This is a genomic window from Bacillus sp. IBL03825 (assembly GCF_024712505.1).
GTDB classification, from domain to species: domain Bacteria; phylum Bacillota; class Bacilli; order Bacillales; family Bacillaceae_G; genus Bacillus_A; species Bacillus_A wiedmannii.
Genome location: NZ_JAMXKE010000001.1, coordinates 152,501 through 210,171, shown reverse-complemented (window position 1 = coordinate 210,171; position 57,671 = coordinate 152,501). Strand labels below are relative to the sequence as shown.

Genomic DNA, 57,671 nt, shown 5'->3' with positions numbered 1-57,671 from the left:
AAGATACATTTCAAACGGTGCTAATCGAAACAGATAATTGTGAAGAACATATTGCGACATATACAGAAGAACATATGAAATCGCTAATTCGTTTTTCCATTAAACATTGGTTAGATTTGCAGAAGAATGAAGAATTCACATCTGTGATTTTATATAAAAATCATGGTCCATTCTCCGGCGGAAGTTTGCATCATGCACACATGCAGATTATCGGAATGAAATATGTAGACTATCTCGGTAACGTAGAACAGGAAAACTTCCGAGGAGTCATTGTACAAAAAAACGAACGCATTGAACTCAATATTTCAGATCGCCCTATTATCGGTTTTACTGAATTTAATATCATCATTGAAGATGTTGAATGCATAGATGAACTGGCAAATTATATTCAGCAAACTGTACGTTACATACTGACAGATTTCCATAAAGGATGTAGTAGTTATAACTTATTCTTCTATCACACAAACGGAAAAATCATTTGTAAAGTTGTTCCTAGATTTGTCGTTTCACCGTTATATGTAGGATATAAAATACCACAAGTTTCCACAAAACTAGAAGAAGTGAAAATACAACTAGCGGAGTATTTCACAAAACAAAACGACGCGATTATCCACAAAAAAATAGAGTAGGTCTCAAAAACCTACTCTTTAATTACACCTTTATTTCGATAGTACACATCTTCTAACCCGACGTTATACTTCATATTATTATCCGTCCACTCCGGCCCTAAATTCCCTGGCCATCCAGATGTATTTGCTACATATTTTAGTAATGCAAAATCAGTCAAACCTTTTTGCACCCCACGCTTATATCCTTTCATTAAATGCGGCATTGCAATTTGCGCATTTATGCGCGGATCTTTCAACTCTTCATCAGTTAAATGATCTGGTGCAAGGCCACCGCCACGGTGCAATTGAAACAATCCGAATGAAGTTCCGTTATCTCCAACACTTCTTGGATTTAACCGGCTTTCATGTTCGGCAATTGTAAGAGGTATCCATTCTGGAAGATTGACTTTCTTTGCTTCCTCTATAATAATTTGTTTCATCTGTTTTGCTTCTTCTGAGTCAACATAGCTTGTCTCATTCACTAACTTGCCCATTCCTTCAGACTTTCCTTGGAAATATAAATACACCCCAAGAACAACTAAAAATCCTACAAAGAATTTCTTCACTACCACTACCTCTTTCTCCGCTGAAATTTGTCCCCTTTCAGCCTTCTTCCCTTTACAATTACCCACATTCTATCATTCTCTTACTCTTTTATCATAGCAAATAACTATATATATTATCATCATGCTTTAGACCGATTTTGTGAAAAAACAGCTGGTAAATACGTACAAAAATGTAACTTTCATAGACTACAACGTATTTTTTGTATATAATTGTAAATTGAACTCTACATATAGAATAGGAGCAGACCAAATGAAAAAGTGCATAATACTCTTGTTCAGCGTTTTACTACTTATCCCTATCCACACCTCTGCACAAACACCGTCAAAACCAAAAGTACTTGTTTTATACAGTACACAAGACGATAAAATTACAAATAATATTCAAATCCTTAATACCCAATTAGGACATTTTACAAACGATATAACTACGAAAAGTTTAAAAAGGGTTAATGAAATTACTAATTCATCTTCTTATACACATATTGTTTATATCGGTGAACAAAAAGAGGAGTTTCCTATTGAAACAAAGCAACTTCTAGAAAATTTCTCAGGTCCAGTATTAGTTTTAGGACAAAATGTTGAACAATTATCTAATCGCTTTTCTTTCATTACCCTAAAGGCTGATGATATACGAGTTAATAAAATCGAATATCCAAGTAATAAACTAAAAAACACTTTAGAAGAGGAACGATTGGTTCAATCTTTTGATACAAACGGAACTGTTCTTGCTAACGCTTTAAGCTCAAATAGCAAAAGCCCACTAATCGTTCGGCACGAAACATCTTATTACGTTGCAACGTCAAATCTCTTTAACTGGATGTCTCATTATGTCGGCGAAATGTTATTTTCTTACTTTGGTCAAAAGCCAACGACAAATAAAGTAGAGACTTATTTACGCCTTGAGGATGTTCATCCAGCCGCAGATACAAATCAATTAAAAGAAATTGCTGAATTACTAAAAGAGAAAAAGATTCCCTACATAATTACTGTTATTCCTGTATATACAGATCCAGATACAGGTAAAACACTGCATTTAAAAGATAAACCCGAACTAGTCGATCTTTTACGCTCTATGCAAGATGATGGTGCAGCAATTATTATGCATGGTTATACGCACCAATTTTATGACAGTGAAACTGGGGAAGGTTTTGAATTTTGGGACGTAAAAACAGATCAACCAATTCGTCAACCGAAGCATGAAAAACCAAAAACAAAAGATGACTTTCCTAATATCGAAGCATATAATGCATATGTAAAAAAAGGGGAAGAGTTTGAAGAAAAATATACGACTGAGCATATTGAAAAAGGCATTCAAGAACTTGTAGATGCCAAACTGTATCCTGTCGCTTTTGAAGCACCCCATTACACGATGTCTCAAAAAGGATATGAAATATTATCAAAGTACTTTTCAACTTATGTAGGACAACTACAGTTAAGTGATACAACTTGGAAATCCATGCACTCTCCAGCATACAGAAGCACACCATCCTTCTTACATGGAATGAAATTAATGCCTGAAACAGTTGGCTTTATTGAAGAAGATAAGCCACAAGCTATTGCAAAGATGAAAGCTAATGCTGTATCTGTTGCTAAATTATCCGATGGAGTTATTGGTGCATTCTATCATCCTTACTTAGGTGTGAAACCATTAAAAGAAGTATTAAAGGATCTAGAAAGCATTCCAAATATAGAATGGATTGATTTACAAAAAGAAGCAAATGAAGTGAAAATGCAAGATATTCATATTACTACTAATAAAGACGGCATTCACGTTGAAAAACCAACAAGCGTAAGTGACGTAATGGATTATGTAAAACAATATGGGTTCTTCCTTATACTTGGTTTCTTCATCATTGTCTTTCTTTTATTATTAAGACGTGCAAAAAAATTAGAATCCTAATATAAAACCAAAACGTGGCATGTTATTAATAACCCATTGATTATTTTCATAAATTATAGAAAATATTAGAAAAATTATTCATAATAAAAAGGACAAGAGTAACGCTCCTATCCTTTCAAATAAAGTGAAACTTTAATCAGTGGTGGTTTTGTCCATCCCCCACTGATTATCAGCCCTCACCAATCGGGTTTTTACGGGCAGTTGATTTCCCACCTAACGCCTCCGCATTCGTCGAATTTTGAGGTGGGAGTCTTACTGCCCGTTAATGCGGGGTAAAATTGAATCGTATTTTCATATATCGTTTTCGCAACCTTATCAACAGATATGTTTTTTATAACACTAATTTCCTTTAATACCTCTCGAATCATTATCGGATGCGTCATAACATCCTCTTGAAATTTCCACGGTCCATCTGTTTCTACCATCATATATTCAAGTGGATAATACGAAACAATTTTTCTAATTTTCTCCTTATGTAAAACATCTGGCGTAATAGAAATATAATAACCGTTCCTCATCATCCGTTTCATTGTTGTTTCACTTCCTTTAAACCAATGAAAGTGTGCACGTGAAACTTTATATTTCTCCAGTAAATCACATACAATATCAGCATCTTCATACACTGCATGCAATATAATGGGTAAATCATATTTACTAGCTAGTTCAACAAATCGTTGTAACACTGGTATATATGAATCGATAGTAATGCGCTCATCTTCTTTTCTTAAATAATACGGTAAGCCTACTTCACCAATCGCAACTATGTCTTCTACATGCTCTTCAATTAATTTATAAATTTGCTCACATTCTTCTTTATGAATCGGTTGCTCCGGATGAAAACCTATTGCTGGATGTACAAAAGGATATCGCTTTGCTAAAGATAAAGTTTCTTTACATGATTGATAATTCATAGATACCGCAATAAGCCCCTTTATCTCTTCACTATTTTCCACATCTTTAAGTAACCTGCTTTTTTCTTCATCCTTATATTGATCAACATGTATATGACTATCAATCCATTTCATCTTTATTCCCCCATAAAAAAAAACAAGAAAGGATCCCCCTTCTTGTTTTATCATCTATATTATTTAACAATTAAGTTTGTTATGATATCAAATAATCCAATACATACTACGGCAACAGTAAAGTAGCTACTGAAATCTTTAATTGGAAACTTCACTACTTCTTCTTTACGCATCCCAATTTTCTCCCTTCTTACTATATCCCTAATTATTTTATCTATTTGTATCTATTATGCAAAAAATATGACAAATTTACTATCGAATTAACTTACGTAAACCTTACAATGTTGTAAGGTTTATAAAAAGAGCCTCATCCAAATAAAGATGAGGGCTATTAAAAAGTAGTTGGTTTTTCATTCTTCATTAATATTACAAACAGAAAGTAATACAGTGAGACTTTCTAATTACACTATATGAAATTCACTATCTTTTAACCATCGAATTACATTACAGAAGACTTACATGTTTGTAAGCTATGTGTAATGTAATTCGATAGTTTCTCTTACCTATATCTCGTACAATAAAGTTAGAAAGCAAGCCAAATAAGAAGAACACTCACATAACCAAATTACATTGCTAGTAGCTACTCTTCTTATACCTTTCACTCATGCTACTACAATGTACCCCCTTCCCCTTTATATAATAAAAAGAGCCTTAGTCCATACGGACTAAGGCTTTTTCATGAACTCTAGAATACCCCTACCTAGTATTTTTATTTTCGACAAAAAATAGGCGGGGGTATAACCCGCTATCTCATCGTTAAAAGTTTACTCTTCGCATTAATAGGAATATTTACAGCTTCAATTTCTTCAATCGCCTCTCCGTAGCGTCCTTTTGCATACACCTTTAACGCTTCATCTCTCTTTAACATATGCTTAACAGTCTTCTTTATTTTTTGTTCTCTTCCACGTTCGTCAAATGCAATAAATTCATATTCATACCACTCATCACCAATATGCTGACCAATTGTATTCACGACCGTATAGTATTCTTTCGTCTTATAAAGTGGATTATATTTATCGATAACTGGTCCAAGTTTCGTAGGCAGTAACATTACTACTATCACTATCATCGCTATTATAGTAGTGATCATTTTTTTCTTCATAATCAATCTTCCTCCTCTGCAGGATATATATACATCCATTTTAAAAAGAAGGAATAAAATCTACTATTGAATCTCATTACATTACACTTACATTTTTGTAAGAATTAAAAAAGGTGAACGAATTTACTCGTTCACCTTTTAGCTCGCTTTAAAGCCACCGCCAAGTACATCACGTACATCATGAATAACAACGAAAGCATCTTCATCTACTCGACTAATAACTTGCTTTAACTTAACAAGCTCTTGTTTATTTATAACAACATATAACACTTCTTTATTTTTACCAGTATATCCGCCGCGTCCTTCTAATACAGTGACACCGCGTGTCATGTTTTTCGTAATAGTTTCACGTATTAAATCTGGTTGATTTGAGATGATTGTAACAGCTGTTTTTGTATCCATTCCTTCTACAATGAAATCAATCACTTTCGCTCCGATAAATACTGCAACAAGTGTGTACATTGCTTTTTCTTGTCCTATGATAAATACTGAACCAGCAATTACAACAATATCAATAATAAGTACGCCTTTACCAACGCTCCACCCTAAATATTGATTTGCTAACTGAGCTAAAATTGCTGATCCTCCTGATGTACCTCCAGCTTTGAACATACAGCCTAATCCGACACCGACAAATAAGCCAGCGAATAGAGCCGCTAATAACGTATCACTATTTACATGATACTCAATATGTTCCGTAACATATAAAAACAAGGATGTTTCTACAATCCCTAAAATTGTATAAACCATCGTTTTTTTATCAAAAAATTTATAACCAATAACTAGTAAAATTGCATTTATAGCAAAGTTCACAATCCCCGGCGACCAATCAAATAAATAGTACGTAACAACCGTTACACCAATAATTCCACCCTCTGATAAACGGTTTGGAATTGCAAAGTAATTAATACCAATTGCGAATAATAATGAACCAATTGTAATTAGTGTTATTTCCTTTATACGTTGATTAACCATAGTTCATACCTCCCCCCATTTGACATTGTATCACTATCTCCTAGAGGTTTAGAAGTTGTTTTTATTGCGCATTTTTACTCTTAAAGATCGGGATATTATGTTTAAACAAAGGGGTGATTAATTATTCATATTCGCTCTAACTGTACGGACAAATCGCTCCACATTCCCCTTCTGAATATACTTAGCTCGAATGGTTTCATGACTACAAGTACATTCGAAATGCGGACGAAAATCTATGCTATCTATATGCAAATATGAATAATCTTTAAATGTTGCAGGATAGTATGGAAATTTCCCATAAAAGAGAAGACGTCTAGTAGTAGCAGCAAAAATCCCATGTTGATACGATAGCGTAAAATTATCCTTCTCAAATATCCCTACGACAAAAGCCAAAACCTTTTCATCATCTTCTATATACTTTTTCATACTCAATAAAAGTTCATTCATGCATATCCCTCCAAATACTATTTTGAAAAGAATCCATGGATTATTACAGACCGGTGTAACTCCTTTATAAAGTATGAAACGCGTTTCCTGTCAAAGATATTTCAAAAAAAACAATCCGTTATGTGATTTACACATAACGGATTGAAGCTAAACGGTAGAGCGTTCCACAAGTTCATATGGAATTTCCACCTTTTCTTGTTTAGAACTTTCATCACGTATTTGCCTGTAAAACATTTCAAAGGCCTTTTTACCTATTTCCTTTAAATTTTGATCAATGGTTGTAAGTTGTAACACTTGCGAAATAGGTTGATTATCAAAGCCAATAATCGCTAAATCCTCAGGAACTTGAATACCTAATTTTTCAGCTTCTGTCATAACCCCAATCGCTACTTCATCTCCTGCTACTATTAATGCTTCAGGAAGATGCTGCATCCCCTTTAATTTATGAGCCACTTTCACACCATCTTCTAATGTAAAACATTCTGTGAAAATCCATTCTTCCTTCACTTCTTCATCTATAGATTGCAATTGCTGTTTATAAACATCAAAACGTTTTTGACTACTCGGACCTAATTTCCTTCCCGTACAATAACCAATTTTTTTATAACTTTTCTCAATCAAATAATCCATTCCTAATTGAAAAGCTGCCGAATGATTCGTATATACACTTGAGATATTTGAAATATCATTATCTTCACAAGCAACGATTGTCCCATAGGAAGCATACGGCTCTATCGTTTCCCAATCATTCGCACGAGAACAAATAATAAGGCCATCCAATTGTTTTGTTTTTAACATATGTAAACTTTTCATTTCTTCTTTTTTATTATAATTCGTTTGGCAAAGTAGCACTCTGTAATTATGGGCTAACGCCACCTCCATCATCCCGCCCACCATCGCATCAAAACATGGATGATTAATATACGGTAAAATTACACCAACAATATTCGTTTTCCCTTTTGATAAATGAACGGCATTTGCGTTTTGTGAGTAATTCAACTTCTCAACTATCTCCATAACCACTTTCCTTTTTTCTTCACTTACATACGGATGATCATTCAATACTCTCGAAACAGTCGTAACTGAAACTCCCGCCATTTTTGCAATATCTTTAATATTAGCCATACACTCACCTCTACTTTTAACTTAATGAATTCCATGAACATATGTCAAACCTTCTCATTATTACATCTCCATTCGTTTTTCTTACAAAAGTGTAATTTTCCTGTAAGCTAATTCGATAGTTACTCTCCGCTTTTTTTCATACAATTAAGTCAGAAACAGGGCAACAATTATTCGAAAAGGAGCGGATTCATATGATGAACAAAATAAAATCAAACAATTTTTCAAATACAATGGGCATGGTATTTTCCGTTCTAATCGATGCTAAAGCTGTTGCTTCCACATTAAACAAGTAAGGAGAATTCATTATGAACAATATCACTTTTAACAAATTAGATTTTTTAGGACTAGCTAGCGGATCAGTTCTTCTTACTGCTTTTATTTACGCCGCTACGCTTGTATAACTTTTGTGTCCCCTTTCCCCTTTATTATAAATAGTAATAGAAAAGACGACCGTCTATGCCCGGTCGTCTTTTCTTATTTTTGATTTGATTGCAAAGTTTCCTTTAGCTCCTCAAACTTCTCATTTAATTGATCTGTCATCATTTTCATAGCTGTTTTTCGATCGATTTGTTCTTCAGCATCAATTTGAATTGGGTCGCCAAAAATTAATTGTGCCTTTTTCCCTTTTATTAATTCTTTTACACTTGATGGACCAACATAAGCTGCCGGTACTAACGGGACATTAGAACGCAGTGCAATCGTAACAGCCCCAGCTTTTAATGACACGTCTTCTGTTGATCTCGTACCACTCGGGAAGATCCCTACTACTTTCCCTTCTTTTAATAGGCGTGACGGAATTTTAAGTGTACTCGGTCCTGGATTCGCACGATCTACAGGGAATGCATTTACATTTTTAAAGAACCAATTTTTGAATTTCCCTTCAAATAATTCTTTTTTGGCCATGTAATGAATTTGGGTCGGATACATCCCTGTAGCTAACATTAATACATCCATAAAACTTGTATGTGTACACGCAACAACATACGGGCCGCCTTCTGGTAACTTTTCTCTTCCTTGCACTTCTACTTTCCCAGCTGTTTTAAATATATATTTCAACAAAAATGTAATTGGTTTATACATTTGTTTCGTTCCTTTCTGAACATCCGAATTATAATCATTCTCTTACAACGATTATAACACTAAGTTTTAGGAGTTGGTAATAAATTTAAGTATTAATTGTTACATTTCAATTCTTACAAAAGTGTAATTTTCTTGTAAGCTAATTCGATAGTTACTTCTCAAAATATTTCATACAATTAAGTCAGAAAGAAACAACAACTATTCGAAAAGGAGCGGATCAATATGATGAACAAAATGAAAACGAACAATTTCTTAAATACAATGGGCATGGTATTTTCCGCTCTAATCGACGCAAAAGCTGTTGCTTCTACATTAAACAAGTAAGGAGAATGCATCATGAATAACATCACTTTTAACAAATTAGATTTTTTAGGATTAGCTAGCGGCTCTCTTCTTCTTACTGCTTTTATTTACGCTGCTACGCTTGTATAACTTTGTGTCCCCTTTATATAGAAAAAGACGACCGTCTATGCCCGGTCGTCTTTTTACATTTTTCTTTCTTTTAATTCTTTTAAAAGCTGTATCAGCTCAGCTTGTTGTTTTATCTTTTTACGACCATTTCGGTTAATTGCTGCAAGCTCGCAGGCAACTCCGACGGCGAAGAAAAACAATAAACTTTCTAACATGTGAAATCCTCCAATTGCCTATTAAACAGCTTGACGTAATTGCTCTTCTTGTAAAATTCGCTTGTTTATATTTTCTTCTTTTCTCTGACAAACGTTATTGCGAATAAGTGATGCAATAACAAGTAAAGTCCCTATAATATCAAACATTGTTATTCGATATCCTTGCATCATCATAATAACTAAAGTCGTGATTGGTACAAAATTAATAAATAAAATCCCATTAATGGACGATAAAATTTTCACACCATAGTTCCAAGCAAGTAACGCTACGATACCTGGTAATGTCATCATAAACAATAAATCATATTTCACGATAGAAATCGTTCCCATACTCGGAACCGATACGTATCCAAACGATGTAATGATGACAGTTATAATCGCTGTGACAGTCGTACCAAATACACACGTCAACGTAGAATAACGTAATGTTGACCAATCGCTACATGTTTGACCACCCATCGTATAAATAACCCAACCTACAACACCAACAAATATAAAGGCCAGCGAAAACATGTTATCTTTCAATGTTAAAAAGAAACTCATATCACCTTTCGTAATAACGAATACAGCTCCTACAAAAGCAATCATCATGCTCGTTATCATATACTTTTTCGGTTTTACATGCTTATATCCCCATAGAATACAAATAGAAATCATCGGCATCAGTGCTTCCATAATAGAAGCAACCATCACGCCTGATTTCCCCATTAACATTTGACCTAAAAATATAAGTACATTATATACAGTAAACGCCATCGTTCCGAAAAAGACGAGTAACTTTCCTCTTCCCTCTAAACGAAATGCCTGCTTTCCTTCTTTCATTAACAACAATACAATCAGTACGATCGCCACCGCTCCATAGCGAATAAGCGAAAAATAAAATGGATCTATGTATTCTAGCGCATGATCAGCAACCGGAAACATCGCCCCCCATGACATACTTGCAATTAAACATGCTAAAGCCCCTACTATCATTTGACCTTTTCTCAACACAATTCCCCCACTTCTTTCTATTTGCACAAAGAGAATTGTAAAAGAAAAAATATATCACGTAAAATGATTCAAAATGATGTTAACTATCATTTATAATGATAGTTAACATCAAGGAGGATCATACTATGGAATTAAGAGACTTACAAATCTTCCAAAGCGTTGCCGACCGCGGTAGTGTAAGCGGTGCAGCAAAGGAATTAAACTACGTACAATCAAATGTAACTGCTCGTATTAAACAACTGGAAAACGAGCTAAAAACACCGCTCTTTTATCGTCATAAACGAGGCATGACTTTAACAGCTGAAGGAAGAAAAATGCTCGTTTATGTTAATAAAATTTTGCAAGATGTTGACGAGCTAAAACAAGTATTTTTAGATAGTGAAACTCCCTCTGGCATATTAAAAATCGGTACAGTCGAAACAGTAAGTACATTACCTACCATTTTATCTTCTTACTATAAACGCTATCCGAATGTCGATTTATCATTACAAGCGGGTCTAACAGAAGCATTGATTAGAGAAGTACTTGATCATCAATTAGATGGCGCCTTTATATCAGGGCCTATTAAACATCCACTAATTGAACAATACGATGTTAGTACAGAAAAATTAATGCTTGTAACACAAAATAAAGCTTTTCATATAGAAGAATTTACAACAACGCCCCTACTCGTTTTTAACCACGGATGTGGATACCGTTCCAAACTAGAACGATGGCTTAAAGATGAAGGTTTGCTCCCAAAAAGAATTATGGAATTTAATATATTAGAGACAATATTAAACAGTGTTGCACTCGGCCTTGGAATTACACTCGTACCACAGTCTGCTGTCCATCATCTTTCTAAAGCAGGTAAGGTACATTGTCATGCAATTCCTGAAAAATACGGTAGTATTTCAACGGTTTTCATACGCCGTAAAGATAGCTACATGACAAATTCAATGCGCAGCTTTTTAAAAACAATTGAAGAGCATCATCATATCAATATGCTTTAACGGACATTCTTACATGAATGTCTTTTTTTCTTACAAAAATGTAAGTCTCCCGTAAGCTAATTCGATAGTTGCAGGCAATCATATTTCCTATAATTAAGACATAAAGCAGGGCAACAACAATTCGAAAAGGAGCGGATACGCATGATGAACAAAATGAAATTAAACAAATTTTTAAATACAATGGGCATGGTGCTATCCGCACTTGTCGATGCAAAAGCCGTTGCAACTACATTAAACAAATAAGGAGAGATTATAATGAACAACATTACTTTCAACAAATCAGACTTTATCGGACTTGCAAGTGGAGCTACTCTTCTTACGGCCTTCATTTATACACTTGCTCAAAGTCTTGTTTAATACTTTGTTTCCCCAAACCCCTTTATATATAGAAAAAGCTGCTTGTCTTATAGACAAGCAGCTTTTTAGTTTATTTCATATATAATTTGACCTGTTTTCGTCATATCGTATCCGCCAATCGCTTTTAATTCATTATGAAATTCTTCCGATTGCAGAATATCTTTCACAACTTCGATCAGCTCTTCATTTTCTTTATTCTTCAAAATCACTAAATCATACTGTTCTTTCATGAGTGGAATAAAGTCTACGTTTACAATCTGTGAAAACTTTTCTGACCCTACTCCTACGTCAACTTTTCCATTTGCGACTTGCGTGGCAACACCAAGATGATTCGACTCTTCCCATTCATATCCACTAATACGCTCTTTATTTAATTTTTGAATGTGCAATTGTTCATCCACTAACACCCTAATGCCAGAACCTTTTTCTCGATTTACAAATCGTATAGATGATTGAGATAAATCAGCCCATGTTTTTATATTTTTTGGATTTCCCTTTTGCACATAAAACCCAACGTTCCTTGCTAATAAATTAATCATCGTACATGGTTGTCCAACTAAAATACGTTTTACATACGGAACATTATATGTACCCGTTTCGCCATCAAACAAATGCAGACTAACGATACTTCCTTCTCCTTGATACATCTTTACTAAACTCGTTAAACTACCTTGATATGCCCTTAATACATTTGAACTTGGCAAGCGATTTTCTATACGTTTTGCCAACATATCTAACGTTAGTTCTTGTCCGCTAATAATAAATGTATCCAAGCCCCTACTATCTTCACTCTTTACAGGAGTTCCCTTTATTTTCCCTGTTTTCATTTGCTTTATATATTGTTCTAAATCCGTTGCATCAATGCGCATCTGTCTACCGATTCTATAAGAAGGCAGTTCCCCTTTTTTAATTAGATCGTATACAGTTAATTTTGATACTTTTAATCGCTTCGCTACTTCTTCCGTTGTGTAGGAATGATGATCCATAGACGATTCCTCACTTTCTTTCTTCATTGTAACAAAGAAAAGAATATTTCTCCTATATTAAAAAACAACTATATCGTTCAAATTATATTCAATTATAACTAGTTATATCTAGTTATAATTAGTTATAATTAAATGTGTCAAAACGAAAGGGGATTTTTTTATGAACAAGTTTACATTACGATCCATCGGAGCACTTATACTTTCTTTTCTTCTTATATTTAGTGCTGCATGTACAAGCGGCGAAAAGAAAGAAAAATCAACTGCTAAAGAAGAAAAAGCAGTAGAACTTACTATATCAGCTGCTGCAAGCTTACAAGATGCACTAAAAGAAATTGAAACAAAATATAAAGAAAAAGAACCTAATATTAAACTTTCTTTTAACTTCGGTGCTTCTGGTGCACTTCAACAACAAATTGAACAAGGCGCGCCTGCTGATTTATTCTTCTCAGCAGCCGAAGATAAATTCCAAACCCTTGTTAAAAAAGGATTTATTAATGAAAAAGAAGGGAAAAATCTTCTTGGAAATGAACTCGTTCTAGTTGTCCCAAAAGATAGTTCTCTTGCAAAAATTCAAGATTTAAAAGATGAAAAAATTAAGAAAATCGCACTTGGTACACCTGAATCAGTACCTGCGGGAAAATACGCAAAGGCTTCTCTCACACATGAAAATCTATGGAATGACATTCAAAATAAAATCGTATTTACAAAAGATGTTCGCCAAGTGTTAACATATGTAGAAACAGGTAATGTCGATGCTGGTATTGTATACAAAACCGATGCTCTTATTTCAAACAAAGTAAAGATTGGCGAGACAGCAGCAGCGACTTCGCATGAGCCAATCCACTATCCTTTAGGTGTTATAAAGGAATCTAAGCATAAGAAAGAGGCGACTTCATTTTATGAGTATTTGCAGTCAAAAGATGCACAATCTATCTTTAAGAAATATGGATTTACAGTCCTATCATAATTGCCATGAGCTTTGATGCCATTTTGTCACCGATCTTTCTATCTTTACGAGTAGCTGCATGCGCCACCATTATCGTTACAATTTTAGGAACGATAATCGGACGAGCGCTAGCACGCTCCTCATGGAGATATAAAGTAATATTAGAAACTATTTTCTTATTACCAATGGTACTTCCGCCAACCGTAATCGGCTTTTTTCTCATTATCATTTTTGGAAATAATAGTCCCATTGGAACGTGGGTAGAATCAATATTTCAGCAGTCTATTATGTTCACATCTACTGCTGCGATCATTGCTTCTACAGTTGTTGCATTTCCGCTTATGTACCAATCAGCAAAAACAGGATTTTCTATCGCGAATGTACAAATTGAAGAAAGTGCTCGTGACCTTGGTGCAAGTGAATATCAAGTTTTTCTACACGTCACACTTCCGCTTGCATTTCCGGCCTTACTAAGCGGAATGATTTTAAGCTTTGTTCGTGCACTAGGGGAATTTGGTGCTACGCTCATGTTTGCTGGAAATATCCCTGGTAAAACACAGACAATCCCAACTGCAATTTATATGGCGATTGATGCAAGTAATATGCAACTCGCTTGGACACTAGTAGTTATCACTATTAGTATGTCACTCCTATTTCTGCTATGTATTCAGCTTATTAATAAAAGAATTACTAACCCTTAAAGCAGCTTTTGTCGAAGCTGCTTCATTATTTCTTAGGAAATAAAATATACCAATGGGAAATAACTGAATTTTATATTTTATTAAAATATACATTTTATTTGAATTCACTTTCTAAAATAGGCAATTTCCTGTTATTATATGGAGGTGTTTCAAAAAATGAAGAAATGAAAACGCATTTATATCGTGAATTCTTCATCCTGTTTTAGCGATCGGTAATCTTCTACTCTATTAGTGGGGCATTACCGATCGTTAGAACGATATGTAATTATATTGGTATAGGAAATCGAAGGGAGTCTTGTAATGGACATTTTATTAGCGCTTCTTCCTGCAATTGCATGGGGAAACATCTTATTAGTAAGCGTAAAAATGGGTGGTGGTGCATATAGCCAAACGGTAGGTATGACAATCGGTGCTCTATTCTTCGCAACAATTATGTATGTATTTACTCAACCAGCTTTAACAATGACAGTCTTGATTGTTGGTTTTATTTCAGGTTTATTCTGGGCTTTAGGACAAGTAAACCAATTAAAAACAGTTGAAAAACTAGGTGTTTCAACTACCGTAACAATTTCTACTGGTATGCAACTTGTTGCAACTTCTATCTTTGGAGTTATCGCTTTCCGTGAGTGGACTACTACAACAACGATTGTTCTGGGAACGATTGCAATCCTATTAATCGTAGTTGGTGTTGTATTCACATCACTAGATGACAAAGAAAATGCACAGCCACCAGGACAATTGAAAAAAGGACTTCTTACTTTAATTGTTTCTACTTTCGGTTACCTTGTATATGTAATTATTATTCGTTGGTATAATATCGATGGTTGGTCTGCTATTTTACCACAAGCAGTTGGTATGTTTGTCGGTGCGGTTGTATTGACATCTAAACATAAACCATTTAACAAATATGCAATCCGTAATGCTTTATCTGGTTTACTATGGGGAACTGGAAACTTATTCTTACTTCTTTCATTACCACGTGTCGGAGTAGCAACAAGCTTCCCATTATCTCAAACTGGAATCGTTATCTCAACATTCGGTGCGATTGTCTTCTTAGGTGAAAAGAAAACAAAACGTCAATTGATCTTTATTGCACTAGGTAGTGTTTTAATTATCGGCGGCGCTGTATTGTTAGGTATGACAAAAGCATAAACTTATAATCTATTAATCCCTGAAGCAATTATGCTTCAGGGATTTTTTATTACAACTATTTTTTAAGTATAATAATTTTTATAACCTTATTTGTATTAACCCTCCTCCCTCCATTTTCATCCTTTTCACGATAATTCTTTTCTTTTTACAAAATCCTCTTAAAAATGGTATCGTTTTTTATAACATATCTTCACTAGAAAGGAATAAAGGATATGCTAACTAAACATCGAATTCTATTTATTGGTGCTGGTCGTATGGCAGAAGCTATATTTTCCGGATTACTTAAAACAAGCAAAGAATACATCGAAGAAATTATCGTTTCTAACCGCAGCAACGTAGAAAAGCTAGAACAATTACGAGCGCGATATAATGTGTCTATCACAACAGATTGGAAGCAGCATGTTACATCTGTTGATACGATTGTTTTAGCAATGCCACCTTCTGCACATGAAGAATTATTAGCAGAATTATCTCCGTTACTATCGAATCAACTTGTCGTAACGGTAGCTGCTGGCATTGGCCCATCTTATTTAGAAGAAAAACTTCCCGGGGGAACACCTGTCGCTTGGATTATGCCAAATACAGCTGCTGAAATTGGAAAGTCTATCTCCTTATATACAATGGGACGATCAGTAAACGAGATGCATCAAGAAACCCTGCAACTGCTTTTAAGAGGCATTGGCACTTCGCAACTTTGCACTGAAGAAGAAGTTCATCAGCTTACTGCAGTTACTGGAAGTGCACCAGCTTTCCTTTATTACTTTGCTGAAAGCTTAATTGAAGCAACAAAAAGTTATGGAGTCGATGAAGCAACCGCAAAACACCTTGTCATTCAAATGATTTCCGGCTCTGCTTCTATGCTTGAACAAACGCAAGATCCAGCTAACCTCCGCGAACAAGTGACAACACCAGGTGGTTCCACAGCTGAGGGTCTCAAAGCTTTATATGAATATAATTTTTCAGAGGCAATTCAAAAAGCAGTAGAAGCAACAAACAAAAAAGCTAGGGGGAAATAATATGAATTTAACAAGTTTAAAGGACTATACAACATTACATAACGGTGTAAAAATGCCTTGGTTCGGTTTAGGTGTTTTTAAAGTAGAAGATGGTTCAGAAGTAATTGAATCTGTAAAAGCAGCAATTAAAAATGGCTATCGCAGCATTGATACTGCAGCAATTTATCAAAACGAAGAAGGCGTTGGACAAGCGATTCGTGAATCAGGTGTTTCACGTGAAGAATTATTTGTTACATCAAAAGTATGGAATAGCGATCAAGGATATGAAACAACACTTCAAGCATTTGAAACTACATTAGAGAAATTAGGTCTAGAATATTTAGATTTATATTTAGTACATTGGCCTGTAAAAGGGAAATATACTGAATCATGGAAAGCGTTAGAAAAACTTTATAAAGATGGCCGTGTTCGTGCTATCGGTGTGAGTAATTTCCACATTCACCACTTACAAGACGTATTTGAAATCGCTGAGATTAAGCCAATGGTCAACCAAGTGGAATACCACCCACGTTTAGCACAAGAAGAGCTACACGCTTTCTGTAAAGAACATAACATCCAGCTTGAAGCTTGGTCACCATTAATGCAGGGACAACTACTGGATAACTCAACATTAAAAGACATTGCGACAAAATATAATAAATCAACTGCACAAATTATTTTACGCTGGGATTTACAAAATGAAGTTGTAACAATCCCTAAATCTATTAAAGAACATCGCATTATTGAAAATGCAAATATATTCGATTTTGAATTAAGTGCTGATGACATGAAAGCAATTCAAGCTCTAAATGAAGAGCGTCGCGTTGGTCCAGATCCAGATAACTTTAACTTCTAGTAGAAAAACCACTGCCATATGCAGTGGTTTTTCCTACTTAAGAAAACTGAAAATTTAAACTATATTTCAATTGGTTGACACTTCATTATCCAAGGTGTAAGATTTTGAATTATCAAAGAAACACAAAAATTAATAAAATTTATTCGTTTACTCATTGTATCAAGAGAGGTGGAGGGACTGGCCCTTTGAAACCTCGGCAACAGGTTCATTTTGAACACTGTGCCACTTCCTGCAAGCTTTGTGCTTGAAAGATAGAATGAGGGACTTCGTTTATATACGGGTGCATAACTTGTACGTAAAAATCCCTCTTTCTCAATATGAAAAGAGGGATTTTTTATTTTTCATTTCCCTCATCATCATCCAAACTTAATTATTTAGGAGGAAAATCAAATGAAAAAGAAGTTTGTACCCGGTATTGCATCAGTTGTAGGAGTAAGTATTTTATTAACTGGTTGCGGTAGTTATAAAAACGAAGCAAGCGAAGCAAATGCAAAAGACGAGGCACCTAGTAAACAGGTTTTAAACTTATCTTCACCTACTGAAATACGAACAATGGATACAGCCCGTGCTACAGATACTGATTCTGGTCAAGTAATGAGAAACGTATTTGAAGGTTTGTATAATCTTGGTGAAGGCAACAAACCTGTCCCTGGCGTTGCAAAATCTCATGAAGTAAGTGGCGATAAAACGAAATACACATTCCATTTACGAGATTCAAAATGGTCAAACGGCACTCCTGTCACAGCGAAAGATTTTGTCTTTGCTTGGCAAAGAGCTGTCGATCCAGCAACAGCCTCTGAATATGCATTTCTATTCTTTGATATTAAAAACGCAACAAAAATTAACAACAAAGAACTTCCAGCCGATCAACTTGGTGTAAAAGCAATTGATGACCATACGTTTGAGGTAGAATTAGAACGTCCTGTTCCGTACTTTATTAGCTTAACAGCGTTCCCAACATTTCTACCAATTAACGAGGAATTCTTTAAATCACAAGGTGATAAGTACGCTTTAGAAGACAATACAATCTTGTACAACGGAGCTTTTACACTAAGCGATTGGAAGCATGAGCAAAGCTTTAAATTTAAGAAAAACCCTACCTATTGGGATAAAGATACTGTCAAACTGGAAGAAATCAATTTTAACGTCGTAAAAGAAAAATCTACAGAAGTAAATTTATTCGAGTCAAAACAATTAGATCGTATCAAACTAACATCTGACTTCGTTGATAAATATAAAAAGGATGCTAACTTTAAAGAACGGCCAAACGTAGGGGTACAGTTTCTACGTATGAATCAACAAAACAAAGTACTTCAAAACGTTTCTGCACGCCAAGCAATCGATCAAACAATTGATCGAAAATCCTTTGTAAATACGTTATTAAATGACGGCTCTACCCCAACCTCTAGTCTCGTGCCGAAAAACTTTGCAAAAGGACCTGACGGAACAGACTTCCGTGCTGCAAACGGCGATTTAACAAAGGTTGATACAAAATCTGCTCAAGAATTATGGAAAAAAGCAAAACAAGAACTTGGGTCTGAAAAAATAACGTTAGAACTATTAACAAGTGACGGTGACCTTGAAAAGAAAACTGGTGAATTCTTAAAAGGACAACTAGAAAAGAATTTAGATGGATTAACAGTAAATATAAAGCCGCAACCACGTAAACAACAAGTTTCACTTTTATTAAAAGGTGACTACGAAATTGGAATTGACGGCTGGAGCCCTGACTTTGCGGATCCAATTACATTCCTTGAGCTATTTACAACGAATAACCCTTACAACTTAGATCATTACTCTAATAAGGAGTTTGATGAAACAATAGCAAAAGTGAAAACGACTTTAGCCGGTGATGAAAAAGCTCGCTGGGAAGCATTACTAGCATCCGAGAAAATATTATTTAAAGACTCTGTTATCGCTCCTCTTTACCAAAAAGGCGAATCTTATTTAGAACGTTCTTATGTGAAAGGAATTGTGCAAGTAGACTTTGCAGGTCAATTAAACTTCAAATGGGCAAAAATTGAAAAATAAAGCGCAACTTTAATCAGTGGGTTTTTCTTCATCCTCCACTGATTATTAGTCCACACCAATTATTTTTTTAGCAAAACATATGAAAAGCAGATTCCCTAATACGAGGAAATCTGCTTTTTTAATATATTATTCTAAGAAATTAACAATCTATTTTTATTATTGACATATAGTTATTTTCAGTGTTAATATTCTAAATAATCAAATAAACGAAATATTTCACCATCAAAATATAACGTCTACTACGTTGAAACATATAACGATAGATTATAGTTCAACATGTATATACATATAGAACACCTGATTACCTACATACACATATCTATAATAGGTTTTCTCTTCTTCTATAGCTACACTTCAAAACTTGGAAATTACGACGTTACGAACAACACTTTTAGGGAGGAACGAACAATGAAGAAAAAAGTTGTACCTGTTGTTGCATCTGTTTTAGGGGCAAGTCTATTACTAACTGCTTGCGGGGGAAATAAAGATCATGCAAGCGGAGCGAAAGCAAATGATAAAGCACCTGATAAGCAGGCAATTAACTTATCATTCGCTTCAGAAATTCCAACAATGGATGTTGCAAAAGCAACGGATGGGGAATCCATGAGCGTAATGCGCAATGTTTTTGAAGGTTTATATGCAATGGGAGAAGATAACAAACCAATTCCTGGTGTTGCTGAGTCGGTTGACCTTAGTCCTGATAAAACAAAATATACATTCCACCTGCGTGATTCAAAATGGTCAAACGGTACTCCAGTTACAGCAAAGGACTTTGTCTTCGCTTGGCAACGTGCCGTAAATCCTGATACAGCAGCTGAATATGCATTCTTATTCTTCGATATACAGAATGCGAAACAAATAAGCCAGAAACAATTACCAATTGATCAACTAGGGGTCAAAGCTCTTGATGATAAAACGTTAGAAGTACAACTAGACCGTCCTGTTCCCTACTTCTTAAGCTTAACGACATTCTCAACATTCTTACCAATTAATGAAGATTACTTAAAATCTCAGGGCGATAAATATGGTTTAGAAACAAATCATTTAATTTACAACGGTGCTTTCACATTAGATAACTGGAAACACGAGCAAAGCTTCCAATTGAAGAAGAACCCTAACTATTGGGATGCCAAAACTGTAAAATTAGAAGAAATCAACTTCAATGTCGTTAAAGATAAGTCTACAGAAGTTAACTTATACGATTCAGGACAAATCGATCGTGTTGCTTTAACTGCAGAGTTTGTTGATAAATATAAGGGCGATCCAAACTTCAAGGACCGCGCTGAAGTTGGTATTCAATTCTTACGACTCAATCAAAAAAATGAAACATTAAAAAATCAACATGCACGGCTTGCTATTAACGGAGCAATGAATAAAAAAGCATACGTAGAAACAATTTTAAATAATGGTGCTGTTCCAGCTGAAGGAATGGTTCCTGCGAAATTCGCGAAAAGTCCAGAAGGCACTGACTTCCGTAAAGAAAATGGAAACCTAGTCAAAGATGATGTGAAAACAGCAAAAGAAAACTGGAAAAAAGCGAAACAAGAACTTGGTACTGACAAAGTAACAATCGAACTATTAACAAGTGATAATGCTTTAGCTAAAAAGACTGGTGAATATTTAAAAGGTGAACTAGAAAAGAATCTAGATGGATTAACAGTGACGTTAAAACCACAACCACGTAAACAACAGCTGAAACTACTATTAAGTGGTGACTATGAAATCGGTATTGATGGCTGGGGCCCTGACTTCGCTGATCCAATTACATTCTTAGATTTATTTACAACAGATAGCGCTTATAACTTCGATAAATACTCTAACAAAGAGTACGATGCGCTCATTCATAAAGTGAAAACAGATTTAGCTGGCGATGAAAAGGCTCGCTTTGAAGCAATGAAGCAAGCTGAAAAAATCCTATTACAAGACGGTGCTGTCGCTCCTTTATACCAACAAGGTCGTTCTTACCTACAACGCGGATTTATTAAAGGGCTTGTAACAACTGACTTCGGCGGTGAATTTAACTACAAGTGGACAGAAGTTGCAAAATATTAAAATAAAAAAGGTATCCAATCGCAGGATACCTTTTTTATTTTATACTTCTTTAACTACATGACTTCTTCTCTTTACTATTCCTTTTATAGATACAGTAATTACTGCTACCAATTGTGTAACTAATATAATGACTAATAATGAAATAATATTTTTTTCTAAACTAACTCCCCCAAATATTATTGTATAATAGCCATTCGCTGCATATGTTGCGGGAAATAATTCGCCGATTGTTTCATATGTTTTAGAAAGCATCTCGTGTGGTACAATTACACCCGAACTTACAAGTTGTAACGATAGTGAAATTATATTAAAGATCATACCTGCATTTCCGAAAACAATTATGAACATTTGTGTTAATGAAAGAAAGGCGAAGAAGACTATTTTTAATAATCCTCTTCCCCTTCTTTTTGCATTGAACCAAAACTCATCATAAATATAAACACAAACATCAAATATGTTCTCCACGTCAAAGAGGGTATATGCCCTGACCAAAGATAGCTAATGAAATAGTTAATTCCCATAATACAAGACGATACTACTAAACTAATACTTATTAGTTTTACATATTTGAGCATATCTTTTCTCCTTACTTTTCTATCTCTTCAAATTGCAGATTTACCGGCTCTTCTAGGAGTGTTTCATAAAAGTTTTCAGCCAAATCTGTTGAAGGAATTTTTTCATCCACTTCATCAAATCGAATACTATCTAGCCACACACAACCTTCTCCTGCTAATAAGACACCAAATGCAATACCAAGCGCTCCTTCTTTTATATCTAATACAACCGAATACGATTGCCAGTTATTCGTATTTTTAATTGGGCGATTTTGCATGTTATCCATAGCGAGTGGTTCTGTATCTTTTCCGTCTACTCGCATCCACAATCCTGCCCAATCTCTTACGTTCTCACTCTTAACAAATGCTGTTAAACGTAATCTTTTACCTACATATCTATCGGCTCGGAACATTTGCATTAATGTTGAAAATCCTCCGTGCGTAACATTCTCTTTTGCTTTTATGTATGCAGATACTTTTCCTTGATGGGCAACTTCATAATCTAAACCCATCTCATATTCAGCAGGATGACTTCCACTTAAGATCCATCCTTTCGGTATACCTTTTTGCATTGAAACACCCTCTCTTTCTATATAAAATGACTGAAAGTACTTTCGATATTTCTTTGGTGGCAATTGAAACATTCTTTTAAAAGCTCTTGTAAATGCCTCTTGTGAGGAAAAACCGTATTGCACTGCAATATCAATAACAGCTCTCTCCGTTGACACTAAAACTTGCGCAGCATGAGTTAACCTTCTCTTTCGAATATAATCCGTTACACTCATCCCAACATATCTTTGAAAGATGCGATGAAAATGGTACATCGATACTGCACTGTGAGACGCCACTCTTTCTGTTGTAAGCTCCTCATGTAAGTGATCCTCTATATATTCAATTGCTTGTTTTATCATCTCTTTATATTCTCCATGCATTTTAGTACCCCCTCACAACCTTAATTTACCATATACATACAAATCATTTTTGATTTAAATTGCGAATTAAACTTTGTGGCTACAAGTTAATAATTTATTTTCAACACATACATAATTACATGATTTTGGGAAAAACTTGTATAGAACGAATTTACATAAGGAGGAAATTATAATGAGAATTTTACTATCAGTTTTATTAGCGCTTATGCTAGTACCTGTATTAACAGGATGTAAAGCTCCTGCGAAAGAAGATACAACTTCTAATAAGAAAACTACTGAAGAAGCAAAAAATGAAGCTCCTGCTGATTTAAAACTTAACTTCAATGAATTTAGTTTAGATGCAGACTATCAAGATACGAAGAAAGACTACGAGGCTGATTATAAAAATGCAGCAGCAGATAAAAAAATGGAAGCAAAACTTGAAGACCACAAATCAAATGCAAAGTTTACAGGTGACGAGGCTATTACAAAATTAAGCCCACTTCTACAAGAATTAAAATTTGATAAAGATACTCCTGACCAAGAAGTAATCGATCAAGTAGTAAATGTGTTCAAACTTGATAAAGACTATCAAAAGTTTGATTTAGAAGTTGTCTTCTCTGATGGAACGAAAAAAGAATATAAAAGAGAAATAAAATAAAGAAGTAGGCGGTTGCCTACTTCTTTATTTTATTTTTTAGCATATCGTAAGCTCGGTTGAGATCCTACATAGTATTCTAATCCAGATACAGATGATTTTTGTAAATAAGAATCTGTTGGGAATACAAGTGGGATTAAAGGATATTCTGTAAACATAATATCCTCTGCTTGATGTAATAAGTCAAAGCGTTTATTTTCATCTTGTTCTAATTTTGCTTGATTAATTAAATTATCGAAGTCTTTATTAAACCATTTTGCATAGTTATTTGGACCATCACCTGCATAAATTTCTAATTGTGCAGCTGGATCTAATGTAGATCCTCCCCATCCCATATATGCAATTTGGAAGTCACTTTGTTTGTACATATCAATATAACTTTTCCACTCTTTACCTTCTATTTTTACATCTACACCAAGATTTTTCTTAAACATTTCTTGAAGTGTTTCAGCTATTTTCTTCTTATCTGAATATTTCACTGTTACTTCTGGAAGTGTAGTCCATCCTTCTTCCTTCATTCCTTCTTCTAATAGAGTCTTAGCTACTGCAGGATCATATTTAAAATAGTCACCTTTCTCTTTACGGAAGTCGCGATCACTTTCTGTTTTTGCTCCCTCTGGCACAAAGCCATATGCTTCTTTTGCATTATTCTTTAATATTTTCTCTACGATAAACTTGCGATCTACAGCTATTGCAAAAGCTTTACGAATTTTCGCATTTGTAAATGGCGGCTTTTCTGAATTAAATGAGTAAATATGAGTTGAGTAGTCTTGCATTTTTTTAAACTCTTTATTATTCTGTTCCTTTTCAACTAAATCTGTTGGTATGTGAGATAGTAAATCTAATTCTCCAGATTTATATAATTGATACGCTGTTTTACCTTCAGGGATAATACGGAATTCAATCTCTTTTGATGCTACTTTTTTATCATGAAACTCTTTATTTTTTTCTAAAATAATCGTTTGATTATGCTTCCATTCTTTCAATGTGAAAGGACCATTTGTAATTAATTCTTTTGGATCTACTTTTAGTTTACCTTTTTCATCAATAGATTTTTTATTAAGTGGAATATATAACGACTGGGATAATGTCCGTTTAATAGATGTCACTGGATGTTCAAATTGTAGCTTTAGAGTTACATCATCTACAGCTTGAATTCCTACTGCATCTTCTGCACCTTTCCCTGTATTAAATGCTTCTCCACCCTTAATGAAATATAGTTCTGTTGCATTCATAGAACCCGTTTTAGGATTTAATATTCTCTTCCAAGCAAATTCAAAATCTTTTGCTGTTAACGGGGAGCCATCAGACCATTTTAATCCTTTTTTCAAATAGAATGTATACTCTTTTCCATCCGCTCCAGCTTCCTCTTTCTCTACTAAATCCTTTTCAAACTTCCCGTCAGTTGTCTGTCTATACAAAGTTGCAAATAAGTGCTCAATTACATAATTAGAGTTATTATCTGTTGAAATCGCTGAATCTAGCGTGTAAGGGTCACTACCAAGATTCGTTACAAAACGGTCTCCTTTACTAGCACTTGCTTTTGAAGTATCTTTCTTGCCACAAGCGACAGAAGTAATTGCTAATACGGTCATAATGACAAATAATAAAAACTTCTTCATCTTACATTCTCCTTTAACCTGAAATTTTTGGTGTTGATGCTAATAATGTTTTTGTATAAGAATGTTGTGGATTACGGAACACTTCATCCGTATTTCCAAATTCAACAAGTTCTCCTTTATATAAGACAGCCACTTTTTCACATAAGTAGTGAACCATCGGTAAATCATGTGCGATAAATAAATATGTATAGCCTTGTTCCTTTTGAATCTTTTGCAACAAGTGCACAATTTGGATTTGAAGTGAAACATCTAATGCTGAAATTGGTTCATCCAGGATTAATACTTCTGGATCACATAATAACGCCCTTGCAATAGCGATCCGTTGACGTTGTCCCCCGCTAAATTCGTGTGGGTATCGATCAATATATCGTCTATCTAATCCAACACGTTCTAGCGCATCACCTGCTACCTCATCTTTCAATCCTTTATCACCTAAACCGAATGAAATATATCCTTCTGTTACGCTATCGCGTACTTTCCAGCGCGGATTTAATGCAGCTGTTGAATCTTGAAAAATGAATTGTACTTTCTGCAAGAAATCTCGCTTATGAGCTGACTTCAACTTGTGAACAACTTGATCGTTATAATCAATTTCACCAGACGTTGGGCTCTCGATCCCAGCTATGAGCTTACCAAGTGTTGTTTTCCCTGAACCACTTTCTCCAATAATGCCAAGCGTTGTTCCTTTCGGGATAGAAAGTGATATATCTTTTAACGCCGCTATTTCTTTCTTCTTACTTCCATACGTTTTCGTTACTTGCTTTACAGTAATTAAATCTGTCGTCATGAGGCATTCACCTTCTCTTTTGATTTCGCTTGGCCATGCTCTAAAACATGTTGCCAACAATGTGAACTGTGTTCCTCAGAATATGATGTTCTATCAGGGAAACGATGAATGCATTCTTGTATTGCTACTGGGCATCTATTTACAAATGGGCACCCAAAGCTATTTAGCGTTTCAATTGATGGTGTTGTTCCCTCAATGGACCTAAGTACCTTTTCGGAATCATCCATATTTGGAATAGCTTGCAATAAACTTTTCGTATATGGGTGCTTAGGTGAACCTATCACTTCTTGTATCGTCCCTTTTTCAACAACACGTCCCCCGTACATCACAACTACTCGATCTGCTACTTCACGTACAAGTGCCAAATCGTGGGTAATTAATAAAATACTCGTATTTTGTTTTTCTTTTCGCTCTTTTAATAACCCCATAATTTGCTTTTGAATCGTTACATCTAATGCAGTTGTAGGCTCATCTGCAATAACGAGCTTTGGGTGACACGCAAACGCAATTGCTAAACAAATACGTTGCCTCATACCTCCGCTTAATTGATGTGGGTACTGTTCAAAACGTTTCTCTGCTTCATGTATCCCTAAATCATTTAATAAGTTAATCGCAATTTCTTTTGCTTCTCTTTTCGATTTTTTCTCATGTTGCAAGATCACCTCTGTAATTTGCCTTCCTACTTTCATCGTCGGATTTAAAGAGGACAGAGGGTCTTGAAAGATAAACGAAATATCTTTCCCTCGAATTTGATTCCATTCTGATTGTTGTAAATTCGTTAATCCTTGAGATTGGAAAGAAATGCTTCCATCATCGATGTGAATAGATTCTTGATTTAGTCCGACAATGGATTGTGCTGTAACACTTTTTCCTGAACCACTTTCTCCTACAAGTGCAACGATTTCACCTTCGTTAATAGAAAAGGAAACATGCTTCACAATTGCTTGCTTACTATTCTCTTTTTCAACGGCCAATGTTACGTTTTCTAAAGATAAGAGCTGTCCCATGTTTTTTCTCCTTTCGATTCCTTTTTACGATTTTTGGATCAATTGCATCTTGCAAACCATCACCAATTGCATTAAATGCGAACATGATGAGCGCAATCATCAGCGATGGGAAGAAAAGTTGCCACCATTCCCCACTTAATAGTGTCCCGAGCGCATCGTTCGTCATCGTCCCCCAGCTTGCTGCTGGTGATTGTACCCCGAGTCCGATAAAACTTAAAAATGATTCTGAGAAAATAGCTGCGGGAATTGTAAATGATAAATTTACGATAATAATGCCTGTTAAGTTCGGAATGATATGTCCGTATATAATCTTCATATGCGATGTACCTAATCGCTCTGCTGCAATAACAAATTCTCTTTGCTTTAAAGATAAGACTTGTGCCCTAACGAGACGTGCCATACCAATCCACCCTGTTAATGCAAGAGCAATGATAATTGTAAAAAGTCCTGGTTTCATAATGATTAATAGTAAAATAACAATTAATAAATATGGAATACCGTATAATACTTCAATCCCTCGTACAATCCACTCATCAATTAACGTTCCAAGGCGATTACGCCCTCTCACATATCCACTAAATCCCCCAATCAGTACACCAAGTCCTATATCAAGAACGGCTGCTATTAATCCAACTACTAATGAAATTTTCCCACCAGCCCAAGTACGTGCCCAAATATCCCGACCTAAATCATCTGTTCCGAACCAATGCTCACTACTAGGAGGTAAATTTGTCGCCTCTTTTACTTGTTCACTCGCGGTAAAAGGGGTTAAACTTTCACCGATAAGAGAGAAAATAATAATGAGTAATAATGTCACCGCTCCTAGAACTGCGATCGGATTTGATACAAACTTACGAAACACTTCTTTTTTTCGACTAATCGTTTGCTGCTCTTTATTTATCGTTAATTCTTTTTTCTCTTCATTCGTTAATAACTGTTTATTGATTTCATAAGCTCCCATTTAAATGCCCCCCTCCTTACGTAATAGAACGAATACGCGGATCAACAATACGGTGAATAATATCTGTAATGAAAATACAAGAAATTAATAATGCACTATAGAAAATTGTTGTTCCCATAATTACTGGATAATCTCGGTTAAAAATACTATCTACAAAATATTTTCCGAGACCGGGAATCGCAAAGATCTTTTCAATAATGAAAGTTCCCGTTAAAAGCCCAGCCATTAACGGTCCAACAAACGTTAATACTGGAACAATCGCATTTCGAAGGGCATGCCTAATAATAATCTTCTTAATTGGTATACCTTTCGCTCTCGCTAGCTTAATATAATCACTCTGCAAAACTTCAATCATATTAGAGCGAATAAATCTTGTAATAACCGCGATTGGCCCTAATGCTAATGCGAATGACGGTAATACCGTATGTTCAAATGTGCCCCAAGACGCTACTGGTAAAAGTTCAAATTGTATAGCAAATACTTGTATAAATAATGGTGCTAAAATAAAACTTGGAATAGATATGCCGAGAATCGCAAGTAAACTCACACCATAATCAATTACTCTCCCGTGATAGAGAGCGGCAAATGTACCTGCTGCAATTCCGACTAATAGTGAAATAACAAGTGCTTGTAAACCAATAATCGCCGATGGACCAAATCCTGTTGTAATAATTTCTGATACGCCTTGCCCCGTCGATTGAACAGATTCACCAAAATCAAAATGAACTACACCGTCTAAATAAGCAACATATTGATTCCATAGCGGTTCATCAAGGTGATACTTTGCTCTCATGTTCTGCACAACTTCCGCCGGAAAGATCTTTGCATCCGATGAAAATGGATCCCCCGGAATAATGTGCATAATCAAAAATGTTACGGTTGTAATAATCCATAGTGTAAACACCATAACTGATAGTTTTTTAAAAACATACACTCCAATAACCCCCTAAACTCATAAATTTACTTTGTTTTATTAACGTATCTTTCCCATTACTTCTTCTTAAAACACAAAAAGCCTTGATCTTAAAAAATAAGATCAAGGCTTAATAAACGAAGGCCCATCACTTATCTTTCAAGACTTGCTTGCTGGAATTAGCACGGTGTTCCTGTTACAGAACCCGCTGCTGAGGTGTCATAGGGCCAGTCCCTCTACCTCTCTGGATAAGTAAATTGCTATATTATTATTTGGTTCAAATTGTATATTTTGAATTATAATTCTGAAAAAATGAAAAGTCAATCAAATTGGATATATTTAGAAAAATAAGTTTTCTACGATATTAGTTATTGAAATTACAATCTTTCGCTTATAATAAAAAAAGTGTATTAAAGGAGTTATAAAATGGATCCCTTACTTCTTGCTACTATAGGATTACCATTAAAAATCGTAATACTTGTCATCATCGGCTTCTATAATCTCTTTATTAAAAAGAAACGTATCACTTCTTTTTATACTCCATTCGATAATATTACCGGACAAACAATCTCTGAATTTCACGAAGAACAGAAGGTATTAGTATCCGAGGATGAAGACGGAGATGGTAAGAAAAAAATAACCTTGCGCGTACGCAAGGTTATTTTTTCGTTTCTGCTTGAAAACGTTTATAGTATGTTGATGCTGTTGCAAAGTTAATTTCTATATCACGAATCAATGATGAGTCTTCTTCTTTAGCTAACTTCTGTAATTTTTTCATTGCTTGTTCCGATTCATTCAAGAAACCAACATATACCTCATGCTCTTGCTCTTTCGACTTCGGTACACGAATTTCTTTACGCATATGATCAATATCTTCTAACATGCCTGTTGTTACCGTTTGTACGTCTTCCTTATATTTAGCATTCGTTATTTCCTTACCGCCCTTTTCTTTTGCCACTTCAAACAACTGTAACGCTTTATTAATTTCTTTGTTCATCTTCACATCGTACTTTTCATGTACTTCGCGATATGTTTTCATCTCTTCTGTTTGCTCAGTAGATTGCTCTACCTTTTCTTTCGGTTCTTTCGCTTCTTTATTCCCATTACATCCTGCTAGAAGGAGCATACTTCCCATTACAGCAATACCCAAAACCTTCTTCATCTCTTCTTCTCCTTTTATCTACAGCTACTACTCATTATAGTTTCTTTTATCTCCACTTGTTATTATACCGAGAACATCCTACTTTTTACACTTAAGACGCTACCTTAATATACATGCCTACATTTTTGTCACAGTATCGTCACTTTATGCAAATAACTTTTGCATCACCTTACAAAGCTGTATGAGTTATTTCAAAGAAATGAAAAAAGAGCTGATTCAAATATTTTTGAATCAGCTCTTTTTTATAATTTAAGCTTCTAAATTTTGTCTTTGTTGCAATTCAAACTGCTTTTCACTTCTTCTGGCCATAAATAGATAACATAATACAGCACCAATTTCACAAAGAGCTATCACAACCCCCATCGGTAATGCGGTATTGCTTCCGCCAATACCTACTAATGGTGCAACAAGTGCTCCTGAAATGAACTGTAATAAACCTAATAAAGCCGATGCCGTTCCTGCAGCTTGTTTCTGATTTCTCATCGCTAACGAGAACCCAGTTGTTGAGACAACCCCAACACTTGATACAACAAGGAATAATGAACATAAAACACCAATTAAACCTATTCCTAGTACGATTGTCAGTAATAAAGATAGGCCACCAACAGCTGCGATAATAATACCAGCAACAAATAGTGTCTTCTCATTCACTTTCCCTGCTAAACGACCCGTTACCTGACTAGCAATAATAATACCGATACCGTTAATCGCAAAGAATAAACTAAATTGCTGTGGTGATGCTCCGTATATGTTCTGCAACACAAATGGTGAGCCCGAAATGTAAGCAAACATTGCCGCCGTTACTAGCCCTTGTGACAATGCATATCCCATAAACAGACGATCCTTTAACAGTTTTCCGTACGTCGCCAACGTCCCTGACAATCCACCTGTTTCTCTCTCTTCAGGAGGTAATGTTTCACGTAATACGAAAGTAGCTGATATTAACATGAATACACTAATTGCTCCAAGAACGATGAAGACACCGCGCCATGTTGTGAACTGTAGTAATTGTCCCCCAATAATCGGTGCCAAAATAGGCGCTGCTCCGTTTACTAACATGAGCAATGAGAAAAACTTTGTCATTTCAGAACCTGAATACATGTCACGTACCATTGCACGTGATATAACAATCCCGGCCGATCCTGAAGCCCCTTGTAAGAAGCGCAATAACACTAAACTCCAAATAGATGGTGCAATAGCACAAAGTAAAGAAGAAGCAACATAAATAAAAAGAGCGATAATAAGAGGTTTGCGCCTTCCGTAAATGTCACTAATCGAACCAACAAATAATTGTCCTACTGAAAGCCCAAGCAAACAAGCTGTCAATGTAAGCTGTGCAAGAGATGCGCCTGTTTGTAAATCATCCGTTAATTTTGGTAAAGAAGGCAAATACATATCAATAGATAATGGCCCAATCGCCGTAAGTGTCCCTAATACAAGAATCATCCATAACCTATTTGTCTTTACAGGTTTATATATTTCGTGATTAACTCCATTCACTTCTTCCGTTCACCCTTTCCGGTAAATACTAAATCGTAACAATTATAGTTACAACATAAACATACGTCAAGTATAGTGCATTTTCCTGTTTCATACCGTAAAAAAAAGCGATAGAATTTCTATCGCTTTACTTTTTTAAATTGCTATTTGTAAATTTAGATACGGAAGACATTGCCTCTCCTGTATCTAAATATGTGATTTGAATTGGATCTCCCACTTCTGTAAACATAGCATATGGGAATTTCTTCACCGGTATCATAAATACTTTTTGTTCATTCTCTAACAGTACATACACAATTGTATTTTCACCTGATTTTTCTTTATATACACGTTGTACAACGCCTTCTTTTTGTGCTTCTTTACCATTTGAAGTCGGTCTAAATGAATCTCCACTTCCACTCAGTGCATTTTTATAATTCTCAAGCGCTTCTTTTTGCGTCGAACCTGTTGCAAATATTTTCGCATTAGAAGCATAGATAACTGTATGAGCACGTACCAATCCCCCGTCATCAATAACAGGTACAATCCAAGAAGGTTTACCGTATACGTTATAAATAACCGGCATCGTTCCATGCCATTTCTCTCTCTTAAAGGAATTATCCACTACTTCCGAAGCAGCTGAACCATCCATAATCCCCTTCACTTCTTTTCCGTTATAGTAATACAACTTACCTGTACGCGCATCGATAAGCGAGTAACCTAACGCAGAATCTACTCCCTCTTTCGGAGAGGTGAAATCAGTAAAGTAATATAACGTTCCATCCTTACCGAAGATTGGTGTAACTCCTTCTTTCGTTCCCCACTCAGTCGGAATCTTCATATCCGTTTGCGAGAATTTCGTATTCCAAAATCCGTGAATATATTTACCGAAGTACGTATTTAATGTAGATGCGGTCTCGTGATTTAATACACCATCAACAAATTTAGGCGCTTTACCTTTATCATATCTTTTCACTTCACCTGTTTGTGCATCTACTACTACAACGCCCTCTACCTCAAATCCAGATCTTCCTGAAATAAATTCACCATATGTCATTGTATAATACGGTTTCCCTTTATCATCAACTTCGAATTTAGGTTTCCCTTTAAAAATCAAATCCGGTTCTGCTTTTCGAACGACACGTTCTAATTTATTACCAAAAAACATGCTCGGCACATATTTCATTTTATAACCAAGATGCAGTTTCGCTTCCGCATCAGGATTCGTACCTGACATCGTTACGTACCCTGGAATTGTCTCAGCTTTACGTGCTTTAAAAAAGCCTGAAACTTCAATCGGTGCTACATATAAAGCCTCACCATTTACCATTTGTGGCGTTAATTCCCCTAGCTCAAAATAAGCTACTTTCGGAATATCCCCAAATACTTTTTTCATTTTATTCTCCGCTGTCTTTGGCGGCACTGTAAATGGTTGATCATTTTCAGTAAACGGCTCTGAAATATCTTTCTCGATCTTCACAACAGAATCATATTTTTTTTGCGTGATTACTAGATCGTGCAAATAACCAAAATAGCCGTAACTTGCGAGTAAAACAAACATTAGAAGTCCCTTTAACGTACCTTCTAATTTCCCTATTTGATTTTGTGAAAATAAAACAAGCCCAATTAAAACTGCTACCGCAACGGCATAATGAGTAAGAATCGAATCTGCTCGATCATCGATTAGCCAAAGATATTCGTAGATTGCAATACCTATCCAAAATAATACAGGAATAACTAAAATGGATGATTTCTTACCCTTTACAACCTTCTCATCCCCCTTCTTATCCACTGCTCGAAGTTTACTACCGCTTCTTGTCCATGGAATCAAAAACAAAGTGAGAATAGCTAAAATTAAAAATTTCATCAAAGGCAATGTCCCCTTTTCTTTTATTTTCCCTTTTAGTATAACAAATAAAGGGTATTCAGGTAAAAATGGGGATGATTATATTTTTTTACTACTTAATACAATCCCACTCACTACATATAAGATAGATGCAATATAAAAAATGGTACCAATCGTAAAGAAATCTACTAAATATCCCGTTGCAATAATTGCTACTGCTCCTCCAATCGATGTCCACACATGATATTTTCCAATCTCATAACCAGCATTTTCTTGCACAACCTTTCGTGCTAACGACGTCTTCTCAGTATTACGCTGCACAGCACCTAAAACTCCCATTACAATTTGAAGAATATAAACATGCCAGACTTCCGTGGCAATCGGGAAACAAAGCATTAATATTGCCATGGACCAAGCATATATAATTAATAATTTTTGATCGCCTACTCGATCAGACATCTTTCCTACTAATGGATATACAAGTGCTGAAGTTAAAGCAAATAAGCCATACGCCCAGCCAAACTGCGAGAAGCTATTCCCAACATTCCGAAGCAATAGAATGTAAAAGGGAAATACCATACTTCCCGCCATCATAATTATGCTTTGTGACGCTACAAATCTTCTATATGTCATTTCGTATACTCCCTATAAAATAAATTCACAAATCTCTCTTTTGGATCCGCTTCTTTTTTCTTCTGAAGAAATTCTTCGATACGAGGATATGCCCTCTTTAACTGCGCCTTCGTTGGATACGAATAGTAAGGTAAATAATAACTACCATTATGTTTTAAAGTAACATCAATCATTTTCTGAATGACATCTTCTGTTTTCTTTATTTCACCCTCTGAGCGTCCCTGGTTAATTAAAAGAACCAGCGCAAACATATCATCTTTCGCATAGGATAAAACTGCATTTTCATTCTTTTCCACATAACGAATCGTAATATTGAGCAAATTAAACTCTTCTTCATTTAATACGTTACGTAAATCATCTATGTATTCCGTGAAGAAATCTATAGGCACAAAGTATTCTTGTAACACTTCTGTTCGATTCGGATTTTCATATTCCATAAAGGCACTATCTGACCTCATAACATTATTTCGCGTCTCATACGTTCCATCTGTACGTTCAAAATAACTTCTTTGTATATCCCAAAATGTATTCTTTCCCCAATCGCTATAACGAGATAATCCGAGTAAAAATTTCGGTGCAGCTATAATAGTTTCCTCTTTTAATTCACTGTACTCTTCCCTCATATTTTGATTTTTCGCCAATGTATAATCTGTCACATACATTTCTTTTAAAAATGAATTGGGGGCAACAGAAATACGGGCTAAGTGCATACGAACATTTTCATCTCTTTTCACTTTATCTTTGAAATAAGATGTGTATTCTTTATAATCTATCATTCTCGTATGCATTTCATATAATTCATCATCAGTTAACTTTAATGTCACATCTAAAATGACACCGAATAACCCGTAACCACCTATGACATATGGAAATAACTCTGCATTTTCTTCTCTACTTACATTACGCACCGTACCATCTACCATTAACAATCTAAACGACTCTACTGTATCAATCAATGCTTCATGACGAATATCACGCCCATGTACATTTACACTTAATGAACCACCAACAGTAAAAATGTTTTGAGATTGCATTACTTGAACCGCAAGGCCATATGGATTGATTTTCTTTTGAATGTCATTCCATGTGACGCCACTTTGCACCCTAATCCTCTTCTTCTCCGGATCAAATTCTAATATTTTATTATACCCCTTCATATCAAGCATCGTGCCGTTCGGATAATACGTCTGTCCTCCTTGGCTATGTTGCATACCTGCAATGGAAATTTTCTCTCCAGAAGTATTTGCATCTTTCACTACCTGTTTTAATGAACGTTCATCCTCAGCATTTTCAACACGTTTAATTTTCGTTGGAAGCAACTTTCCTACATCGCTCATAATGGGGTGATTTAGTTGCTCCTTGTATGTATATATAGAAGTCGCAAGTAATACCGTATATGCTACAACGACAACTACTATCTTTCTTTTTTTCAAATGGCACTCTCCTCTTCTATAATTCTTCCTCTTCATATTGTACCTATTTTCCTAAGAAGAAAGTATAAAAAAGAGAGGGCACCTTATTTTAGGTCCCCCCTCATCAAAACTGTTACTTTGCTGCCGGCAATTGTATTGGGTCAAACTTTTCGTACGACGTATATTTTGCGTTCGTAATAATGTGTGCTTTATCCTTGCCGTTACTACTCATAATCATGTCTATCTTTGCTGATTCATATTTAAAATCTTTTGTAATGATATATTCTGCATCCACTTCTTCTATCTTCGCATTTTGTGCTTGTAACATTTTCTTCTGCGTTTCATCCATGCTAGTTAACATACTTTCTGTTTCTTGCCCTTTTAATGTAAATTTCAGTTTATATTTATCTCCGCTTTTCTCCATCTTCATTTTATCTAAAACTACTGCTGGTACTTCTAAATTATCTATAATATCTTGAGTCGCCTTCATTCCACCAGCGTTTAACTGCTCCTCTGGTACGGTTATAACTTCTCCTGTATTAGGGTTTTTCACCTCACCAGCAACTTTGCCGTCCACAGTATACACTACAACATCTGTACCAGAAATATTCATTTCAGAACGAGAATTCTTTGTCTTTGGCTCTAATTGCATCTTAGCCTTTAATATATCCATCTCTGTTCCTTCAGCCTTTATCGCTACATCATATGTCATCGTTACATGTTCTTCATTTTTAAAAGCGTCATTTGTTTTCTTGAAAACATCCTTCGCTGCTAATTCTTTTTCTTTTTGCATGGCTTCTTTTTTCGGTTCATCAGTCTTTGTTGTTTTCTCATTACTACACCCTACCCCTAGACTGATTGCAAGCACTAAACTTGAAATAAAAATAGTTTTTTTCATAATGTCGCCCCCTTTCCAAAAATGATATCACCTCTTTTCCTATGAAATCTATATAATTTTTAATCTTTATTCGCTATATAGCGACATGTTTAATGAAGATTTTAAATATGATGTAAATAACAACAACTCATTTCAGGAGGTTATTATGAAGGCAATCATTTGCACACAGTATGGACCACCTAACGTTCTTCAGCTTCAAAATATAGAGAAACCTACACCTAAAAAGAACGAAGTATTAATTAAAATTCACGCAACAAGTGTAACGACTGGAGATTGTAGAATACGTGGATTTAATAGCCCCCTCTTATTTTGGATTCCTATGCGGATCATATTAGGTTTCAGAAAACCAAGAAAACCTATACTCGGCATAGAGTTATCCGGTGAAATCGAAGAAATAGGAACAGATGTAACTCAATTTAAAATAGGAGATCCAATTTTTGCATTAACAGAACTAAACCTTGGTGGTTATGCCGAGTACACATGCGTACATGAAAGTGCATTAATAACATTAAAACCTACCAATGTGACGTATGAAGAAGCGGCCGTTATTCCTTTTGGTGGAACTTCAGCATTACATTTCCTGAGAAAGGGCCGTATAAAAAAAGGGCAACAAGTGCTCATATATGGTGCCTCCGGATCAGTAGGAACAGCTGCTGTACAACTTGCTAAATATTTCGGCGCGACCGTTACGGCTGTTTGTAGTAATTCAAATTTTGAACTCGTCCAATCTTTAGGAGCTGATAAAGTAATTGATTATACGAAAGAAGATTTTACTAAGCGGGGCGAGCGCTACGATATTATATTTGATGCAGTTGGGAAATATAAAAAATCCCTTTGTACAAATACATTAACACCCAATGGAAAATATGTATCTGTTAATGGAATGATGGCAAAGGTAAGTAAAGACGATATGATTCTATTAAAAAAACTAGTCGAAACGGAAAAACTAAAACCCGTTATTGATAGAACTTATCGATTAGAAGAAATTGCTGAAGCTCATATGTATGTGGAAAAGGGACATAAAAAAGGGAATGTTTCGATTGCCTTAAAATAAAATATATTCAGAAAATAACATTGACAATTCTTTTTGTAAGATTTACTATTAGTACCATATTAAAAAACTACATACACATACTCTTATCAAGAGTGGCGGAGGGACTGGCCCGATGATGCCCGGCAACCGAGCTTATGACGTATAAGCTAAGGTGCTAATTCCTGCAAAACGAGTTTTCGTTTTGGCAGATAAGAGAGGAACCTATTTTGTCTATTCGGCACCTCTCTTATTTTTGAGAGGTGCTTTTTATTTTGGAACGTATATGAAGGGGGAATTATAGATGAAAAAAATATTATTAAGCATTGTAAGTGGAGCGGTATTATTGTTAGGTGCATGTGGAGCTAATTCTGATAAAGAGGTAAAAGCATTAGATGAGAAAAAGATTACTGTCGGCGTAACAGGCGGACCGCATGAACAAATTTTTGAAAAGGTAAAAGAAGTGGCAGCGAAAGACGGTCTCGAAATTGATGTAAAAGTATTTAATGATTATGTAGCACCAAACGTATCCCTAGATGAAAAAAGTCTTGATGTAAATAGCTATCAAACGAAATCTTATTTAGACGTATTTAAAGCTGAACGTAATATGAAATTAACTGAAGTATTTTCAACAGTAACATTCCCTATGGGCGTATACTCTAAAGACATAAAAGATGTAAAAGATTTAAAAGAGGGCGACGCAATCGCTGTACCAAATGATCCAACGAATGAACTTCGAGCTTTAAAACTATTTGAAAAAGCAGGAGTTTTAAAAGTGGATCCAAAGGCTACAGAAAAAGCGACTGCGAAAGATGTAATTGAAAACCCAAAGAAATTAAAGATCGTTGAATTAGAGGCATCTCAATTACCGACACAACTAAGTGAAGTGAAAGCAGCTGCAATTAATACAAACTTTGCATTAGGTGCAAAATTAAGCCCTGCGAAAGATTCTATTTTCCGTGAAGGAAAAGATTCACCATATGTAAACTGGGTCGTTGTTCGTACTGAAAATAAAGATGATGCTGTTGTAAATAAATTAAAGAAAGCTTATCAATCTAAAGAAGTAAAAGAATTTATCGAGAAAAAATTTGATGGTTCTGTTTTGCCGTCTTGGTAGGAGCTGACGATAATGATTGAATTAAAAAATATATCCAAAATATTTACAACAAAAAAAGGGAATGTAGAAGCTCTTAAACCTACTTCCCTTCAAGTAAAAAAGGGTGAAGTATTTGGAATCATTGGATATAGTGGTGCTGGTAAAAGTACATTAATTCGATGTGTAAATTTATTAGAAAAACCAACGACAGGAAATATCATTGTAAACGACAAAGACTTAACAACTTTATCAGCAAAAGAAATCGCAAAAGCGAGACAAAAAATCGGAATGATTTTTCAAGGGTTCAACTTACTTAAAACCGTGACAGTTTATGAAAATATCGCATTACCTTTACGCCTTGCTGGCATTCCAAAAGTAGAAATTGAAAAAAGAGTAGAAAAGTATTTACGTATTGTCGATCTTTTCAATCGAAAAGATGCCTACCCGAGTGAACTTTCTGGCGGCCAGAAACAACGTGTAGCAATCGCTCGTGCACTATCACATGAACCGGAAGTGTTATTAAGCGACGAAGCAACGAGTGCTTTAGACCCAGAAACAACTGAATCTATTCTTGATTTGTTATTAAAGATTAATGAAGAAATTGGGATCACAATTTTATTAATTACACATGAAATGAATGTTATCCAGCGTATATGTGACCGAGTTGCTGTTATGGAACATGGAACAGTAGTCGAAAGCGGGACTGTGAAGGATATCTTCACAAACCCACAACATGCAACAACGAAGAAATTCGTAAACAGCGCCTTTGCAGCTAAAATTCCAGAAGAAGTACAAAAAGAACTTCAAAGAACCGGGGAAATCGTAACACTTTCATTTATAGGAACTTCTTCTGGCGAACCAGCGTTAGCTATCGCTACAAAACGTTTTCAAGTGTATCCAAATATTCTATCCGGTAATATTACACAGTTAAAACATGAAGCATATGGGAAACTAGTCATTCATATGCAAGGGGAAAAAAATGAAGTAGACCGCGCTTTAGCATTCTTACAAGAGCAAGGGATCATTGTAGAAGGAGGTAGAACAGGCTATGGGAAACAAGTCCTTTTTGGATGAATGGGGTAAAGTCATATGGGAAGCAACCATTCAAACATTTCAAATGACATCTATTTCACTATTCATCTCTATCCTTATTGCATTACCACTTGGCGTCACACTTGTTTTAACAAGACCTGGTGGACAGCACGAAAATAAAATCATTTATCCTATTCTTAATACCATTATTAATATCATTCGCTCTCTTCCATTTATCATTCTATTATTCTTCATTTTACCTTTTACAAAGTTTCTAATGGGAACATCCATTGGTGTGCAAGGTGTTATCGTACCACTTGTCGTATTCACAGCTCCTTATATTGCACGATTAATGGAGACAGCTTTACTAGAAGTAGATCGTGGTGTTATTGAAGCTTACCAAGCGATGGGCATCTCTACTATAAAAATCATTTGGCACGTTATGGTGAAAGAAGCTCGTCCCTCCCTTATACTTGGATTAACAATCGCAACAATCGGCTTAATTGGTGCAACAGCAATGGCTGGACTTGTAGGTGCTGGCGGTCTTGGTGATTTAGCATATCGATTCGGACATTTACGCTACGAACCTGAAGTAATGTATGCAACCGTCTTTATTTTAATTATCCTCGTTCAAGGACTACAGTCTTTAGGAAATGGTGTTGCACGAAGATTGAAGAAAGATTAAAAAATAAGGTATCTCACCAGGGTGAGATACCTTATTTTTATCTTTTAAATCCACCTTCAGAATGAATGACTTGTCCAGTAATCCATTCTGCTTCTTCACTTACTAAAAATGTAATGAGTCTTGCTGCATCCCTTGGCTCACCAATTCTACCAAAAGGAAACATCGGCTTTAATCCTTGCTTTATCTCTTCAGTCATCCATCCTGTACTAGTTGGACCTGGGTTAATTGCATTCACTGTTATTCCTAAATGAGCTACCTCAGCTGACAACGTACTAGTAAGAGCATCAATAGCTCCCTTCGTTGTTGCATACGCTAGTTCTCCTGCCATAGGTCCTTTAAATTGTCCCGATGTCATATTAACAATTCTACCACCAGATTTCTTATCAAACCCTTGGGCAAATTGACTACTTAACAATGTAGTCGCACGGACATTTACCATGTAGTGCTTATCTAGTTCTTCAGCAGTCAAATTAGAGAAGTCATTATTTGTAGAATACGCTGCATTATTAATTAATATATGAGGGTAGCCTAGTTGTTTAGTAACTTTATTTATAAGCTCTTTCGGTGCATCATTCTGAGTTAAATCTAACTCCATACTCAATACTTTAACACCGCTTTCTAGTAACTCTTCTTTTAATTGTGTTTGTTCACTTTGATCAACGCCCCAAGGCATCTCTTGATCGTACGCTGTCCAATACGTAAAAAATATATCGTATCCTGCTCCAGCTAATTCTTTACAAACTGCTGCGCCTATACCATCTAGACGACTTACACCTGTAACAACTGCTATTTTATTTTTTAATTGATTCATCATATACTCCTCCAATTTTAAAGGACGCATACTTTATATAAGAGATATGAATTTCCCTACACATTATCCTTACAAAAGGGATATACAAGCCAAATATGCAGTCCTTGAATGATTTACAGATAACTAAATAAACCCTCACTTATGAGAGAAAAATTTATCTATCTAGTTTCTAATCATTACAAGCTCATCCACATATTAAGTCCTTGTCCCCTTTCCATATATCTCTATTTCTATCATACCAATATGATGTAATATTTCAAATGATAAAAAAATAAAAATCAATATTCCATGCCGACCTTCTGCTAATTTCAGTATATTAAAATAATTAAATAATTAAAACAATCAGAAAAACACTGGTAAATAATGTCTTTATTTTTTATAATAAAACGTGGGGCTAATGTGAGAGTCTAGTTTTACACAAATAGGGGGAAGAAACATGTCAAAAAAATTACTTTCTTTATTTTCTACAGTAATCGTAGCAGCGTTTGTAATAACTGGCTGTGGTCAAAGCGATACGACAAATAAAGAACAAAAAGAGAATGTAACAAAAGAAAGCAAAACAGAAAAAACGGATACAACGAAAGAAAATAAACCTGAAGAAAAAAAATCCGAAGATAAAAAGCCTGAAAATACAGCTACTAGCTCAAGCGATTACTCTAAGCTGATTTCCTATATGGAAAAAGAAACAGGTGGTAAAACAAAAGTTCTTTTTGAAAATAAGGAACCACAAATGTATAAAGCTGAGGATGTTTCAGTATCAATGAACAGTTATACATTAGTTGAATTAAATGGATTCCATACAAATTTCGACATTCCGTTTAATCGTCAAACAGAGGGCGGAGTTATTCTTGTGAACTACAGCGTAAAAAATAGTTCAGCTAAAGATATTTACTATATGCCAGCATTGGACATATCATTTACTGGTGCACAGAAAACATATAGTAACTATAAAGACTTAATTCCAAAAGAAGACCAGCTCCCAACTAAGCTTGCTCCAACGAATGATTACTTAGTAAAAGCAGGAGAAACTATTTCTGGTTATATCGCTTATCCATTCGGAAAAGATGATCTAGCGAAAATTTCAAGTCTCTCAACAGTCTCCGTCACAGTCCCAACTGCACAAGCTAATAAAGGAAAATTTGATGCTCCAATCGGAAGCCCTGGAAACTTTTCATTAAGTTTAAACAAGCAAGGCGCTGAAAAAGTTGCAACAGATAATACTTTCTACCAAGATAAAGCTACAGCTAATAACATGGGCGATAAAAAAATGTTAAAAGAGAAATCAAGTATTAATAACAGCCAAGAATTAGGCGCTGTTAATGTTACATTAGACGGATACCAATTCACTCAATTCACACCAAATTCCGTCGAAGCTCCACGCTTTGCAAATTTTAAAAACGGTCTTGTTCTATTAACAGTGAAATTCAAGCTTGATAACAAAGATGCTCAAGACGTTTCACTATCTCCTATAAGCTCTACATTGAGAGTGAATGATGGTACACAATATACGATTAATGAAGGTATGCTACTAAATTACGACTATAACGCTTCAGTCAAAACAGGAACATCTGGAGAGTTACTGCAAGTGTATATTTTAGATCAAGAGCAGTATGAAAAGATTTGGAAAGACAAAAGCTTTGAGATTGAGTTAGGACCTATGAGAAATAAAGAAGCAAAAGATATTTCACAAGGTAAAAAAGCTAAATTTACATTACCTAAATAAATTACTAAGTATATATTAGAAAAGGCATATAACATATGATTGTTATATGCCTTCTTTATTTTATAAAAACACCATTTTTGTTCACACTTTATCCATTGTGAATCTTTTCACATTGGATATATAATAAACATGTAAATAAAATATTGGAGGGATTTCAATGGTTATCAATTTTTTAAGAACTGATAAACGTGCTGCTTTCATATTATTATTTTTACGTTTTTACATAGGATATGCATGGCTCGCTGCTGGGATAGGTAAAGTTTTTGGACAATCTTTTGATGCAAGTGGTTTTCTAAAGGGAGCTATCGCTCAAGCGTCAGGTGATCACCCTGCCGTACAAAGTTGGTGGGCAGATTTCCTTCAACACTTTGTTCTTCCAAACGCAGACCTATTTAGCTTTTTAGTTCAATGGGGAGAAATTTTAGTAGGTCTAGGTTTAATTTTAGGCGGATTAACAAAAACTGCTGCATTCTTTGGAGTTATAATGAATCTTTCCTTTTTACTAAGTGGAACTGTTAGTGTAAACCCAAATCTACTTATTCTGACTATGTTCATTTTAGTTGCAGGTCATAACGCTGGACGCATTGGATTAGATGGCTATGTTTTCCCTAAACTTTTCCGTAAAAACAACCATGAAACATATAAATTAAGTAAAACTGCGTAGTAACAGTTTACTTTTAAAATATAAGTAAGAAAAAGAGCCTACGTATAGGCTCTTTTCTTACTTACTTCAAATTTAAACTTTTAACGAACCGCGAAATCCTCTAGCAGCATAGTATGAATCTGCTCCATTGTGGTACACAAAAACGTGTCCAAAACGATAATCGCAAAATAGAGCACCACCGAGTTCTCGAATATCTGAAGGCGTTTGTACCCAGCTTGATGATTTCATATCGAAATCCCCAAGCTGTTGCAACTCTCGATATTGTTCTTCTGTTAATAATTCAATGCCCATAGCAGCTGCCACGTCAATAACGTTATTTTCTGGTTTATGTTTTTTTCTTGCCTCTAACGCTTCCAGATCATAACAAAAACTTCTGCGACCTTTAGGACTCTCCTTTGAACAATCATAGAAAGTATACTCATCCTTCTCTTCATCATAACCAACAACATCCGGCTCACCGCCAGTTACTTCCATTTCATGAATTGACCATAATTTTTCATTATTAGTAGCTAGCTTTGCTTCAACTTTAGCCCATTTAAGACCTTCATGGCGGTTCATGTTTTTCTCAAAACGTGCTTGTAATACTTTTAGTAGTTCTTCACGTTGTTCTACAGATAATGCATTTGTATTCTCTGTCATATTAGTCCTCCGAATTACGTTTCCTTATAATCATTTAAATCTTTTCAATAATGGTTTGCATACAGTTTACAACACTCTGATACAATTGCACAACGAAAAATCCCTGTGCGGATATCCATTATATAGTACGAAAACCTTTCATGCTTTCTCCAAGAATATAGTGTGAAAACCACATCAAGTTCTGCCTCATAATAGCTACTCTCATTCCTGGCTGATCCGAGCTATATGCCATTCCTTTAAATATAATTAGTTCTGTATCAACTTCCATATCTCTTAATCCTTCATATAGCTCATATGCATTTGTAATTGGAATTCTTGCATCCATTTCCCCATGTTGAATTAACGTAGGCGTACAGGCTGATTTAATATATGTCATTGGTGATGTTTTCTTATATATCTCTGGATCATTCCATGGAGTATTTCCTAAATACATGCTAATAAAGTAAGGGATATCTGTATTTACATAATGGGTACCCCAGTTCGTAATTCCGCCCCCAACTGAAATAGCTTTAAATCTACTGCTGCATGTAGAACAAAAAGTTGATATATATCCTCCGTTACTCCATCCCATAACTCCTACTCTATCTTTATCTACAATCCCTTTTTCAACTAGTGCATCCACTCCAGATATAATATCATCATAATCAGCAAATCCTTGTTTTCTATAGTTTGCTTTTAAAAATTCATTACCATAACCAGAACTTCCTCTATAGTTTGGTTCTAAAACGATAAAGCCTTTTTCAACAAACTGTTCAATCGGATATTTCTCATTGAAGCAGTCTGAAAATATCGGAAAGGACGCCCAATTCGGACCACCATGGATTACTACTAATAAGGGATATTTTTTATTTGCCTCAAACTCTACTGGGGTTGATAAAACACCTTCTATTTCAAGACCATCACTACTTCTCCATGAGATGATTTCCCTGTTACTTTTAAGCCTGCCTTCGAAAAAGCTATTTTCATTCGTTATTTTTTTATCATCCAAATAGATTTCAAAGGTTTCATTTGTTATAGCCTTAGTATATGTTATATGATTTCCATCCCTTGTTATAGAGGCATCCATTATAAATCCTTCTACTGTTTCGCTTAACATTTCCACAGTGCCATCCTCACATAGCAATCCAATACGGTAATTCGTTTTATCCTGCCACCTAATTAAAATCCCTTTAGCCGTCCACTGTAATGGCATAACCGTACTATCAAAATTTGTTAAAGGTTGAATTACCTCTCCCGTATTCATATCATATATCTCTAATGTACTATCTTGTATATGATTCCTATAGTAATCCTTCTCTCTTATGCTTGCTGCGTAACATATTTTATCGCCCTCGGGAGAAAAGCAGACGCTTGCTCCTAACAACTTATCCATATTCATTTTTTGTAGTTCTCCAGCTTCAACATCTAATATGTAGAGCTCACCATTCATATAATCGTTTAGGCTTGGTGTAGCCATACATACAACCTTTTTCCCATCATTTGAAATATCAAAGTTATGTATATAAAAATCCTTACCATCCGTTAATTGATAAACATTTTTAATCTCGCGTTCCTCTTTATCACTTTGTATCGCTTTTTCTATCTCAATGTAGTATAAACAATTATTCCGATGTTCCTTACCTACATGGTGGAAATCTCCATATCGTTCCTTACGTTTCTTGATTTCCTCACATTCTTTTGACTGTGCAATATAATAAAAACCTTTACCAGTAGGCTCCCATTTGAATGTATTAACTCCTTCCTTCTCATCCGTCATTTGAACCTCACTACCACCGTCTATTGACTTAACAAAGATCTGATTTGTATTAGCCCCGTCACGGCCTGGGCTAAGGTATGCAATAGTCTTAGAATCTGGAGACCATAATGGATGTGTACTATCTATATCCCCATTTGTTAGTGGATAACTCTGCCCTTTATCTTTCTCATATATCCATACATGATTTCTATACGTATTGTCGTCCCAGTTAGCTGTCTTTTTTACAAATGCTACGTTTTTTCCATCATCACTTATGTTTGCACTTAATAAGGCCGGTAATGAAATAATCTCTTCTATACTTAAATATGTTTTTGTTTTTGCTTTCACTTTCATATAATAAGGTCCCCCTTGTAATGTCCATGCATCTATCGTCTCTTCTCTTCATAATAAAGAAAATTGTTCACACATACTTAAAATGATAACTAAAAATTCAGATAAATAAAAATAAATCCGATAAAGTAAAACTTTAATTTTTGGGGTTCTGTCTACTTACCAATTTCAGATGTTCTTTTTCAACACAAAAATACCCCTTTAGATAACATATCTAAAGGGGTACCGATTCATATATTTATTAACCTACCAATCTCCTACTCAACAGTAACAGACTTAGCTAAGTTACGTGGCTTATCAACGTCACACTCGCGGTGAAGTGCTGCATAGTATGAGATAAGTTGGAATGGAATAACTGCTACTAGCGGTGCTAGTGCTTCGTGTACAGCTGGTAATACGAAGCTGTCACCTTCCATTTCTAAGCCTTTCATTGAGATGATACATGGGTTAGCTCCGCGTGCTACTACTTCTTTCACGTTACCACGAATTCCAAGGTTTACGTGCTCTTGTGTAGCAAGTGCGATAACTGGTGTACCATTTTCAATTAAAGCGATTGTACCATGTTTTAATTCTCCTCCAGCAAATCCTTCTGCTTGGATGTAAGAGATTTCTTTTAGCTTTAACGCACCTTCTAATCCTACGTAGAAGTCTACGCTACGTCCGATGAAGAAACAGTTACGAGTTGTTGCTAAAAATTGTTTTGCTAATGCATCCATTTCTTCTTTTTGATCACAAAGTTCTATCATTGCATTTGCTACAAGTCCTAATTCGTGTGTTAAATCGAAATCAAGAACTTCGCCTTTCGCTTTAGCAATGTCCGCAGCTAAAATTGAAAGTACTGCAAGCTGTGCTGTGTAAGCTTTCGTTGATGCAACTGCGATTTCTGGTCCCGCGTATAACGGAAGTGTATAATCAGCTTCACGAGAAAGCGTAGAACCAGGTACGTTTGTAATCGTTAATGCTTTATGACCCATTTCATTCGTTTGTACAAGTACTGCACGGCTATCAGCTGTTTCACCACTTTGTGAAATGTAAATGAAGAATGGTCTCTCTGTTAATAATGGCATGTTATAAGAGAATTCACTTGCTACATGCACTTCAACTGGCATTTTTGCAAACTTCTCGATAAATTGTTTTCCAACAAGACCTGCATGATAACTCGTTCCACATGCAATGATGTAAACACGATCGCTATCTAAAATCGCATTGCGGATGTCTTGATCTAATTCAATCTCGCCATTTTCATCTTGATACTTTTGAATTATATTACGGATTACAAGTGGTTGCTCATCGATTTCTTTAAGCATGAAATGAGGGTATGTTCCTTTTTCAATATCACTTGCGTCTAATTCCGCTGTAAACGGTGCACGTTCAATCGTTTCACCTTGTAAGTTTTTAATTGTAATACTTTCTTTCGTTACGATTACGATTTCTTTATCCATTAACTCAATAAATTGATCTGTAACTTGTAACATCGCCATAGCGTCGCTCGCCACAACATTAAAGTTGTCACCAACACCTACTAATAGCGGGCTTTTGTTTTTAGCAACATAAATCATGTTTGGATTTTCAGCATCAAGTAATCCGATCGCATAAGAGCCATGTAAAAGAGATAGCGTATTACGGAACGCTTCTTCTACACTTAATCCTGTGCTCACTTGTTGTTCCATAAGCTGTACGATAATCTCTGTATCAGTTTCACTTACGAACGTTACATCTTGTAAATATTCTTTTTTCACTAATTCATAGTTTTCAATTACACCGTTATGAACTAGTGTAAAACGTTTTGATGTACTTTGATGCGGATGCGCGTTTACTTTGCTTGGAACACCATGTGTAGCCCAGCGTGTGTGACCGATTCCCACGCTTGCCGCTACGTTCTCATCTACGATTTCGCGAAGTTTTGCAATACGGCCTTTTTCTTTGTATACAACAACACCGTTCTCTGTTTGTACTGCAATACCTGCTGAATCATATCCACGATATTCTAGCTTTTCTAAACCTTTTAATAAAATTTCCTTTGCATCTTGTTCTCCAATAAATCCTACGATTCCACACATGTTTAGTCGCCGTTACAAATGCTTACATTGCTCTGCGAACATGTAACGACATAGTCCGATACCATTTTTATTTATACTAAAAAACGGATTACATATTGCTAGCCCTGTAAGCTTGTAACGGCTTTCACCTTCCTCTCGATTGGGTTTAAGTCCGTATATACTTATACAGCTAGTTTTCATCCGTTCCCTTTCTCTCATCACACTTTCACCTTTGTCCACTAAGTCACCTTAATGATTTAAGTAAAAGCTTGCGGTTGTGATGAACAACCGGGAGTCATCCGCCGAAATCTCGATAAACTCCACCTCGTCAACTACACTACTTGTAGTTCTGGCGCTTTTATAATTTACAATATTTCCTTTGAGAAAAAGAACAAGACCATCTTATAACAAACATGGATAAACCGTCAATGAAATTTTTTTCATCGTCTATAAAACATATGAAAAAGGAGCACTTCTTGTGCTCCTTTTCAATAAATTCATCAAATTATTCAGCGCCAACTTCAGCTTTCACAACTTCTACAATACGATGTACATATGCGTCACACACTTCTTGTGTTGGTGCTTCTGCCATTACACGAATAAGTGGCTCTGTTCCAGATGGACGAACAAGAATACGGCCATCACCGTTCATTTCTTCCTCTACAACACGAATAATTTCTTTAATTTTTTCATTTTCTAATGCTAGTTTTTTATCTGTTACACGAACGTTTACTAGTAATTGTGGGAATTTTGTCATCTCACCTGCAAGCTCAGATAATGGTTTTTTCGTCATTTTCATGATGTTTACCAGTTGAAGTGCACTTAACATTCCATCACCAGTTGTAATGTAATCAAGTAAGATAATATGACCCGATTGTTCTCCACCTAAGTTGTAACCACCACGCTTCATCTCTTCCATTACGTAACGGTCACCAACTGCTGTTTTATCACTTGTGATATTGTTAGCTTCAAGTGCTTTGTAGAAACCTAAGTTACTCATAACAGTTGAAACGACTGTATTATGCTTTAGTTGACCAGTTTCTTTCATGTACTTCGCACAAATAAACATAATTTGATCGCCATCAACGATGTTTCCTTTTTCATCTACAGCGATTAAACGGTCACCATCACCATCAAAGGCAAGACCGATATCAGCGCCTTTGTCTTTTACTAATTTTGCTAATACTTCTGGATGCGTAGAACCTACTCCATCGTTAATGTTCATACCGTTTGGTGAAGTTCCCATTGTTGAAATATCAGCCTCTAAATCCGCAAATAAGTATGGAGCTAAAGAAGACGTAGCACCATGCGCACAATCTAAAGCGATATGTAAACCAGAGAAATCTTCCTCTACAGTTTGTTTAATATATTGTAAATATTTTTGTCCGCCTTCAAAATAATCACTCACTTGTCCAAGATTCGTACCTGTTGGACGTGGTAGTTCATCAACTTCTTTGTCTAATAAAGCTTCAATTTCTGCTTCTTGCTCATCTGTTAATTTAAAACCGTCTGAACCGAAGAATTTGATTCCGTTATCCTGTACTGGATTATGAGATGCAGAAATCATAACACCTGCTTGTGCATCTAACGCTTTTGTTAAATAAGCAACGCCTGGTGTAGAAATAACGCCAAGGCGCATTACTTCTGCTCCAGTTGATAATAGACCCGCTACTAAAGCTCCTTCTAACATATGTCCTGATATACGTGTATCACGGCCAATAATTACTTTTGGACGATCTGTATCTTTTGTTAATACATAACCACCAAAACGTCCAATTTTGAACGCTAATTCAGGTGTTAACTCCTGGTTCGCAACCCCGCGTACTCCATCTGTACCAAAATATTTACCCATTATGATTCGCTCCTTTTTCTGGCTCTTTTTGATTATCTACTGTTGGCTCTTGACTAGTTTCTTTTGTTGGCTCTTGACTAGTTTCTTTTTCTTTATTTTGTTCCTGTTCCGTGTCAGGCTTAGGTTCAGGTTCAGGATTTTTTGGTTTTTCAGTTTGATTATCTTGGTTATTATTTGAATCCGGTTTTTCACCGTTCCCCTGTACTTCTTTATCTGGATTTTCTTTCTTCACAATTGTGACTTTAGCACTTTTTTGCTTTGGCTCTATTGAAATATTACCAGGACCGCTCACTTGAATAGAAACATCCTTCGTCCCCGGAGATACATTTTGCAAATTAATGGCTGCTGTTATTTGAGCAGCTGTTATTTTATCTACTATACTTGTTTCTCCTGAAATATCAACGCTTATCTTCCCATCTTGCGGCGAAAGTAGCTGGGCCGTAACATCTTTAGAAAGTCCATTTTTTTGAATTGATATACCATCAATCGTTCTTGTTTTCGTTTGTTTTGTTTTTTGTACTCCTACCGAAACCTTCACTTGATTCGGTTTTGCACTTGTTACACCCTTTGGCAATAAAACAGAGGTATCGAATGTTGTAGACTCTGTCAATTGACTAAGATCTACTTCGACCCCCTCTATCGATTGTATATTATCCAAGATATCCTTTGGACCTGCTATCGTTACTTCTCTCGGCTCAATGCTAATATTTGTAACGGCCAATCCTTCTGGTAAACTCCCCTTTTTCGTATACGTTACAGGAACAGTTTTTTCAGTATTATTGGCCGTAGCTTGCGTCGCCACATTCAATGTTACACTAATTTTAGATGGACTCGTTCTTACATTTAAACGTTTTCCTTCTTTATTGTATAATGTAACTTCGACTGTTTTTGTAACAGTTTTATTAACACCTTTTAAATCAATATACGCCTTAGCAGATGAAATACTTTCAATTTCTTCTTTCGTCCCAACTACCTCAACAGTATCAGGTTTAATGTTTGATTTTTCGAGAGTAGAACCCGCTGGCATTTGATCCTCATTTGATAATTTTAAGTCTACATGAACGTATTTTCTCGCTTTTTCATGTAGAGTAATTTTAATTGTTGATGGCTGAACTGTTCCTTTCACATCATCTGGAAGCCCGTTCGTTTTCAAAGAAACTTCATAAGTTCCTTTTTCGCTATCTCTCAAATCAACTGGTATATCAAATTGTTTTTTTGCTTTTGCTGTAGCAACTGCTGCTTTTGGGCCCTCTAACTTCACCTTAACGCCCTCTGACGGAATACCACTTACAATATATTTTTCTTCATCATACTTAAGGTTAATGGCATAATTAGTTAAGGTTTCTTTCGCATCATTTGCGAAAGGTATTATCCCCGATGTCGTATTTTTTTCAGTTAAAGTCGCTGACATAAAAAGCATACACGCCAATAGTAATGAGATCCCTTTTAGAAACCAATGATTCTCCATTAACTTATCCATGACGCTTTCTCCTCCAATTCCATAAAGACGAAGAAGTCGTTTTTTCGTTCGCACTAAATTCAGCTAACAACATATCTTTCAGTTGTTCTGTCTTCAAATCACGATGCAACTTACCATTTTTCGTTAAAGAAATTTGGCCAGTTTCTTCCGACACAACTACTGTAATACTATCAGTAACTTCACTAACTCCCATTGCAGCGCGATGCCTAGTTCCTAACTCCTTAGAAATAAACGGACTTTCCGATAACGGAAGATAACACGCTGCTGCTTTAATGGTACTTCCTTGCATAATAACCGCTCCATCGTGAAGAGGTGTATTAGGAATGAAAATATTAATAAGTAATTCCGATGATACGTGTGCATTTAGCGGAATACCCGTTTCCACATAATCACCCATACCGGTCTCTTTTGACAAAGTAATTAATGCACCAATTCTACGTTTCCCCATATATTCCGTTGCTTTCGCTATCGCTGTTGCAACGATTTCAGGTTCATCATCCTCATGAGTTCCAACACGCGAAAATAAACTCCCGCGTCCTAGCTGCTCAAGTGCTCTTCGCAATTCTGGCTGGAAAATAATAATAACGGCTAAAAATCCCCACGTTAATACTTGCTCAGTTAGCCAATAAAGCGTATGCAATTCAAGGAAAATACTGATCATCCGAACGACAATAATAACTGTAATCCCTTTTAAAAGTTGAACAGCTTTCGTCCCTCGAATTATGAGAATTAGCTTATATATAATAAACCATACAACGGCAATATCTAATACCGTACTAAGATATTTCAAAATGGTCGTATCTTCAAAAGGCATGCTAACCCTTCCTCCTACTTACGAGCAATTCTATCCATATATTGAAATATTGTTTTATGCTCTATCTGTATGTATTTCCAACAACTAGTTAATTATACCATACATGAAACAAACGACAATTACAAACAACCCTCCTTTAGTCTAAATTGGTAAGATGTCAAACATTATTATCGTACAGTATAATATAAATCATTATTATACGCTTATTTTCAAATAAAAAAAGCAACTTCTCAGTTGCTTTTCTTACATTTATTTTAGTTTTTCACCGAATAAAGAACCCATTAAAGCAACTGCTGTTGTTGCCGTTCTGTTTCGCTCATCTAAAATTGTGTTTACTTCAACAAACTCAGCAGATGTAACAATATCAGCTTCCGCTAACATTTCCATTGCTAAATGGCTTTCACGATAAGATAGGCCACCAATTACAGGCGTGCCAACTCCTGGTGCATCATGAGGATCAAGACCATCTAAATCTAATGATAAATGTACACCATCAGTATGAGATAAATAAGCGATTGTTTCTTCCATAACAGCCGTCATACCCATACGATCAATCTCGTGCATCGAGAATACTTTAATACCTTCATTGCGAATAAAGTCTTTTTCTCCTTCATCTAATGCACGTGCACCGATAATTACAACATTCTCTTTTTTCACCTTTGGATATGCCCCGTATAAATCTACAAGCGTTTGATGTCCATACCCTAGACTTGCTGCAAGTGACATGCCATGAATATTTCCAGATGGTGAAGTTTCTTCTGTATTTAAGTCACCATGTGCATCGTACCAAATAACACCTAAATTTTTATAATGTTTCGCAACACCAGCTAATGTACCAATTGCGATACTATGGTCACCACCTAATACAAGTGGAAAACGTCCCTCTTCTATAATATGATCCACCTTACTTGCTAATTCGTTACATACAGTTGCAACCTGTGTAAGGTTTCTTAAGTTTGTATTTACATCTACTTCTTTTTCTCTCTCTATACGTATATCTCCTATATCTTTAACGTCATATCCAATTTCTTCAATTCTTTCAATTACGCCTGCATAACGGATTGCACTCGGCCCCATATCTACCCCACGACGCATCTGTCCTAAATCCATTGGAACTCCAATAACTGAGATTTCTTTTTTCATAGATAGTATCCCCCTTTTATGCCTTCACTAAATATTTTAAATCTTTTATATAGTCTGACTCAACTCGACATTTTTCTGTATGGATATACAAATTATTCACTTGTATTCGCCTTAAAAACCCAATTTCAAGACTATTCTATGTATAAAGTTAACTTAATGAAACAACTACCATCATTATTATTAAATAATAATAAAAAACACTCCTACATTTAGAAGTGTTTTTCTGATGCTATTTTCCATACTGCGGCAATATTCTTTGCTGTCATTTCGATATTCTCTTCCGCTACTTTATATGCCTCTTCTAATGTCATAGGACTCGCTGTAATACTAAATACTGCATCGATTCCTTTTTCATGAACAGCTGGATAATTCGGAGATACAGATCCTCCAATAGCAATGACAGGAATACGAAAATGCTTTGCACGCTCCGCAACACCTACAGGGGCCTTTCCATATGCTGTTTGTTCATCTATTCTCCCTTCGCCAGTTATAATTAAATCTGCACCTTCTATATGCTTATCAAAATTTGTATAGTCTAATACAATTTCAATTCCTCTCCGCAAGTTTCCCTTTAACACTGCAATAACAGCTGCTCCCATTCCTCCTGCGGCTCCTGCGCCAGGTATTTTAGATACGTCGCAAGATAAGTATTGTTTAAGGATATTCGCATAATGCTTTAAATTCTCATCCAGCTCTTTCATCATCTCTGCATTCGCACCCTTTTGCCTCCCAAATACGAAAGATGCTCCCCTTATTCCAACTAACGGATTATCTACATCACATGCTGCTTCTATCTTTATATGCAGTAAGCGTGAATCCATGCATGAAAAATCAATAGCGACAATCGAATGTAATGTTCCTCCAGATGGCTCTATTACTTCCCCTTTTCCATTTATAAACCTGACCCCTAAAGCTGACAGCATACCTGCTCCACCATCATTTGTAGCACTTCCGCCAAGTCCTAAAATAATGTGCTCAGCTCCTTCGTCTAGCGCATGTAGTATAAGCTCTCCGGTTCCTTTAGTCGTTGTAATAAGTGGGTTTCGCTTTTTAACCGGAACATGTTGTAATCCTGATGCTGCTGCCATTTCAATAAACGCTGTCTTTTTATCTTTAGACATACCGTAAAAGGATTGTATACGTTCTCTAAGCGGCCCTGTCACATGAAGAGGTATCATTCTTCCATCAGTAGCATCCACAAGTGAATCAACCGTTCCTTCACCTCCATCTCCAATTGGTATTTTTACGTACTCTGCTTTAGGAAAAATTGCTTCAAATCCTCTTTCAATAGCTTCACATACTTTTATAGCTTTTAAGCTTTCTTTATATGAATCAGATGCAATAACAACTTTCACAATTATCCCCATCCTTTATTTTCGCGTTTTCTCCATTTTAAATGACAAATATGAAAGTTGTCTTTTTAAACACACAAAAAAAGCTTACATCATATGATGTAAGCTTTTCTATTAGATGGAGCCTAGCGGGATCGAACCGCTGACCTCCTGCGTGCAAGGCAGGCGCTCTCCCAGCTGAGCTAAGGCCCCTTAGTAATGAAGCGGAAGACGGGATTCGAACCCGCGACCCCAACCTTGGCAAGGTTGTATTCTACCACTGAACTACTTCCGCGAAAATGGTGAGCCATGAAGGATTCGAACCTTCGACCCTCTGATTAAAAGTCAGATGCTCTACCAACTGAGCTAATGGCTCGTAAATGGCTGGGCTAGCTGGATTCGAACCAGCGCATGACGGAGTCAAAGTCCGTTGCCTTACCGCTTGGCTATAGCCCATTAATATTTACTAGTATGGTTATCTTTTCAAAAAAATAAACCCTCTCAGGTTATTTTAAAGAAAATGGTGGAGGGGGGCAGATTCGAACTGCCGAACCCGAAGGAGCGGATTTACAGTCCGCCGCGTTTAGCCACTTCGCTACCCCTCCGACATTTAAGATATATATGGTGGAGGATGACGGGATCGAACCGCCGACCCCCTGCTTGTAAGGCAGGTGCTCTCCCAGCTGAGCTAATCCTCCAAAAGTGGTGACCCGTACGGGATTCGAACCCGTGTTACCGCCGTGAAAGGGCGGTGTCTTAACCACTTGACCAACGGGCCAAAAATTTAAAAACTTTTTCCAAGCTTCCAACCGGGCTTGAACCGGTGACCTCTTCCTTACCATGGAAGTACTCTACCAGCTGAGCTATGGAAGCATAATGGCTCCGCAGGTAGGAATCGAACCTACGACCGATCGGTTAACAGCCGATAGCTCTACCGCTGAGCTACTGCGGAATAATACAAGCCTGGCAACGTCCTACTCTCACAGGGACAAGGTCCCAACTACCATCGGCGCTAGAGAGCTTAACTTCCGTGTTCGGTATGGGAACGGGTGTGACCTCTCTGCCATCATTACCAGACTTTTATCATTATACACATTCTTTTCAGAATGTCAAAAGGAATTTTAATATATATTCCTTCAAAACTAGATAACATTGCTACATATTATATGGTTAAGTCCTCGATCTATTAGTATTCGTCAGCTCCACATGTCACCATGCTTCCACCTCGAACCTATCAACCTGATCATCTTTCAGGGATCTTACTAGCTTACGCTATGGGAAATCTCATCTTGAGGGGGGCTTCATGCTTAGATGCTTTCAGCACTTATCCCTTCCGCACATAGCTACCCAGCTATGCCCTTGGCAGAACAACTGGTACACCAGCGGTGCGTCCATCCCGGTCCTCTCGTACTAAGGACAGCTCCTCTCAAATTTCCTACGCCCACGACGGATAGGGACCGAACTGTCTCACGACGTTCTGAACCCAGCTCGCGTACCGCTTTAATGGGCGAACAGCCCAACCCTTGGGACCGACTACAGCCCCAGGATGCGATGAGCCGACATCGAGGTGCCAAACCTCCCCGTCGATGTGGACTCTTGGGGGAGATAAGCCTGTTATCCCCGGGGTAGCTTTTATCCGTTGAGCGATGGCCCTTCCATGCGGAACCACCGGATCACTAAGCCCGACTTTCGTCCCTGCTCGACTTGTAGGTCTCGCAGTCAAGCTCCCTTATGCCTTTGCACTCTACGAATGATTTCCAACCATTCTGAGGGAACCTTTGGGCGCCTCCGTTACACTTTAGGAGGCGACCGCCCCAGTCAAACTGCCCACCTGACACTGTCTCCCGGGTCGATAAGACCCGTAGGTTAGAATTTCAATACATTCAGGGCGGTATCCCACCAGCGCCTCCACCGAAGCTAGCGCTCCGGTTTCAATGGCTCCCGCCTATCCTGTACAAAATGTACCAAAATTCAATATCAGGCTACAGTAAAGCTCCACGGGGTCTTTCCGTCCTGTCGCGGGTAACCTGCATCTTCACAGGTACTATAATTTCACCGAGTCTCTGGTTGAGACAGTGCCCAAATCGTTACACCTTTCGTGCGGGTCGGAACTTACCCGACAAGGAATTTCGCTACCTTAGGACCGTTATAGTTACGGCCGCCGTTTACTGGGGCTTCAGTTCAGAGCTTCGCTTACGCTAACCCCTCTCCTTAACCTTCCAGCACCGGGCAGGTGTCAGCCCCTATACTTCGCCTTACGGCTTCGCAGAGACCTGTGTTTTTGCTAAACAGTCGCTTGGGCCTATTCACTGCGGCTTTCCGTTAAGAAAGCACCCCTTCTCCCGAAGTTACGGGGTCATTTTGCCGAGTTCCTTAACCAGAGTTCTCTCGCACACCTTAGGATTCTCTCCTCGCCTACCTGTGTCGGTTTGCGGTACAGGCACCTTTTATCTCGCTAGAAGCTTTTCTTGGCAGCGGGGAATCAAAGACTTCGCTCCATAAGGAGCTTCCCCATCACAGCTCAGCCTTCACGATAAGCGGATTTGCCTACTTATCAGCCTAACTGCTTGGACGTGCACAACCAATCGCACGCTTCTTCTATCCTTCTGCGTCCCTCCATTGCTCAAACGATAAAGAGGTGGTACAGGAATATCAACCTGTTGTCCATCGCCTACGCCTGTCGGCCTCGGCTTAGGTCCTGACTAACCCTGAGCGGACGAGCCTTCCTCAGGAAACCTTAGGCATTCGGTGGACGGGATTCTCACCCGTCTTTCGCTACTCATACCGGCATTCTCACTTCTAAGCGCTCCACCAGTCCTTCCGGTCTGACTTCACTGCACTTAGAACGCTCCCCTACCACTGATACCATTGGTATCAATTCGCAGCTT

Annotated in this window: 54 protein-coding genes, 9 tRNA genes, 2 rRNA genes, 1 pseudogene and 3 riboswitches (2 of these 69 running past the window's edge); of the genes and pseudogenes, 21 read left to right on the top strand and 45 right to left on the bottom strand. The window is 36.3% G+C overall.

The window, feature by feature from the left end; genetic code table 11:
- Positions 1-629, top strand: the 3' portion of a protein-coding gene (locus NHG49_RS01205) for a DUF4931 domain-containing protein (RefSeq protein WP_064474386.1). 166 nt of this gene lie to the left of the window's left edge; only the last 629 of its 795 coding nucleotides appear in the window; its start codon lies beyond the left edge, outside the window; the stop codon is at positions 627-629.
- An 11-nt stretch (positions 630-640) separates the two neighbouring features.
- Here the strand turns inward: NHG49_RS01205 and NHG49_RS01200 are convergent, their stop codons facing one another.
- Positions 641-1,174, bottom strand: coding sequence for a transglycosylase SLT domain-containing protein (locus tag NHG49_RS01200; RefSeq protein WP_064474425.1), 534 nt, complete (start codon positions 1,172-1,174; stop codon positions 641-643).
- 250 nt (positions 1,175-1,424) lie between these two features.
- On the opposite strand from NHG49_RS01200, the gene NHG49_RS01195 reads away from it, so the two are divergent.
- Entirely contained in the window at positions 1,425-3,074 is a 1,650-nt protein-coding gene (locus NHG49_RS01195) for a DUF2334 domain-containing protein (protein WP_258125453.1), read from the top strand.
- Positions 3,075-3,265: 191 nt separating this feature from the next.
- Here NHG49_RS01195 and NHG49_RS01190 read toward each other — a convergent pair whose 3' ends face one another.
- The 5 genes from NHG49_RS01190 to NHG49_RS01170 all read right to left on the bottom strand — a co-directional run bounded on the left by NHG49_RS01190 (position 3,266) and on the right by NHG49_RS01170 (position 7,748).
- Positions 3,266-4,099 (bottom strand): TatD family hydrolase, encoded by an 834-nt coding sequence (locus tag NHG49_RS01190; RefSeq protein WP_064474426.1) that lies wholly within the window; start codon positions 4,097-4,099, stop codon positions 3,266-3,268.
- 745 nt (positions 4,100-4,844) lie between these two features.
- The gene (locus NHG49_RS01185; RefSeq protein WP_048563001.1) at positions 4,845-5,201 is read right to left on the bottom strand and encodes a YxeA family protein; all 357 of its coding nucleotides are present in this window, start codon (positions 5,199-5,201) and stop codon (positions 4,845-4,847) included.
- A gap of 138 nt (positions 5,202-5,339) precedes the next feature.
- Positions 5,340-6,176, bottom strand: a complete 837-nt coding sequence (locus NHG49_RS01180) for a YitT family protein (protein ID WP_064474388.1) — start codon at positions 6,174-6,176, stop codon at positions 5,340-5,342.
- A gap of 117 nt (positions 6,177-6,293) precedes the next feature.
- Entirely contained in the window at positions 6,294-6,623 is a 330-nt protein-coding gene (locus tag NHG49_RS01175; protein WP_064474389.1) for a PH domain-containing protein, read from the bottom strand.
- Positions 6,624-6,770: 147 nt separating this feature from the next.
- A complete protein-coding gene (locus NHG49_RS01170; RefSeq protein WP_258125452.1) occupies positions 6,771-7,748 on the bottom strand; it encodes a LacI family DNA-binding transcriptional regulator in 978 nt (325 codons plus the stop codon).
- Positions 7,749-8,053: 305 nt separating this feature from the next.
- Between NHG49_RS01170 and NHG49_RS01165 the strand changes: the two genes are divergently transcribed.
- The gene (locus NHG49_RS01165; RefSeq protein WP_001060010.1) at positions 8,054-8,149 is read left to right on the top strand and encodes a DUF3948 family protein; all 96 of its coding nucleotides are present in this window, start codon (positions 8,054-8,056) and stop codon (positions 8,147-8,149) included.
- 73 nt (positions 8,150-8,222) lie between these two features.
- Here the strand turns inward: NHG49_RS01165 and NHG49_RS01160 are convergent, their stop codons facing one another.
- The gene (locus NHG49_RS01160) at positions 8,223-8,828 is read right to left on the bottom strand and encodes a lysophospholipid acyltransferase family protein (RefSeq protein WP_000277789.1); all 606 of its coding nucleotides are present in this window, start codon (positions 8,826-8,828) and stop codon (positions 8,223-8,225) included.
- A 336-nt stretch (positions 8,829-9,164) separates the two neighbouring features.
- On the opposite strand from NHG49_RS01160, the gene NHG49_RS01155 reads away from it, so the two are divergent.
- The gene (locus NHG49_RS01155; protein ID WP_001060007.1) at positions 9,165-9,260 is read left to right on the top strand and encodes a DUF3948 family protein; all 96 of its coding nucleotides are present in this window, start codon (positions 9,165-9,167) and stop codon (positions 9,258-9,260) included.
- A 53-nt stretch (positions 9,261-9,313) separates the two neighbouring features.
- On the opposite strand, the gene NHG49_RS01150 is transcribed toward NHG49_RS01155, so the two are convergent.
- Together NHG49_RS01150 and NHG49_RS01145 are read right to left on the bottom strand one after the other, a co-directional pair.
- Positions 9,314-9,454 carry a YrzO family protein gene (locus tag NHG49_RS01150; protein WP_000894064.1) on the bottom strand — a complete coding sequence of 47 codons (141 nt, stop codon included), beginning with the start codon at positions 9,452-9,454 and terminating at the stop codon, positions 9,314-9,316.
- A gap of 21 nt (positions 9,455-9,475) precedes the next feature.
- Positions 9,476-10,444 (bottom strand): DMT family transporter, encoded by a 969-nt coding sequence (locus NHG49_RS01145; protein ID WP_064474391.1) that lies wholly within the window; start codon positions 10,442-10,444, stop codon positions 9,476-9,478.
- A gap of 128 nt (positions 10,445-10,572) precedes the next feature.
- Between NHG49_RS01145 and NHG49_RS01140 the strand changes: the two genes are divergently transcribed.
- Positions 10,573-11,439: a LysR family transcriptional regulator gene (locus NHG49_RS01140; protein WP_064474392.1), complete on the top strand. Its 867-nt coding sequence runs from the start codon at positions 10,573-10,575 to the stop codon at positions 11,437-11,439.
- Between the two features lie 255 nt (positions 11,440-11,694).
- Complete coding sequence (locus NHG49_RS01135; protein ID WP_001060020.1) at positions 11,695-11,796, top strand: DUF3948 family protein; 102 nt, start codon at positions 11,695-11,697, stop codon at positions 11,794-11,796.
- 65 nt (positions 11,797-11,861) lie between these two features.
- Here the strand turns inward: NHG49_RS01135 and NHG49_RS01130 are convergent, their stop codons facing one another.
- Complete coding sequence (locus NHG49_RS01130; RefSeq protein ID WP_258125451.1) at positions 11,862-12,809, bottom strand: helix-turn-helix transcriptional regulator; 948 nt, start codon at positions 12,807-12,809, stop codon at positions 11,862-11,864.
- 133 nt (positions 12,810-12,942) lie between these two features.
- Between NHG49_RS01130 and modA the strand changes: the two genes are divergently transcribed.
- The 7 genes from modA to NHG49_RS01095 all read left to right on the top strand — a co-directional run bounded on the left by modA (position 12,943) and on the right by NHG49_RS01095 (position 21,515).
- Entirely contained in the window at positions 12,943-13,749 is an 807-nt protein-coding gene (gene modA / locus NHG49_RS01125) for a molybdate ABC transporter substrate-binding protein (RefSeq protein ID WP_098101576.1), read from the top strand.
- Between the two features lie 5 nt (positions 13,750-13,754).
- Positions 13,755-14,429 carry a molybdate ABC transporter permease subunit gene (gene modB / locus NHG49_RS01120; protein ID WP_046956647.1) on the top strand — a complete coding sequence of 225 codons (675 nt, stop codon included), beginning with the start codon at positions 13,755-13,757 and terminating at the stop codon, positions 14,427-14,429.
- 300 nt (positions 14,430-14,729) lie between these two features.
- Positions 14,730-15,581 (top strand): GRP family sugar transporter, encoded by an 852-nt coding sequence (locus NHG49_RS01115; RefSeq protein ID WP_000353549.1) that lies wholly within the window; start codon positions 14,730-14,732, stop codon positions 15,579-15,581.
- Between the two features lie 212 nt (positions 15,582-15,793).
- Positions 15,794-16,597, top strand: coding sequence for a pyrroline-5-carboxylate reductase (proC, locus tag NHG49_RS01110; protein WP_088048223.1), 804 nt, complete (start codon positions 15,794-15,796; stop codon positions 16,595-16,597).
- Position 16,598: 1 nt separating this feature from the next.
- On the top strand, positions 16,599-17,432 hold the full coding sequence (locus NHG49_RS01105) for an aldo/keto reductase (RefSeq protein ID WP_064474396.1): 834 nt from the start codon (positions 16,599-16,601) through the stop codon (positions 17,430-17,432).
- A gap of 153 nt (positions 17,433-17,585) precedes the next feature.
- Positions 17,586-17,690, top strand: a riboswitch (SAM riboswitch).
- Positions 17,691-17,822: 132 nt separating this feature from the next.
- Positions 17,823-19,463 carry a peptide ABC transporter substrate-binding protein gene (locus NHG49_RS01100; RefSeq protein ID WP_064474397.1) on the top strand — a complete coding sequence of 547 codons (1,641 nt, stop codon included), beginning with the start codon at positions 17,823-17,825 and terminating at the stop codon, positions 19,461-19,463.
- 408 nt (positions 19,464-19,871) lie between these two features.
- Positions 19,872-21,515 carry a peptide ABC transporter substrate-binding protein gene (locus NHG49_RS01095; RefSeq protein WP_222655842.1) on the top strand — a complete coding sequence of 548 codons (1,644 nt, stop codon included), beginning with the start codon at positions 19,872-19,874 and terminating at the stop codon, positions 21,513-21,515.
- A gap of 39 nt (positions 21,516-21,554) precedes the next feature.
- On the opposite strand, the gene NHG49_RS01090 is transcribed toward NHG49_RS01095, so the two are convergent.
- The 3 genes from NHG49_RS01090 to NHG49_RS01080 are packed head-to-tail and all read right to left on the bottom strand — an operon-like array spanning position 21,555 to position 23,001.
- The gene (locus NHG49_RS01090) at positions 21,555-21,863 is read right to left on the bottom strand and encodes an ABC-2 transporter permease (RefSeq protein ID WP_064474399.1); all 309 of its coding nucleotides are present in this window, start codon (positions 21,861-21,863) and stop codon (positions 21,555-21,557) included.
- Positions 21,864-21,898: 35 nt separating this feature from the next.
- The gene (locus NHG49_RS01085) at positions 21,899-22,090 is read right to left on the bottom strand and encodes a hypothetical protein (protein ID WP_064474400.1); all 192 of its coding nucleotides are present in this window, start codon (positions 22,088-22,090) and stop codon (positions 21,899-21,901) included.
- An 11-nt stretch (positions 22,091-22,101) separates the two neighbouring features.
- Positions 22,102-23,001 carry a helix-turn-helix transcriptional regulator gene (locus NHG49_RS01080; protein ID WP_088048221.1) on the bottom strand — a complete coding sequence of 300 codons (900 nt, stop codon included), beginning with the start codon at positions 22,999-23,001 and terminating at the stop codon, positions 22,102-22,104.
- 172 nt (positions 23,002-23,173) lie between these two features.
- Between NHG49_RS01080 and NHG49_RS01075 the strand changes: the two genes are divergently transcribed.
- A complete protein-coding gene (locus NHG49_RS01075; protein WP_064474402.1) occupies positions 23,174-23,641 on the top strand; it encodes a YusW family protein in 468 nt (155 codons plus the stop codon).
- Between the two features lie 29 nt (positions 23,642-23,670).
- Here the strand turns inward: NHG49_RS01075 and NHG49_RS01070 are convergent, their stop codons facing one another.
- Genes NHG49_RS01070 through NHG49_RS01050 form a run of 5 tightly spaced genes read right to left on the bottom strand, consistent with a single transcriptional unit; the run spans position 23,671 to position 28,949 of the window.
- On the bottom strand, positions 23,671-25,260 hold the full coding sequence (locus NHG49_RS01070) for a peptide ABC transporter substrate-binding protein (protein WP_088048220.1): 1,590 nt from the start codon (positions 25,258-25,260) through the stop codon (positions 23,671-23,673).
- Between the two features lie 13 nt (positions 25,261-25,273).
- Complete coding sequence (locus tag NHG49_RS01065) at positions 25,274-26,047, bottom strand: ABC transporter ATP-binding protein (RefSeq protein WP_064474404.1); 774 nt, start codon at positions 26,045-26,047, stop codon at positions 25,274-25,276.
- The gene (locus NHG49_RS01060; protein WP_064474405.1) at positions 26,044-27,054 is read right to left on the bottom strand and encodes an ABC transporter ATP-binding protein; all 1,011 of its coding nucleotides are present in this window, start codon (positions 27,052-27,054) and stop codon (positions 26,044-26,046) included. The genes NHG49_RS01065 and NHG49_RS01060 overlap by 4 nt, the downstream gene beginning before the upstream one ends.
- Positions 27,011-28,015: an ABC transporter permease gene (locus NHG49_RS01055; RefSeq protein ID WP_064474406.1), complete on the bottom strand. Its 1,005-nt coding sequence runs from the start codon at positions 28,013-28,015 to the stop codon at positions 27,011-27,013. Before NHG49_RS01055 ends, NHG49_RS01060 begins: the two co-directional genes overlap by 44 nt.
- Positions 28,016-28,031: 16 nt before the next feature.
- Complete coding sequence (locus NHG49_RS01050; protein WP_064474407.1) at positions 28,032-28,949, bottom strand: ABC transporter permease; 918 nt, start codon at positions 28,947-28,949, stop codon at positions 28,032-28,034.
- A 128-nt stretch (positions 28,950-29,077) separates the two neighbouring features.
- Positions 29,078-29,183, bottom strand: a riboswitch (SAM riboswitch).
- Between the two features lie 171 nt (positions 29,184-29,354).
- On the opposite strand from NHG49_RS01050, the pseudogene NHG49_RS01045 reads away from it, so the two are divergent.
- Positions 29,355-29,564 (top strand): annotated as a pseudogene (locus NHG49_RS01045) (DUF3951 domain-containing protein); the annotation flags it as partial.
- A gap of 22 nt (positions 29,565-29,586) precedes the next feature.
- Here NHG49_RS01045 and NHG49_RS01040 read toward each other — a convergent pair.
- The 6 genes from NHG49_RS01040 to NHG49_RS01015 all read right to left on the bottom strand — a co-directional run bounded on the left by NHG49_RS01040 (position 29,587) and on the right by NHG49_RS01015 (position 36,358).
- A complete protein-coding gene (locus tag NHG49_RS01040) occupies positions 29,587-30,090 on the bottom strand; it encodes a hypothetical protein (RefSeq protein WP_088048218.1) in 504 nt (167 codons plus the stop codon).
- Between the two features lie 249 nt (positions 30,091-30,339).
- Positions 30,340-31,590 carry a multidrug effflux MFS transporter gene (locus NHG49_RS01035; RefSeq protein ID WP_088048217.1) on the bottom strand — a complete coding sequence of 417 codons (1,251 nt, stop codon included), beginning with the start codon at positions 31,588-31,590 and terminating at the stop codon, positions 30,340-30,342.
- Between the two features lie 127 nt (positions 31,591-31,717).
- Positions 31,718-33,436, bottom strand: a complete 1,719-nt coding sequence (locus NHG49_RS01030; protein ID WP_088048216.1) for a DUF3981 domain-containing protein — start codon at positions 33,434-33,436, stop codon at positions 31,718-31,720.
- A 78-nt stretch (positions 33,437-33,514) separates the two neighbouring features.
- Positions 33,515-34,048 (bottom strand): MFS transporter, encoded by a 534-nt coding sequence (locus tag NHG49_RS01025; protein ID WP_000222364.1) that lies wholly within the window; start codon positions 34,046-34,048, stop codon positions 33,515-33,517.
- A complete protein-coding gene (locus tag NHG49_RS01020) occupies positions 34,045-35,481 on the bottom strand; it encodes an FAD-binding oxidoreductase (protein ID WP_141525451.1) in 1,437 nt (478 codons plus the stop codon). The genes NHG49_RS01025 and NHG49_RS01020 overlap by 4 nt, the downstream gene beginning before the upstream one ends.
- Before the next feature lie 112 nt (positions 35,482-35,593).
- Positions 35,594-36,358 (bottom strand): hypothetical protein, encoded by a 765-nt coding sequence (locus NHG49_RS01015; RefSeq protein ID WP_088048214.1) that lies wholly within the window; start codon positions 36,356-36,358, stop codon positions 35,594-35,596.
- A gap of 145 nt (positions 36,359-36,503) precedes the next feature.
- Between NHG49_RS01015 and NHG49_RS01010 the strand changes: the two genes are divergently transcribed.
- The 4 genes from NHG49_RS01010 to NHG49_RS00995 all read left to right on the top strand — a co-directional run bounded on the left by NHG49_RS01010 (position 36,504) and on the right by NHG49_RS00995 (position 40,201).
- Entirely contained in the window at positions 36,504-37,412 is a 909-nt protein-coding gene (locus NHG49_RS01010; RefSeq protein WP_258125448.1) for an NAD(P)-dependent alcohol dehydrogenase, read from the top strand.
- 80 nt (positions 37,413-37,492) lie between these two features.
- Positions 37,493-37,607, top strand: a riboswitch (SAM riboswitch).
- Between the two features lie 85 nt (positions 37,608-37,692).
- A complete protein-coding gene (locus NHG49_RS01005) occupies positions 37,693-38,505 on the top strand; it encodes a MetQ/NlpA family ABC transporter substrate-binding protein (protein ID WP_088048212.1) in 813 nt (270 codons plus the stop codon).
- A gap of 12 nt (positions 38,506-38,517) precedes the next feature.
- Positions 38,518-39,558: a methionine ABC transporter ATP-binding protein gene (locus NHG49_RS01000; RefSeq protein ID WP_222655835.1), complete on the top strand. Its 1,041-nt coding sequence runs from the start codon at positions 38,518-38,520 to the stop codon at positions 39,556-39,558.
- Positions 39,533-40,201 (top strand): methionine ABC transporter permease, encoded by a 669-nt coding sequence (locus NHG49_RS00995; protein ID WP_000527133.1) that lies wholly within the window; start codon positions 39,533-39,535, stop codon positions 40,199-40,201. Before NHG49_RS01000 ends, NHG49_RS00995 begins: the two co-directional genes overlap by 26 nt.
- Positions 40,202-40,238: 37 nt before the next feature.
- On the opposite strand, the gene NHG49_RS00990 is transcribed toward NHG49_RS00995, so the two are convergent.
- Positions 40,239-41,015: an SDR family oxidoreductase gene (locus NHG49_RS00990; protein WP_142289416.1), complete on the bottom strand. Its 777-nt coding sequence runs from the start codon at positions 41,013-41,015 to the stop codon at positions 40,239-40,241.
- A gap of 433 nt (positions 41,016-41,448) precedes the next feature.
- On the opposite strand from NHG49_RS00990, the gene NHG49_RS00985 reads away from it, so the two are divergent.
- Positions 41,449-42,735 (top strand): DUF5068 domain-containing protein, encoded by a 1,287-nt coding sequence (locus tag NHG49_RS00985; protein ID WP_088048209.1) that lies wholly within the window; start codon positions 41,449-41,451, stop codon positions 42,733-42,735.
- Between the two features lie 157 nt (positions 42,736-42,892).
- Positions 42,893-43,399, top strand: coding sequence for a DoxX family membrane protein (locus NHG49_RS00980; RefSeq protein ID WP_088048208.1), 507 nt, complete (start codon positions 42,893-42,895; stop codon positions 43,397-43,399).
- A gap of 72 nt (positions 43,400-43,471) precedes the next feature.
- On the opposite strand, the gene NHG49_RS00975 is transcribed toward NHG49_RS00980, so the two are convergent.
- From NHG49_RS00975 to NHG49_RS00880, 20 genes are all read right to left on the bottom strand, one after another.
- Positions 43,472-44,038, bottom strand: a complete 567-nt coding sequence (locus NHG49_RS00975; RefSeq protein ID WP_258125447.1) for a DUF4256 domain-containing protein — start codon at positions 44,036-44,038, stop codon at positions 43,472-43,474.
- 118 nt (positions 44,039-44,156) lie between these two features.
- Positions 44,157-46,121 carry a S9 family peptidase gene (locus tag NHG49_RS00970; protein ID WP_258126815.1) on the bottom strand — a complete coding sequence of 655 codons (1,965 nt, stop codon included), beginning with the start codon at positions 46,119-46,121 and terminating at the stop codon, positions 44,157-44,159.
- 260 nt (positions 46,122-46,381) lie between these two features.
- A complete protein-coding gene (glmS, locus tag NHG49_RS00965) occupies positions 46,382-48,184 on the bottom strand; it encodes a glutamine--fructose-6-phosphate transaminase (isomerizing) (protein ID WP_064474420.1) in 1,803 nt (600 codons plus the stop codon).
- Positions 48,185-48,196: 12 nt separating this feature from the next.
- Positions 48,197-48,382, bottom strand: coding sequence for a hypothetical protein (locus tag NHG49_RS00960; protein ID WP_064474421.1), 186 nt, complete (start codon positions 48,380-48,382; stop codon positions 48,197-48,199).
- 286 nt (positions 48,383-48,668) lie between these two features.
- Positions 48,669-50,015: a phosphoglucosamine mutase gene (glmM, locus tag NHG49_RS00955; protein ID WP_000521485.1), complete on the bottom strand. Its 1,347-nt coding sequence runs from the start codon at positions 50,013-50,015 to the stop codon at positions 48,669-48,671.
- Positions 50,008-51,495, bottom strand: coding sequence for a CdaR family protein (locus NHG49_RS00950; protein ID WP_088048205.1), 1,488 nt, complete (start codon positions 51,493-51,495; stop codon positions 50,008-50,010). The genes glmM and NHG49_RS00950 overlap by 8 nt, the downstream gene beginning before the upstream one ends.
- Positions 51,488-52,309 carry a diadenylate cyclase CdaA gene (cdaA, locus tag NHG49_RS00945; protein WP_064474423.1) on the bottom strand — a complete coding sequence of 274 codons (822 nt, stop codon included), beginning with the start codon at positions 52,307-52,309 and terminating at the stop codon, positions 51,488-51,490. Before cdaA ends, NHG49_RS00950 begins: the two co-directional genes overlap by 8 nt.
- 249 nt (positions 52,310-52,558) lie before the next feature.
- On the bottom strand, positions 52,559-53,452 hold the full coding sequence (gene rocF, locus NHG49_RS00940; RefSeq protein WP_000711562.1) for an arginase: 894 nt from the start codon (positions 53,450-53,452) through the stop codon (positions 52,559-52,561).
- A 209-nt stretch (positions 53,453-53,661) separates the two neighbouring features.
- Positions 53,662-54,807, bottom strand: a complete 1,146-nt coding sequence (locus tag NHG49_RS00935) for a glycerate kinase (RefSeq protein ID WP_064474424.1) — start codon at positions 54,805-54,807, stop codon at positions 53,662-53,664.
- 116 nt (positions 54,808-54,923) lie between these two features.
- Positions 54,924-54,996: transfer RNA gene (locus tag NHG49_RS00930), tRNA-Ala, on the bottom strand.
- Positions 54,997-55,006: 10 nt separating this feature from the next.
- A tRNA-Gly gene (locus tag NHG49_RS00925) sits at positions 55,007-55,078 on the bottom strand.
- Positions 55,079-55,083: 5 nt separating this feature from the next.
- Positions 55,084-55,159 (bottom strand) — tRNA-Lys (locus NHG49_RS00920).
- Between the two features lie 5 nt (positions 55,160-55,164).
- A tRNA-Gln gene (locus NHG49_RS00915) sits at positions 55,165-55,239 on the bottom strand.
- A 65-nt stretch (positions 55,240-55,304) separates the two neighbouring features.
- A tRNA-Tyr gene (locus NHG49_RS00910) sits at positions 55,305-55,388 on the bottom strand.
- Positions 55,389-55,405: 17 nt separating this feature from the next.
- Positions 55,406-55,481 (bottom strand) — tRNA-Val (locus NHG49_RS00905).
- Positions 55,482-55,486: 5 nt separating this feature from the next.
- A tRNA-Glu gene (locus tag NHG49_RS00900) sits at positions 55,487-55,561 on the bottom strand.
- A gap of 22 nt (positions 55,562-55,583) precedes the next feature.
- Positions 55,584-55,656, bottom strand: a tRNA-Thr gene (locus tag NHG49_RS00895).
- 4 nt (positions 55,657-55,660) lie between these two features.
- Positions 55,661-55,735: transfer RNA gene (locus NHG49_RS00890), tRNA-Asn, on the bottom strand.
- A gap of 9 nt (positions 55,736-55,744) precedes the next feature.
- A 5S ribosomal RNA gene (gene rrf / locus NHG49_RS00885) occupies positions 55,745-55,860 on the bottom strand.
- Positions 55,861-55,949: 89 nt separating this feature from the next.
- Positions 55,950-57,671, bottom strand: a 23S ribosomal RNA gene (locus tag NHG49_RS00880) (it continues 1,200 nt past the right edge of the window).

Excerpts from the sequence above, each read along its gene's own strand:
- NHG49_RS01195 (WP_258125453.1), top strand. The coding sequence starts at position 1,425 with ATGAAAAAGTGCATAATACTCTTGTTCAGCGTTTTACTACTTATCCCT.
- NHG49_RS01190 (WP_064474426.1), bottom strand. The coding sequence starts at position 4,099 with ATGAAATGGATTGATAGTCATATACATGTTGATCAATATAAGGATGAA.
- NHG49_RS01185 (WP_048563001.1), bottom strand. The coding sequence starts at position 5,201 with ATGAAGAAAAAAATGATCACTACTATAATAGCGATGATAGTGATAGTA.
- NHG49_RS01180 (WP_064474388.1), bottom strand. The coding sequence starts at position 6,176 with ATGGTTAATCAACGTATAAAGGAAATAACACTAATTACAATTGGTTCA.
- NHG49_RS01175 (WP_064474389.1), bottom strand. The coding sequence starts at position 6,623 with ATGAATGAACTTTTATTGAGTATGAAAAAGTATATAGAAGATGATGAA.
- NHG49_RS01170 (WP_258125452.1), bottom strand. The coding sequence starts at position 7,748 with ATGGCTAATATTAAAGATATTGCAAAAATGGCGGGAGTTTCAGTTACG.
- NHG49_RS01165 (WP_001060010.1), top strand. The coding sequence starts at position 8,054 with ATGAACAATATCACTTTTAACAAATTAGATTTTTTAGGACTAGCTAGC.
- NHG49_RS01160 (WP_000277789.1), bottom strand. The coding sequence starts at position 8,828 with ATGTATAAACCAATTACATTTTTGTTGAAATATATATTTAAAACAGCT.
- NHG49_RS01155 (WP_001060007.1), top strand. The coding sequence starts at position 9,165 with ATGAATAACATCACTTTTAACAAATTAGATTTTTTAGGATTAGCTAGC.
- NHG49_RS01150 (WP_000894064.1), bottom strand. The coding sequence starts at position 9,454 with ATGTTAGAAAGTTTATTGTTTTTCTTCGCCGTCGGAGTTGCCTGCGAG.
- NHG49_RS01140 (WP_064474392.1), top strand. The coding sequence starts at position 10,573 with ATGGAATTAAGAGACTTACAAATCTTCCAAAGCGTTGCCGACCGCGGT.
- NHG49_RS01135 (WP_001060020.1), top strand. The coding sequence starts at position 11,695 with ATGAACAACATTACTTTCAACAAATCAGACTTTATCGGACTTGCAAGT.
- NHG49_RS01130 (WP_258125451.1), bottom strand. The coding sequence starts at position 12,809 with ATGAAGAAAGAAAGTGAGGAATCGTCTATGGATCATCATTCCTACACA.
- modA (WP_098101576.1), top strand. The coding sequence starts at position 12,943 with ATGAACAAGTTTACATTACGATCCATCGGAGCACTTATACTTTCTTTT.
- modB (WP_046956647.1), top strand. The coding sequence starts at position 13,755 with ATGAGCTTTGATGCCATTTTGTCACCGATCTTTCTATCTTTACGAGTA.
- NHG49_RS01115 (WP_000353549.1), top strand. The coding sequence starts at position 14,730 with ATGGACATTTTATTAGCGCTTCTTCCTGCAATTGCATGGGGAAACATC.
- proC (WP_088048223.1), top strand. The coding sequence starts at position 15,794 with ATGCTAACTAAACATCGAATTCTATTTATTGGTGCTGGTCGTATGGCA.
- NHG49_RS01105 (WP_064474396.1), top strand. The coding sequence starts at position 16,599 with ATGAATTTAACAAGTTTAAAGGACTATACAACATTACATAACGGTGTA.
- NHG49_RS01100 (WP_064474397.1), top strand. The coding sequence starts at position 17,823 with ATGAAAAAGAAGTTTGTACCCGGTATTGCATCAGTTGTAGGAGTAAGT.
- NHG49_RS01095 (WP_222655842.1), top strand. The coding sequence starts at position 19,872 with ATGAAGAAAAAAGTTGTACCTGTTGTTGCATCTGTTTTAGGGGCAAGT.
- NHG49_RS01090 (WP_064474399.1), bottom strand. The coding sequence starts at position 21,863 with ATGTTCATAATTGTTTTCGGAAATGCAGGTATGATCTTTAATATAATT.
- NHG49_RS01085 (WP_064474400.1), bottom strand. The coding sequence starts at position 22,090 with ATGCTCAAATATGTAAAACTAATAAGTATTAGTTTAGTAGTATCGTCT.
- NHG49_RS01080 (WP_088048221.1), bottom strand. The coding sequence starts at position 23,001 with ATGCATGGAGAATATAAAGAGATGATAAAACAAGCAATTGAATATATA.
- NHG49_RS01075 (WP_064474402.1), top strand. The coding sequence starts at position 23,174 with ATGAGAATTTTACTATCAGTTTTATTAGCGCTTATGCTAGTACCTGTA.
- NHG49_RS01070 (WP_088048220.1), bottom strand. The coding sequence starts at position 25,260 with ATGAAGAAGTTTTTATTATTTGTCATTATGACCGTATTAGCAATTACT.
- NHG49_RS01065 (WP_064474404.1), bottom strand. The coding sequence starts at position 26,047 with ATGACGACAGATTTAATTACTGTAAAGCAAGTAACGAAAACGTATGGA.
- NHG49_RS01060 (WP_064474405.1), bottom strand. The coding sequence starts at position 27,054 with ATGGGACAGCTCTTATCTTTAGAAAACGTAACATTGGCCGTTGAAAAA.
- NHG49_RS01055 (WP_064474406.1), bottom strand. The coding sequence starts at position 28,015 with ATGGGAGCTTATGAAATCAATAAACAGTTATTAACGAATGAAGAGAAA.
- NHG49_RS01040 (WP_088048218.1), bottom strand. The coding sequence starts at position 30,090 with ATGAAGAAGGTTTTGGGTATTGCTGTAATGGGAAGTATGCTCCTTCTA.
- NHG49_RS01030 (WP_088048216.1), bottom strand. The coding sequence starts at position 33,436 with ATGAAATTTTTAATTTTAGCTATTCTCACTTTGTTTTTGATTCCATGG.
- NHG49_RS01025 (WP_000222364.1), bottom strand. The coding sequence starts at position 34,048 with ATGACATATAGAAGATTTGTAGCGTCACAAAGCATAATTATGATGGCG.
- NHG49_RS01015 (WP_088048214.1), bottom strand. The coding sequence starts at position 36,358 with ATGAAAAAAACTATTTTTATTTCAAGTTTAGTGCTTGCAATCAGTCTA.
- NHG49_RS01010 (WP_258125448.1), top strand. The coding sequence starts at position 36,504 with ATGAAGGCAATCATTTGCACACAGTATGGACCACCTAACGTTCTTCAG.
- NHG49_RS01005 (WP_088048212.1), top strand. The coding sequence starts at position 37,693 with ATGAAAAAAATATTATTAAGCATTGTAAGTGGAGCGGTATTATTGTTA.
- NHG49_RS01000 (WP_222655835.1), top strand. The coding sequence starts at position 38,518 with ATGATTGAATTAAAAAATATATCCAAAATATTTACAACAAAAAAAGGG.
- NHG49_RS00995 (WP_000527133.1), top strand. The coding sequence starts at position 39,533 with ATGGGAAACAAGTCCTTTTTGGATGAATGGGGTAAAGTCATATGGGAA.
- NHG49_RS00990 (WP_142289416.1), bottom strand. The coding sequence starts at position 41,015 with ATGATGAATCAATTAAAAAATAAAATAGCAGTTGTTACAGGTGTAAGT.
- NHG49_RS00985 (WP_088048209.1), top strand. The coding sequence starts at position 41,449 with ATGTCAAAAAAATTACTTTCTTTATTTTCTACAGTAATCGTAGCAGCG.
- NHG49_RS00980 (WP_088048208.1), top strand. The coding sequence starts at position 42,893 with ATGGTTATCAATTTTTTAAGAACTGATAAACGTGCTGCTTTCATATTA.
- NHG49_RS00975 (WP_258125447.1), bottom strand. The coding sequence starts at position 44,038 with ATGACAGAGAATACAAATGCATTATCTGTAGAACAACGTGAAGAACTA.
- glmS (WP_064474420.1), bottom strand. The coding sequence starts at position 48,184 with ATGTGTGGAATCGTAGGATTTATTGGAGAACAAGATGCAAAGGAAATT.
- NHG49_RS00960 (WP_064474421.1), bottom strand. The coding sequence starts at position 48,382 with ATGAGAGAAAGGGAACGGATGAAAACTAGCTGTATAAGTATATACGGA.
- glmM (WP_000521485.1), bottom strand. The coding sequence starts at position 50,015 with ATGGGTAAATATTTTGGTACAGATGGAGTACGCGGGGTTGCGAACCAG.
- NHG49_RS00950 (WP_088048205.1), bottom strand. The coding sequence starts at position 51,495 with ATGGATAAGTTAATGGAGAATCATTGGTTTCTAAAAGGGATCTCATTA.
- cdaA (WP_064474423.1), bottom strand. The coding sequence starts at position 52,309 with ATGCCTTTTGAAGATACGACCATTTTGAAATATCTTAGTACGGTATTA.
- rocF (WP_000711562.1), bottom strand. The coding sequence starts at position 53,452 with ATGAAAAAAGAAATCTCAGTTATTGGAGTTCCAATGGATTTAGGACAG.